This window comes from Pelodictyon luteolum, from assembly GCF_001622165.1.
GTDB classification, from domain to species: Bacteria; Bacteroidota; Chlorobiia; order Chlorobiales; family Chlorobiaceae; genus Chlorobium; species Chlorobium luteolum_B.
Genome location: NZ_LVWG01000009.1, coordinates 1 through 56,207, shown reverse-complemented (window position 1 = coordinate 56,207; position 56,207 = coordinate 1). Strand labels below are relative to the sequence as shown.

Sequence of the window (56,207 nt, the reverse complement as noted above, 5' to 3'; positions counted from 1 at the left end):
GAGGTGTTCGTCAACGCTGTGCAGCACGGGAACTGCGGGCATGAGGAACTCTCGATTACCGTGCAACTCGATGCCACCCTCGAAGCCAACGGCCCCGTGCTCCGGGTAGAGGTGACGGACTGCGGCTGCGGATTCGCACTTCGCGACCTTGCAGATCCAACCAAACCGCAGTTCCTTATGCGTTCTTCCGGCAGAGGGATGTATATTATATCCAGCATTGCTGAAATCGTCGACGTCGAGTGTAATAGGGAGGGCTGCACGCTGCGCCTCCGTTATGCACCGTACTGACGGCATTGTAGTAACCCCCCAAACACAGGACAAAGGAACATCATGATGGATCTTTCAAGAAGTGCTGCGTGGAGCGCCCTCGTATCACACCGCCAGGAGGTCGAGCAACTCCATATGCGGGACATGTTCATGAGCGACCATGACCGCTTCAAGCACTTCTCAATCCGCTGGAACGGCCTGCTTCTTGATTACTCGAAAAACCGTATCAACTCCCGGACCATGGGCCTGCTCGTAGAGCTTGCCCGGCAGGCGAACCTCATCGAGGCCCGGGACGGGATGTTCGCGGGAGAAAAGATCAATTTCACCGAAAACCGTGCGGTTCTGCATACCGCATTGCGTCGCCCGCCAGGATATAGCCTGAACATTGACGGGCTCGATGTGCCAGCCGAGGTGGACTCGGTGCTCCGGCAGATGAAGGCGTTCACCGACAAGGTGGTTAGCGGAGAGTGGAAGGGGTATACGGGAAAGCGCATTACTGATGTCGTAAACATCGGCATCGGCGGCTCCGACCTTGGTCCCTGCATGGTGACCGAGTCGCTCCGGCCGTTCGCAGATGGCGCCATTGCCGTACACTTTGTGTCCAACATCGATGGCACCCATGTCAGCGAAGTGCTCAAGAGGGTTGATGCTGAAACCACCCTTTTTGTCATTGCATCAAAAACCTTCACGACCCAGGAGACCCTGACCAACGCCATGACCGCCAGGGAGTGGTTCCTTTCGAGGGCTATTGACCCGGCCCACATCGCCCTGCATTTTGCCGCCGTGTCGACCAACCGCACGAAGGTCGTGGAGTTCGGCATTGATCCGGAGAACATGTTCAGGTTCTGGGACTGGGTCGGGGGCCGTTATTCCCTCTGGTCTGCCATCGGTCTTTCCATTGCGCTCTATCTGGGGTTTGAGGCTTTCCAGGAGCTGCTCCGGGGAGCCCGGGCCATGGACGAGCACTTCCAGGAGGCTCCGCTTGAAGAGAATATTCCCGTCATCCTCGCCCTGCTCGGCGTCTGGTACAACAATTTCTTCGATGTACCCTCCCACGCCGTCATTCCCTATGACCAGTATCTCCATCGCCTTCCGGCCTATCTCCAGCAGCTGGACATGGAAAGCAACGGCAAGCGGGTAGACCGGCTCGGCAATACGGTCGAGTATCCCACCGGACCGATCATCTGGGGCGAGCCCGGAACCAATTCACAGCATGCGTTCTTCCAGCTCCTGCATCAGGGAACCGGTTTCATTCCTGCAGACTTCATTCTGCCGCTGAAAACCCAGAACCCCATAGGTGAGCATCATGACATTCTCGTCGCCAACTGCTTTGCCCAGACCGAGGCGCTCATGCGCGGCAAGAGTGCTTCGGAGGCATCTGAAGAGCTTGCGGCTGCGGGGGTCGATGAAGAAACGATGCAGATGCTCGTGGCGCACAAGGTCTTCCCCGGAAACCGACCGACCAATACGCTCCTGCTGGATGAAATAAATCCCTTTACGCTCGGAAGCCTCATCGCCATGTATGAGCACAAGGTGTTTGTGCAGGGAGTGATATGGCAGGTCAACTCGTTCGACCAGTGGGGAGTAGAGCTCGGAAAGCAGCTGGCCAAAGCGATTCTGCCTGAGCTCCAGTCCCAGAAAGAGAGCGATGCCCACGATGCTTCGACCAACGCCCTCATCAACAGCTACCGCAGCTACCGCGAGGGGCAGAAGGTCGGGTAGTCATTTCTGATTTCGCCACGTTCGGCATGCATTGAACCCCCGGGAAAATACTGATTTCTCCCCGGGGGTTCGTATTGCCGGGTCCACACCTCTCTCCACGTTATTCCACTAGAGTCCGCCATCTGTCGTGCCCGAAGTCAATAAGGACTCCCGGTGGTGCGCCTGGGGTCTGTTCAGGCGGTTTACTCGTTCGCATGCTCTTTATTCACGTGAGCCCTGATTATTCAATGCCGGAAGCGGGTGATGTTCAACATGTTCCAATACACAACCCCGGTTTCCCCTAGGGGCATTTTTATATCGATTCTTCCGCCCTTCTTTCCCTTGGTGCCTCAGTCCCTCGGGGCCATTGTCAGCAGTTTGTCTCTATTCATCGGTTGCCTTTCGGATGGCTTTTATCTTGAGCTTCCCGGAAGCCAGAGCCCCCTGGTAGAGCCTCATTCTTCAATGAAGGCTGAAAGGTTCGGGCTGCGGTGGATGCGGCCTGTGCTGTCGATGAGGATGTAAGCGAGGGTTGTGTCACGCATGGTACGGGCGCGTGATAGCTCGGGCCCGAGGATGAAGAAGGCGGTCGCATAGGCGTCTGCCTTTGCGGGGTCATGGGCGAAGACCGTCGCACTTTTCATACCCGAAGCCGGCTGGCCGGTCGAAAGATCGATGATGTGGTGGTAGCGGCGGCCGTTCCATATAAAAAAGTTCTCATACCCTCCACTTGTTGCGATGCCGCACTCACGCCTTATGTTGAAGCGGATGAGCGGAGGGGCGTCCTTTCTGTCGGGATCCTGTATGCCAGAGCTCCATTCCCCGCCGTTCTTTCTGCCGTGCACAAACAGATCTCCTCCGGCGTTGATGATGTAGTCGTCTATGCCCGCCCGCTCCAGTATCCTGCCGGCTTCGCGTGCAGCGTACCCTTTGGCGATCCCCCCGAACCCGATTTTCATCCCTTTCTTTTCGAGATACAGCGTCATCTTCTTCCGCTCAAGCCGGACAGCCCGGTAGTCGACAAGTTTCAGGGCAGCCGCAATGCTGTCGGGGGGAGGCGGAGACTTCCGGTGCTTGATGTCCCACAACCTCCCGAGCGGCAGAAAGGTCGGGTCGAATACGCCCCCGGTGCTGTCTGATATGGCCAGGCCGAGCTCTGTGACGTTCGCGAGGTCCAGGGTAACGGGAACGGGGGCGAGGCCTGCCTGACGTGCCGCCAGAGAGACGGGGCTTTCGGCGATCCACTCGCTCAATTGGGACTCCAGAGAGGCAATTCTCTGGAATGCGTTGGTGAAAGCCGCTTCAACTTTTTCTTCAGGGATATCCCTGCTTGCAGCCTTGATTTTGAAGACGGTCCCCATCAGGACCTTTTCCTGTTCGTACACCGGTGCTTCGTCCAGCCGGGCGGAGCAGGAGAAGAGGATGGTGAGAAAGAAGATGAGAAGAGAGAGGCGGAAGGGAGTTCGCATGGCGGTTTCTGGCTTGCAGCCCCCGCCCGGGCAGGCGGGGGAGGCTGCGTTCTCGCGGGGGTATCTTACTTCACAAGTCCGGAAAATCCCATGAATGCAAGCGAGAGGATTGCTGCGGAGACCAGGCCGATCGGGACGTTCCTGAACGGGGCCGGAATATCTGCGTCTTCAAGCTTTTCGCGCACACCGGCAAAGATGACGATGGCCAGGATGAAGCCGATGGCGGAGAAGAAGGCGAAGAGTACGGACATCACAAGCGAATACTTCTCCTGGATGGCAAGCAGGGCCACACCAAGGATGGCGCAGTTCGTGGTGATGAGCGGCAGGTAGATGCCGAGCGCGCTGTACAGGGGCTTGGAGACCTTCTTGAGGACGATTTCGACCAGCTGTACCAGCGAGGCGATGACGAGGATGTACATGACCGTCTGCATGAACTCGATGTGGAATGCCACGAGCACGCCGTGGTAGAGCACATAGGTGATGGCGGTGGAGAGCGTCATGACGAAGGTGACGGCAAGTCCCATTCCGAGGGCCGTGTCGAGTTTCTTTGAGACCCCGAGGTAGGGGCAGATGCCGAGGAAGCGGGCGAAGACAACGTTGTTGACAAAAACAGCGCTGACGATTACGAGCAGATATTCAGCCATCAGTTGACTCCTCTTTTCTTTTCAAGTGCGTTCATGAGTGCAATCATTGCTCCGAGGCCTGCAAATGCGCCGGGAGGGAGGGCGAAGACGAGCAGCGGGGTGCCGTTCTCGCCGATGAGAGGCATATTGAATATTGTTCCGCTGCCGAGAACCTCGCGGATGGAGGCGAGAACAAGGAGCGCCAGGGTAAAGCCGATACCCATACCGATGGCGTCAAGCACCGAGTACCATACTCCGGAGCGGCTGGCGAAGGCTTCAGCACGACCGAGGATGATGCAGTTGACGACGATCAGCGGAATGAAGATGCCGAGCGCCTGGTTCAGCTCAGGCGAGAACGCCTTGATGAGCATATCGACGATCGTCACGAAGGTGGCGATGATGAGCACGAACGACGGGATGCGTACCGTGTCGGGGATCATTTTCGATGTGAGCGATATCACGACATTCGAGCCGAGCAGTACGAAGGTGGTCGCAAGTCCCATGCCGAGTCCGTTTACCGCAGAAGTGGTGACCGCGAGCACCGGGCAGAGCCCGAGGAGCATCTTGGTCACGGGGTTTTCCTTGACGAACCCCCTGGTCAGTGTATTGAGTGCTTCGTTCATTTTGCAGCGGTGTTAGGGTATTGCTGGTTGATCAGTTCCAGTCCGGTGTGGACGGCATCGGTGATGGCTCGCGAGGAGATTGTGGCCGCAGTCAGTTCGTCGACGAACCCGCCATCCTTGTGGACTTTCCATACCGGCCCGTCCAGGCTGACTCCGTGGAACTGCCGGCGGAACCTCTCCTTGTCGATCTTGTCTCCGAGGCCGGGGGTTTCCATGGTCGTGATGACCTTGTAGTCGATGATGCTGTGGTCGGGGGCGACGCCGAGCAGGATTTCAATCCTGCCGCCGTAGCCTTTTTCCGTGAATGATTTCACGGCGATGCCCTTCAAGGTGCCTTCGGTGTCGTAGGCTTCGAAGAATGAAGTGCCGGCAGCTTCGAGGGTTCGGAGGCTGTCAAGCTGGAATGGGAAGATCTTCTCGATCGCTCGACGCTCCATCTGAGCTTTGGCAATCGCGATTGGCTCTTTGGTGAAGTCGGCGACCGTTGCCAGAAGGGCGGCACTGATAAGGCCGATGATGGTAAGTATGATGACTGGTCTCATGCTGTTTCGAGGGACTGTTGTTTCTTGGCCTTGATGTCGTTGAGGTCCCACCGGTCGAGCAGCGGTACCAGGGAGTTCATGATGAGGATTGCGAACGAGACCCCTTCAGGGTATCCGCCCCAGAGCCTGATTACTGCGGTGAGTATGCCGCAGCCGCCGGCGAAGACCAGCTGGCCGCGCATCGACATCGGACTTGTCACCATATCGGTAGCCATGAAGAAAGCACCGAGGATGAGGCCGCCGGTCAGGATGTGGAAGAGCGGGGTGGCGTAGGTCGAAGGATCGATGAGATAGAATATGCCGGTGAAGACTGCGGTGACGGCGATGAAGGTCAGCGGGATGGTGAGGGTGATGTAGCGCTTGTAGAAGAGCCATGCCGCACCGATGAGGAGCGCAAGCGCGGAGGTTTCACCGAGGCTTCCGCCGGTTTTGCCGAGCAGCGCGTCCATGTAGCTGAACCCCTGGAGGGCGGAGAGTCCGTCGGTTTTCAGGATGCCGAGCGGGGAGGCTGCCGTCTGCATGTCCACCGCGAAGGGGACAGGCCAGCTGGTCATGGCGACCGGAAAGGAGATGAGGAGAAACACCCTTGCCACAAGCGCCGGGTTGAAGATGTTGAAGCCGAGCCCTCCGAACAGGTGCTTGGTGACGACGATGGCCACAAAGGCTCCGAGGACGACCATCCAGAGCGGAAGGCCGGAGGGGACGTTGAGTGCAAGGAGCAGGCCGGTGACAACGGCGCTGCCGTCGAAGCAGGAATCGGGCTTCCTTCGGATGCGGTCGGTCATCCATTCAAAGGCGATGGATGCGGCGATGGCCGTAAGGGTCACGAGCAGGGCGGGGATGCCGAAATAGTAGACCGAAAGTGCGGTTGCCGGCAGCAGCGCGAGGGCAACGTTGTACATCACCGATTCTATCGAGTCCTTCGAGCGGACGAAGGGCGCGTAGGATACTTTCAACTTCAGTGGTTCCATGTGGCTAATGCTGTTGCTGTTAAGCGGTTTTGCGTTGACGGCGGTTGTTTCTGAGGGCCTTGGCGTACTTGATCCAGTGGACGAGTTCGCGTCCTGACGGGCACTGGTAGCTGCAGCTGCCGCATTCCGTGCAGTTCATGAGCCCGTAAGTCTCGGCATCATCCAGCCGGCGGAACTCGGCTTCGGTGGCAAGCAGCCATGGCTCCAGGCTCTGTGGGCAGCCGCTCGTGCATTTGCCGCATCGGATGCAGGTTCTTTCACGAGAACCTGTGAGCATGGTGTTGTTGATGAAGAGGATGCCCGATGTGGTTTTGGTGACCGGCACGTCGAGGGTGAACTGCGAGCGCCCCATCATAGGTCCGCCGGTGATGACCTGGTTCGTTTTCTCCGACATGCTGCCTGCAAAAGCGGCGATGTCGCTGAAGCGGGTTCCGATGACCGCCTTGATGTTCTTTGCCGACTTGATCTCCATGCCCGATACGGTCACGATGCGCTCAACCAGCGGACGGTTCAGGCATACGGCTTCGTAGACGGCAAGCGCCGTGCCGATGTTCTGGACGAGGCAGCCTTTGTCGAAGGGGAGCTGGCCCTCTTCGATGGTGCGGCCGGTGATGGCGTTGATGAGCTGTTTTTCCGCACCCTGAGGGTATTTGGTCTCGAGGGTGACGATCTCTATGCCTTTTCCGGCAGCTGCTTTCTGGAGAGCAAGAACGGCGTCGGGTTTGTTCGATTCAACGCCGATGAAGGGTTTTGCCTTTCCCTCAAAGAGCGAGGTGATGATCAGAAGGCCCTTCACGATACCTTCCGGAGACTCGAGCATGAGGCGGTGGTCGGCGGTGAGGAACGGTTCGCACTCGGCGCCGTTGAGTATGATGGTGTCGACCGGCTTGTCCTTGGGAGGGGAGAGCTTCACTGAGGTCGGGAACCCTGCTCCGCCCATTCCGACAACTCCCGCATCCTTGATTTTCCGCAGAATCTCCTCTTTCGAAAGACTCGTCGGGTCAATGGCCGGGGTGTTGCAGCCTTCCAGCCACTCGTCTTTGCCGTCGGTGGTGATGATGACGGTCATTGAGTAGTTGCCGCCGGGGTGCGGGGCCGATTTGACAGCCTTGACCTTGCCGCTCGTGCCGGCATGGACATTGGCGGAGATAAATCCGTCGGCTTCACCGATGAGCTGGCCTTTCTTGACCTCGTCGCCCACTTTCACAACCGGTTTGGCGGGCTTTCCGAGGTGCTGGTTCATAGAAACGGCAATCTCGGCGGGAATCGGCATGGCCTCAATCGCTTTCGATGCAGTCAGTTTATGTTCGGGAGGGTGGATGCCTCCAACCGTGAATGTCTTCATCTATGAGGCTTGTTTTGATTTGACGGTATCGTTCAGCCGGACGATGCAGTTGACTTTCGTCGGGCAGACCTCGATGCACTTGCCGCACGAGGTGCATTTTTCCTGGATGATGCGGGCTACGAAGTCTTCGATGACGATGGCCTGTTCAGGGCACTCTTTCACACATTTCTGGCAGGCGATGCAGCCGGCGTCGCAGGCACGTTTGGTGTCGGCACCGCGGTCGTGCGAGTTGCAGGCGATGAAGATTCTGTCGGCTTTCTTGTCCTGCATGACGAGCACTCCGGTGGGGCAGGCGGGAATGCAGGCTCCGCAGCCGGTGCAGAGGTCGGAATCAATGACGATGAGGCCGTTTTCGATACGCATGGCATTGAAGTCGCACCATGCGATGCAGGAGCCGAGGCCGATGCAGCTGTGGCGGCAGAGTTTGGGGCCGGCGAATGCCTGGGTGGCGGCCCAGCAGTCCTGGATGCCGACGTACTCGGCAGAAGGCTTTGCGACGTTGTCGGAACCCTGGCAGAGGACGGCGCAGACAACCGGCTTTGGCTCAGCCATTTCAATGCCGAGCGAGTCACCGAGCTTTGCGGCAAGATCACTTCCTCCGACCGGGCAGGTCATCGAGGTGTCTCTGGTTCGTACCAGCTCTTCGGCAAACTGGTTGCAGCTTGGATAGCCGCAGGCGCCGCAGTTGACACCGGGCAGGACCCCGTTGATGATGGTCACCATCGGGTCTTCTGCGACATGGAACTTTCTGGAGACAAAGTATATGATGACGCCGAGGGCGAGGGCAAGGGTTCCCAGGCTGAGGACGGCGGGTATGAAGGCTTCATTTACCATTGGCTTGTAATAGAGGCGGCATACGGGTATGCCGGTTGATGCATCATCCGGTTCAGGCGGTCTGTAACGGGGCAGTGTTCCCGTTCGAAGCCGCAGCGAATGTGCGGGCATTGAAAATTCTGACTTTCAAGGTACGGCTTTTCTGTCTGAAATAAAAGTACTGCAGGGCAATTGCCGTTCTTCACCCGTGTTTCAGGGGTTTTGGTACGACGCGGACCACCCTGTGGTAGGTCTTGTTTCTCAGAACAGCCTTGAGGACGACGAGGGTTAGAAGGAGGACCGCTCCTCCCGTACCTGCCGCCTGCAGGAGCGGCAGCTGGACGGCTGCCGCCGCGATGAGGGCGAGAATGAATGTCGAGAGGGGTATGACAAAGAGGATGAGTGCGGCCTTCAGCTCGGCATGCTCGCCGATGGAGAGTTCAACGATCGTGCCGGCGGTTGCACCGGCGTCGTTCCGTGCCAGAATGGTCTCGTTCTTCGCTTTGCCTGCACCTCCGCCGCTGGCACTGCAGAATCCGCAGTGCGGGCCTTTCAGGGCTTCGTCCTCACAGACGACCATGATCTCTGCAAGGCCTTTTCTTACGGCGTGTACCCGTCCGTACATTCGTGCAGCTCCTTCAGTCAAGTCCGTTGCGTTTGAAGATGACGTCAACGCTGTTCTTCAGCTTGCCAAGAATGGTGTCGAAGCTGAACAGGCCGGCGATTTCCTCTGCACTGATGTGCTGGAGAAGCTCTTCATCCTTCAGTACGAGCTCCCGCAGGTGGGTTTTCGTGGCCCAGCTCTCCATGGCGTTGCGCTGCACGAGCCGGTAGGCATCTTCGCGGGTCAGGCCTTTTGCCGTGAGGGCCAGAAGCAGGGTCTGCGATGTGGTGAGGCCGTAGGAGGAGTTGAAGTTCTCTTCCATCCGTTCGGGGTAGACGAGGAGGGTTTCGAGCGATTCCGAGAAGGTGCGGAGCATGTAACAGAGCGCGGTCGTGCTGTCGGGCATGATGATGCGCTCGACCGAGGAGTGCGAGATGTCGCGTTCGTGCCACAGTGCCACGTTTTCCATGGCGGCGAGGGAGTTTGAGCGTACGACGCGGGCCAGGCCCGTCAGGCGCTCGAAGGTGATGGGGTTGCGTTTGTGCGGCATGGCCGAGCTGCCTTTCTGGCCTTTGCTGAAGTACTCCTCAGCCTCACGGACCTCGGTGCGCTGCAGGTGGCGGAGCTCGACGGAGAACTTCTCGATGCTTGAGGCGACGATGGCCATGGTGGTTGCGAACTCTGCATGGCGGTCGCGCTGCAGGATCTGGGTCGATATGCTGGAGGGCTCCAGGCCGAGTTTGCGGCATACGGCTGCTTCAATGTCGGGGGAGAGGTGCTGGTAGGTGCCGACGGCTCCCGAGATCTTTCCGACCGAGATGGTCTCGACCGCGCGCTTCATCCGCAGGAGGTTGCGCTTCATCTCCTCGTGCCAGAGCAGGAGCTTGAGCCCGAACGTGGTCGGTTCGGCGTGTATGCCGTGGGTGCGGCCCATTTCGACCGTGTACTTGAACTCGACGGCACGCCGGGCAAGCACGGCGACGAGCTGTTCGATATCTTTTACCAGAATGGCGCCGGCGTCACGCATCTGCATGGCCAGGCACGTGTCGACCACGTCGGACGAGGTCAGCCCTTCATGGATCCAGCGGGAGTCGGGGCCGACGTAGCTTGCGACATTGGTGAGGAAGGCGATGACGTCATGCTTGGTCTCTTTCTCGATCTCAAGGATTTCTTCCACATTGAATGCGGCTTTCTTCCTGATGGTGTCGAGTGCAGGGGGGGGGACGATTCCGGCTTCCATGCGGGCTTCGACTGCGGCGATTTCAAGCTGGAGCCAGCGCTGGAACTTGGCTTCATCGGTCCAGATCGCCGTCATGTCTTTGGGTGAGTAACGAGGTATCAAGGGTGGTGCTGTTTTGGAGTTCGAAAAGGTTCTTCAAAAAAGGCTCAATATAACGAAAAGTCGGTGCTTATTTTCCCGCTGCAGGGGGGCCATCTCCCGATAACCTCCTGTATGCCTCCCGAACATACTCGAGCGCTGCTTCACGCTCATAGGGGAGAGTGCCGTCGATGATGGCGTTTTCCATCTCTTTTTTGATCATGCCGACCATCCTGCCTTCCGGGAGCTGGAGCTCCTGCATGATTTCCAGTCCGTCGACGGGCGGGCGCCATTTGGCCAGAAGATCCTTTTCTCCGACTTCCGCGATCTTCTTCTCCACATTTCCGAAGTTCTGCATGATGCGGGCAACCTTCCGGGGGTTCTTGCTCGTGACGTCTGCACGGCAGAGCGTCATCAGGTCTTCCAGATCTTCTCCGGCGTCGAACATGAGCCGGCGGATGGCCGAGTCCGTGATCTCTTCCTTCGAGAGGGGAATGGGCCGGTGGTGCATGCGGATCATTTTCTGCACATAGACGAGCCGGTCCTGCGGCCATCGCATTTCGCGGAAGATCCTTGCCGCCGCCCTCACTCCCACCGCATCATGGCCATGGAAGGTCCAGCCCGCATGTTTGCTGAACCGCTTTGTCTGTGGTTTTGCGACGTCGTGCAGGAGCGCGGCAATCCGGAGCCAGAGGTCCTGGGACGCCCGGGCGACGTTGTCGACCACCTGGAATGTGTGGTAGAGGGTGTCTTTGTGGCCAAGGCCGTCGATCTGTTCGATGCCCGCCATGGCTGCCGTTTCAGGGAGGATTTCTGCGAGCACTCCGGTTTCATGCAGGAGTTTGAGCCCGACTGAAGGCTCGGGGGACTGCATGATTTTCAGGAACTCGCTGCTCGAGCGTTCTGGGGAGACGATCCGGATCCGTTCGTGCATGGTGGCCATGGCCGCCACTGCTTCAGGAGCCGGGGTGAAGCCGAGCTGTGCTGCGAAACGCGCTGTGCGCATCATGCGGAGAGGGTCGTCCGAGTATGTCTGCAGGGGGGCGAGCGGTGTGCGGAGTATTTTCTTTTCAAGGTCCTCCCGGCCGCAGTGCTGGTCCACGATGGTGCCGCGCCCTTCATGGTTGAGGACGAGGGCAAGGGCGTTGATGGTGAAGTCGCGCCGTGAGAGATCGTCTTCGAGGGTGCCCTTGAGGGTGATGGGTTTGCGGGAGTCGTGGTTGTAGGACTCCTTGCGGGCGCCGACAAGCTCAAGGGTAAAGGTCGCACCCTCCGGGTCCGGAAGCTCGAGGCGTGCGGTGCGGAACCGTTCGAACAAGACGAAATTCCTGCCGCCGAGCTCTTTCTGGATCGTTTTGGCGAAGGGGACGGGGTCGCCCAACACCATGATGTCGATGTCGGTGCAGGGGCGCTGCATCAGCATGTCGCGGACATAGCCGCCGACAAGGTAGCAGCCCATCTGGCTCCTGTCGGCGATTTCTCCAATGCGGAACAGGATATCGGGAACAGTAGTTACCATGCGCTTCAGTCCTCCATCGCTCCTTCAGCCGCTTTCAGGGCCTCTGCGTTTGCGGCGATTTCCTCGGCGATGCGTCCGGCCACCATGATTGCCCGTCGGCCGTCGTGGGAGCTGACTGCCACTGGAGCCTCACCCGCCACTGCGGCGATGAAGTGCTGCAGCTCGTCCTTCAGGGCATTGACTTTCGGCGGGTCGGGGTGGATGTAGTCGAGCACGAGGCCCTGCATTGACTCCTGAATCTCGCCGAACTGTTCGAGGATCTTTTTTGCTGCAAAGGTCTTGATGGGGTTTTTCGATGAGGCTTCTTCGGGCTTCACGAGCCGGAACACTTCGGATTTGCCTGTCGTGAGGTCGAGCGATGCGTAACTTTTCGGCGCAGTCCCGAAAAAGCGGAGCTTGCGGCTGCGGCTCCGGCTGAGCCGGCTCGCCGTGACGTTTGCTGTCGCACCGTTCTGGAAGTCGATTCGGGCTGTGGCCATGTCGAGCTCGTTGGAAAACACCCTGACGCCGGAAGCAGAGATATGGCGGATCTCGGAGTTGATGAGCGAAAGGACAAGGTCGATGTCGTGGATCATGAGATCAAGCACGACAGAGACATCGGTCACCCGGCGTGAAAAGCCGCTGAGCCGTTCTGCCTGGATGTACATCGGCCGCCCGATATGGGCTTCGACCGCTCTCAGGGCCGGGTTGAACCGCTCGATATGGCCGACCTGGATGGTGACGCCCATCTCTTTTTCGAGACGGATGAGCAGGTCTGCCTCTTCGACCGTAGTTGTGATGGGTTTTTCGATGAAAAGGTGCAGGCCTTTCTGAAGCAGGCCGCGGGCGATCTGGAAGTGGGAACTCGTCGTTGTGGCGATGACGGCCGCATCGCAGGCTTCAGCCAGACTGTCGATGGTGGGGAACACCGAGACCTCGTATTTCGAGGCGATTTCCCGGGCCCTTGCGGGATCGAGGTCGAATACGCCGGCACAGGTGACACCGGGGGTTTCCTGCGCTATTTCCGCCAGCAGCTTGGTGTGGAACTCACCGAGCTTGCCGACGCCTATCACTCCGATGTTCATGATGGTATTCTCCAGTTAGGGCATGGTTGCCGAAGGGGGTTCTGAGTCAGGCGTTTGGGGATTCTACAGCTGCGGCACCCTCGGTATCGAAGGCCTCGATCCGGTACTTGAACATATCAAGCGCGATCAGTACCCCGAGAACCGTCAGCGCTCCGGCGACGATGTAGGGGGCGTGGAAGTTCATGCCGTAGAGGATGCTTCCGCTGAAGGGTCCCATGATGCGGGCCAGCGAGTTGACCGACTGCGAGATGCCGAGTATCTGTCCCTGCTGCTGCTTGTAGCTGTAGAGGGAGATCATTGAGAGGTTGATCGGGGCCACGAGGCTGGTGCCGATTGCAAAGAAAAAGAGGATCAGGAGCCCGATGGTGAAAAGGGAGTCCTTAGGGGCGAAGGGGACGAAAAAGACCCCGATGAAGGTGAAGATATGGCCCCAGAGAAAGAGCTTGTGTTCTCCGAGCTTTTTGATGAGGTTGCGGATCATGCCGCCTTGAACAACGACGGAAAAGAAACCGACATAGGCGAAAATGTAGCCGATGCCCTGGTCGGTCGCCATGAAATACTCTTTCCAGAGGAGGATGGAGGCCACCTGCATGTTGACGATGGCGAAGGTGAAGAGGAAATTGGCGATCATCAGCATGGCCAGCGGGCGGGAACTGAAGGCCAGTTTCAGGCCGTCGACATATTCTCCGGTCTTTTCCCCGAGGATTTCCAGAACGGGGCGGGAGGGACCTTTGGCCGACCTGCCGAAGCTGAAGGAGAGCTTTCCTGCGTTTTTGTTCGATTCAGGCAGGAAGAAGACGGCAAGCAGGAAGTCGAAAGCGATGAGCCCGGCAGAGACATAGCCGACCATCGGGATGCCCCAGTTGTGTTTGAGCAGGCCGCCGATGAGGGGGCCGATGATGAAGCCGATGCCGAATGCCGCCCCGATCATGCCCATCGCGCCGGAGCGGCTCTTGCTGTCGGTGACGTCGGTGATGTAGGCCTGTGCGGCGGCGATGTTGGCCGAGCCGATGCCGGAAAGGCCGCGGGAGAGAATGAGCAGCGGTATGGTGCTGGCCTGGGAGAAGAGCAGATAGGAGAGCGCAGTGATGAAGATGCTGATGAGCATGACCGGCCGCCGGCCGATCTTGTCACTCAGCTTTCCCCATAGCGGGGAGAAGATGAACTGCATGATGGAGAAGATCGCCGCGATGAAGCCGATCATGAACGGGTTCGCTCCGAGGTCCTTTGCGTAGGTCGGAAGAAGCGGCAGCACGATCCCGAACCCGATAAGGTCGAGCATGACGGTCAGGAGCAGGATGAACAGTGGCGACTTCTTCATGCACAGGGAGCGTTTTGTTCAGCGGTTTGCCCCCCCGGCCGGGGGGGTCAAAGCCCCAAAGATAAGAAAATTGAAGCCGAATCGGTACTGCCGGCCTGAAATTCAGCCCTTCTCTTTGTCCCCGGGGTAAAAGAGTCTGTGCAGCCTTTCCACTCCTTCAAGGACCCTCGGCCCCGGACGCAGGAACAGGCTGTTGTCGAACCCGTCGTACACATGTCCCCCCTTCACCGCACGGAGGTGCCCCCAGCCGGGGCGCTTCATCACATCTCCGGCAGCGGAGGTCTCCCTGGCCATGTACATACAGGCGATGATGTCCGGGTTCCGGGCAATCACCCACTCCTGGGATATTTCAAAATATTCCTTCTCCACCACGTCCCCGATGTTGCGTCCTCCGGCGCATTCGATCAGTGCCGAGGTGTAGCTGCCGCTGCCGCCGGTCCAGAACGGGTCGTCCCAGATTTCCAGATAGACGCTCGGGCGCGTTTTCTTTTCTCTGGCCTTCATGCGTTCTTCGGCCTTCATGCGGTATCGGCCGAGCCCTTCCGTGATGACGGCTGCAAGGCTGTCGGCCTGCTTTTCGTGGCCGGTCAGCCGGCCGAGTCTTCTCAGCGCGTCCGGGATCTCTTCAGGGGTTTTGCAGCTTATGGTCTCAAGCCGTATGCCGAGCCCTTTGATTTTTTCTCCCATCTTCTCATCGGCAAGGTCGACATCGATGGCAAGATCGGGGTGGATGGATGCGAGTACTTCAAGTGAGGGGCGGCCGAAGGCGCCGGTTACCGGGATCGCTTTAGCTTCAACCGGCCAGTCACAGGCGCTGGTGCGCCCGACGACCTGGTCCCCGGCCCCTATGGCGAAGAGCATTTCGGTGAGGCTCGGTGCGAGGCTGACGATTTTCGGGCGTCTGGCGTCCTGTGCCGGGGTTTCTGCATGCTTTTCCGTGCATGCGGCCGTGAAGATGAACATGCATAAGAGGGGCAGAAAGGCCATCTGCCGGAAAAGGTTGCCCTGTCGACGCATACGGGTGGTTGTTGCGGTTACTGAAGGTATCGGGTGGAAAATGCAGTAGCAAGGTACATAGCGCGTGTTGTAAATGCCAACAGGGCGGGGATACTTTTTTGCCCCGGGAGCGTTATAGGAACTATGGAAACACATACACTGCAGTTCGTACAGCACTTCCCGGTCGGGATTGAATGCGTCTGGGACTTTTTTTCGCGTCCCCTGAACCTTGCCCGCCTGACTCCGCCTGAGATGCGCTTCAGGGTAACGGGAGGGTCGGGCGCGGGGCACATTCATGAGGGTATGCGCATCACCTATACCCTCTATCCCTTCATGCTTGTCCCTGTTTTCTGGGAAACCGAAATCAGCCGGGTAGAAAAGCCATTTGTTTTTGAGGACGTGCAGCTCTCCGGTCCCTATCTGCACTGGATGCATCGCCATGAGTTCAAGGCGGTCAAGGGGGGCACGGAAATGACCGATACCATCTTCTACCGTATGCCCGGTGGCGTTCTTGGTGAACTGGTCGATTCATTCATCCTCAGCCATACGCTCCGGGAGGTTTTTGAATACAGGCGTCAGAGGGGCTTTGCTCTGCTCGGCAGAGAAAAAATATGTAATTTGCCTGCAGGCGGCCCGTCTCCATCTCCATCATGAACCGGGTGCCGACAACGAGCCAAAACGAGCTGTACACGAATCATGAATGCACTATTAACTCGCTAATGAACATGCCATGAACATGCCATGAACCAGGTGATCTCCTTCACATCCATCGCCGTGTATTTTTCCGGCGGTCTGGCTCTGTTCCTGTTCGGGATCAGGATGATGAGCAGCGGCCTGAAAAAGGCCTCCGGTGAGCGGATGAGGGTGTTTGTTTCACGCATTGCCGGCAGGCCTGTATTCGGGCTGTTTGCCGGAGCGATGGCAACTATGGTGGTGCAGAGCAGCAGTACCATCATCGCCACCCTCGTCGGGCTCGTACAGTCCCGCCTCATGACCTTCAGCCAGTCGCTGGCCGTGATTTTAGGCGCGGAAATCGGCACGACGGCCATGGCACAGCTGATTGCATTCCGGCTCCACGATTACGCCCTCGTCATCTTCACGTTGGGTTTTCTTCTCTACACTCTCGCCAAGACTGAGAACCTCCGTTTTCTTGGCGAGGCGGTATCGGGGTTCGGCCTGCTGTTTTTCGGTCTGCAGCTGATGTCCGGGGCGGTAGCGCCGCTGCAGGCCTATCCGCCCTTTCTCCAGATGCTCTCCTTTCTTGACAACCCGCTCGCGGGACTTTTTTCGGGCCTCTTTCTCACCGCCCTCATGCAGAGCAGCGGCGCGTTTATCGGTATCGTCATAACGCTTGCTTCTCAGGGCAGCATCGGTCTTGAGGCGGCGATTCCTCTGCTTCTCGGCGCCAACATCGGCACCTGCATCACGGCAGTGATTGCCGGCTCAGGGATGCTTCGGCCAGCCAAAAGGGTGGCGCTTGCACAAGTCATGTTCAACGTGGCGGGCATTCTCCTCTTCATCTTCTTCATCCCCCAGTTTGCTTCGCTCGTCCGGACCCTCAGCGTGTCGGAGGACCTGCCGCGGCAGGTGGCCAACGCCCATTCCATATACAACGTTTTCATGGCTCTTGTCTTTCTTCCGCTTCTGCCGCTGTTCGACCGCCTGCTGTATTTCCTTTACCCGGATGACCCGATGGAGATCCGCCAGCAGCCAGCCGTCTGGTACCTGAAGGAGTCCGCGCTTGCCACACCGGAACTTGCCCTCAGTTACGCGCGCAGGGAGATCGTACGCATGGCGCGCATAGCGGCCCGGATGGTCTGCGCTGCGCTGCACCCCTTTGTTCGTGAGGACAGGGGCCGGGATGAGGTGTTCCCCAGCCTTTCCATTATCGGAGGAATGGACATGCGGGAGGAAAAGATGGATTACCTCGAACGGAGGGTGTCGGACTACCTGATAAAGATCAGCCGGAGCGGTCTTACCGAGGCGCAGTCAAGGGAGGTATTCGCTCTCATGGAAACGGTCAAGTATCTGGAATCCATGGGAGACGTCATCGAGGCGCTCTCCCGTCGTCTTGTCAGGATGAAAGAGAGCCTCAGGACTCCGCTGAGCATGGATGGGAAAGAGGAGCTGCTCCGCCTGCATGCGTTTGTCTGCAGCGAATCGGGCAGGCTTGCCGACTTGCTTCAGAGCATGGACGCCGCAGAAGCGGCGGCGATCCTCGCCAAAGACCGGGAGTTCCGCACTCTTTCCTCAGAGACCGGGGCCTCGCATCTGGAGCGTGTACGGCGCAATCCTGAATCGGAACTGACGCACGACCTGCATATGGAGCTGGTCAATGTCCTCGAACAGGTTCACCATTACTCGAAGGCGATTACGACAGTCATTGCCGGAGCAGGAGAGAAGAGCTGATGGAGGACCACTATGGCATCTCTTGCTTTCTTCTGTTTGGCGGGAGGAAACTTTTTCTTATCCTGCAAATCTAGACTTGTGGTGCCTGAATATGGAAACATCGAAGGCGTAATAGGGAACCCGGTGTAAATCCGGGACAGTACCCGCTGCTGTAATCCTGCATCCCCCAAGGGAGATGGAAAGGTTTCTGCAACAATGCCACTGTTCCAAACACAAATGGAACGGGAAGGCTGCAGGAATTCGGGAAAGTCAGAAGACCTGCCGCAACTATTTCGTGAACGCTTCGGGATAAAAGCTGAGATACCAAGATGAAGAACAACTCCGCACAAGCACGGGGAGCGGGTAAACTCCGCCTCTCTGTCGGTCGCATCGGCACACGCATTTTTCTTTCGATCCTCCGCCGCCTCTTTCCGGCGCTGCGGGCTCCGGATTTCATCTCACCGCCTCCGCTTGAGGTGTTTTCCACAAGCCCGAGGATGCTGTTCACCAGTCCGCGGATGGCCAGAGCCATCCTGCAGCACCGGAGGCCGGAGGCGTGTTTTCCCGTCGGCATGCAGGAAAAGCCTGCTGACCCGCTCTGGGATCCGTTCGGATACGGGTATCCGTATTCCCTGAACTCGCTGCTTATCGTGTCGGTGACGCTGTTTGCCCTTTAGCCTCTCTCCCCGCTCCTTACCTCATGGTATGGAACTGCGGCACATGGCGCGGTGACTGAGGCAGTATTTCAAGCCCGTTCAGATTGATACACTGGTTCAGCAGCCCGGCGGAAGCTCCATGTTGTTCCTGTGGCTTTGCATGATTTGTATTTCATCGCGGATGCATTACCTTTGCAATGAGTGGTTGCATAGCATCCAGGAACACGGTGTGAATCCGTGGCGGTCCCGCCGCTGTAACCGGGAACTGAACCTGCACAAGATCCCCGGAAGGGGATGGTCACTGTTCCGGCATACCGGAATGGGAAGGTCTGCGGGGGAGGAATGATCCGGGAGCCAGAAGACCTGCTGTGACGAACCCTTACCAATAATCGGCATTTACCCCCGTGGGGAGTGCCTTGAGAGAATCCCAATGGCAAAGGGCTTCGCTCCATCTTCAATGAAGATGGGACGAAGCCCTTTTTTATTTATGCGAAAACATGAAAGCACTCCTTCTCTGCGGCCCCAAATCACTCTCGATTCTCGATCGGCCGATTCCGATACCGGGCGAAGGCGAGGTTCTTCTGCGGGTCCGGGCGGCCGCGATCTGCCGCACCGATGCCAAGATGTGGAGTTCGGGACATCGTGACCTCCGGCTGCCACGGGTTCTCGGCCATGAAGTCAGCGGCACTATCGAGGGCAATCCGGACCAGCTTTACGTCCTGTGGCCCGGCAAAGCCTGTGGCAGCTGTATGGCGTGCCGGAGCGGGCGCCAGAACCTTTGCCCGGACATGCGCATCACCGGCTTTCATCGTGATGGCGGTTTTGCTGAATTCCTCACGGCTCCGCGCTCCAGCCTTCTCGAAGTGCCTGAGGGAGTCGGCCCGGTGATGGCAACGCTTGCCGAACCTCTCGCCTGTGCCGTACACGGCGTGCGGCAGGGAGGTGTGAGTTCCCGGGAGCGGGTCCTCATTTACGGGGCAGGTACGCTGGGGCTTCTCGTTGCCCTTGTGGCGAGGGAATGTGGCGCTTCTGTCGTTATGTCCGATCCTGATATAGAGAAGCTTTCAAAGAGCGAGGTGTTCAGAAATCGTTTCGGAATCGGCACCGACGTACATCCGGGCGCGCCCTGTGGTCTGTTTGATGTTGTCTTCAACGCCACGCCGGCTCCGGAAGCCATTGAGGCCGGAGTCGACCGGCTGGCGGCCGGCGGCAGGTTCTGCCTGTTCAGCGGGATAGGGAAGGAGCCGGCAATCCCTGCCCGCGTAGTTGATGAGCTGCATTACCGTGAGCTTGCATTCATAGGCGCTTATGGCTGCCGGCTTCATGATATGGGTGAAGCAGTCCGCCTGCTTTCATGGTACAGCGCTGAGCTCGGGTTCCTTATTGAGCGCAGGATCCGGCTGGACGGGGTGCAACCCGCAATGGAAGCAGTCCTCAGCGGGAAAGGTTTCCGCCATGTCATTGTCTGAGGTGCCCTGATGAGCGTGTTATTACAACAACAGTGCCTCCGCCGGGATCGGACGGGGGCCGATTATGAAGGAAAAAATCAATGGAGAATGAACAACGGCTTCGGGAATTCGGAAAGTTGATTACCGCTGTTGCCGGTGGCCACATCATGGATCGTGAAGAGTCCCGGGAGGCCTATCGGCAGGTCATCCTCAACCTTCAGCCGGAGCTTCAGCAGGGGGCATTTCTTGCAGCACATCTGATGCGGGGACCGACCACCGGGGAGCTGTCCGGTGCGTGGGATGCCCTTGACTGCCACGATACCCTGAAAATCGATGTGGATCTCGTGGGGCCTGTATGTGATATCGTCGGCACGGGATCCGACCGGCTGAAAACCTTGAACTGCTCGAGCCCCGCCGCACTCATTGCCGCAGCATGCGGTCTGCCCATAGCAAAAAAAGGTGCGCGGCTCGTTACCGGCGTTTCTGGAGCGTCCGATATCTTCGAGGCTTTGGGGGTTGATCTGGACCACCCGCTTGAGCGGGCCGCACAGAGTCTCCGGCATGCAGGGATATGCTATCTGCCGGGAGAGGCGTTCCTGCAGTCAGGTTGGGCACGGCTCATCAGAAGCATGCGTTTCACTTCGGCATTCAACATCCTCGGTCCGCTCACCCGTCCCTGCCGGCAGAACAACTGTGCAGTTATCGGAGCCTATGCCCCTGCCGTGTCGGTACAGATGGTGGAAATCCTGAGAGACATAGGGATGGCAGCGGCACTCTCTCCCTACGGTACGGCAGCGGGGTTCGACCCGGCGTTCGGTATTGATGAATTCTCCCTCTCCGGGCCGACCCGCGTGGTTGAACTCCGGGACGGAAGCATTACGCACTACGAAGTCACTCCGGAGGATTTCGGGATGAAAACGGTGCCGTTCGAGTGCATTGCAAGCAGGAGCACTGCAAGGGAGAACGCAGCAACAGTTCTCGCTGTTCTTGAGGGCCGCGAGGGCGGGGCGGCAGCCGATTTCTTCTGCATGAACGCAGCGGCAGCACTCTATGTGTCCGGCATTGCATCGTCGTATCGCGAGGGTGGTGACAAGGCGCGCCATGCACTTGAGAGCGGTGCCGCCTATGAGAAATTCGAAGCCCTGCGTCAGTATCAGGGGCGTGATGTGTTTATGAGTAATGAAAGCAGATAAGGCTGTGGCTGTGAGGGCTCGGAGGTTGATTGCCGTGTCTCTGCGGCCACTCGCCTGAAAGGCTTGCTGTGCCTGCATGGGGAGCGGGCCCGGCTGATTGCGCTTGTCAGTTTCAGGAGAATTCGCTATATAACGCTTCATAATTGTTCTTTCAGCGTAGCTGGTGCCGGTTTAAAAACCGGAGAATAGGGAACTGCGTGAAAATCGCAGACTGTACCCGCAACTGTATAACGGTAAGCCACGAAATCCCTGCATGGCCACATGCATCGGTTTCAGGGTTCGTTCCAGGTCACTGCATCGTTTTCCACCTCGGAAAACAGCGGGAAGGCCGGAATGGAAGTAAGCCGTCAAAGTCAGGAGACCTGCCATCTACCATTTGCATAAACGATCGACTACGGGTTAATAGTCTGGGCAAAGCTGTATTACTTCTGCATCGCTTTTCCATCTGATCCTTTTTGCAAAGCACAGGCCCAAGGTCCGTCTCTCCAGTCTCCGGCTGCAGCTGTATGGTCTCACAGTCAATGATGCTTTGTTCTGGAATCCAAAAAGGAAATGCCGCTTCAGTGTCATACGCACCCTTCAGCTAACCCCTGTCTGTTCAATAATCCATAACTGAACACAGGAACAATCATGAACAAAAAAGTATTTCTCGCCGTCATGCTCGGACTGCTCTCGAGCCGGGGAGCGTTTGCAGAAGAGGCTTCTCCAACCTACATGATGGATGAGGTGGTGGTATCTGCAACGAAAACCCTCAACTCAATCAGCGATGCTGGAGGAAGCTCTGTTACCGTCATTACGGCAGAGGAAATTGAGAATTCCGGGCAGGAGACCGTAGAGGAGTTGATCAAGGGGACACCGGGAATTGATGTGGCCGCAAACGGTGGAATGGGGACTAAAACAAGCGTTTTCATGAGGGGTGCCGATTCCCAGCATACTCTTGTGCTTATCGACGGGATTCCGTCCAATGATCCGAGTGACCCGAACAGAGCTCCAAATATTTCGAATCTGACGGTCGATAATATTGAGCGAATTGAAATTGTTCGCGGTCCGGTAAGCGTGCTTTATGGCGGTAGTGCGCTTGCTGGCGTCATTAATATCATCACCAAGAAAGGCGGAAAAGTCCCTGCAACCTATGTCGGTGCTGAAGGCGGATCGTACGGGACGATGAAGTTTTATGGTGGAACCAGCGGCAGTCAGGGGAAAGTTGACTACGCTTTTGCGCTTTCCCGTTTGAAAACTGATGGCTTTTCAGTCTATGATGAAAACAATGCATGCATCAATCCAACGAATTTGTCATTTGAAAAAGATGGGTATGCAAATACAACACTGTCAGCGAATATTGGCGCCAGAATCAATGAAACAACCTCGCTTGAGGGTACGTTCAGGTATACGGATGCGCGGGTGGATGTTGACTCGTTCGGGGCTGACGTTCCCGAAAAGACGACTGATTCAGAGCAGTTCAGTGGACGGGTTGCCCTGAAAATGAAGTACCAGTCCCTGTTCAGTACAGCATATCTCAATATAAGCGATCAGAATCGCGACAACAGGACCGGTGATGTTTCTGAGGATACTTTTCATGGACACACCTATGAGATTGGATGGCAGGGTGACCTGTCACTCATCGATGCGCATGTGACAAGTCTGGGGGTGAGTTATCAGAACGAAAATATGCGGAATGAGGATTTCAGTCCTGCCTCCATGCTGAGCAAGGAGGCGTATACCGGGAGCATCTTTCTTCAGGATCAATGGAGTATCGGAGATATGAAGCTGGTCGGGGGTGTCCGTTACGATAACCATGAAATATTCGGGGATACATACACATACAGGCTTGCTCCGTCCTACACCTACGGCAATACAGTCTATAAGTTCAGTTATGGCACAGGATTCAAGGCACCATCTCTCTATGAATTATTCGGCCCTTATGGAAACTCGGAACTGAAGGCGGAATCCAGTACTGCCTGGGATGCTGGATTCGAGCATAGATTCAGTCCTGTCCTGAAAGTGGGGTCGACCTATTTCCATACCGAGGTTGATGACCGGATCGATTTTGACCGTGCCACATCGCTGTATACCCAGATAGCCGGGTCAACGACCATTACCGGTGTGGAAAGTTTTGCAGAGTGGCAGCTGACATCCGATCTGTTCTTTGGATTGAACCATACCTACACTTATACGCAGGATGCGGATAATGAGGAACTGGTCCGCCGCCCCAAAAATAAGGTTGCTTTCAGTGGTTCCTGGAATGCGACCAAAAAAGCCAAACTCCATGGATCAATGCAGTGGGTAGGCTCTCGCAGGGATAGCGGCGCGAAGGATGCCGACTGCAATACTACCGGAAAGCTTGAGAGCTACTTTTTGGCTAATGTTTCTGCCTCATATGACCTGAACGGCCAGGTCAGGCTGTACGGGCGCATTGATAACCTGTTTGATGCATATTATGAGGAGGCCTGGACGTATGCCAGTGTCGGGCGTTCGGCGTATGCCGGGGTTAAAGTCTCATTTTAAAGAACATTTTCAGCCGGTGGGCCGGCATTCATTGCTAATGCCGGCCTGTTCCGCTCATCAGTTAATCGCGTATTAATCATGAAGAGAATTGTATTGGTGCTTCTGCTTTTCTTTACATCAGCAGAGGTTTCTGCAACGGATCGCATTATAAGCCAGTCCCCGTTCATCACCTATATGCTGCAGTATCTCGGAGTGGCAGATCGAATAGTTGGTGTCAGCCGCTATGATTTCATGGACCTTCCTAAAACAGGCGGCATTATTGATCCTGACGGGGAGGCCATTGCCCGTCTCCATCCCGATTATATCTTTACGTCCGACTGGACTGATCCGAAGGTGCTTCGTGGGGTGACGCCTAAGAACGCTCGAGGAGTCGTACTTCATGGTTTCAAAGGGATGGGTGAAGTAGAGGAGAGCATCCGCGTGATTTCCGATGTATTGGATCTTCCTGACGGAGATCGCCGTGTTGCAGAGTTTTCCGCCAAATGGCGCAAGGCAGCGGCAGAAGTCCATGGGGACGGTAAACGAACCCTCATTCTCTCAAGCTGTGCCGGCTCCCCGTTTTCATTCGGTAGGGAGACCTATCTTTATGAAATATTTACTGCTGCAGGCTTCAATGTTGTCGAAAATCATCCGACCATACGGCATCTGAACAAGTCAGAGGAGATCAGGACCGTTGCCGAACTGGTTCGGCTGACCAGCCCCGATGTCATTTTCGTGCTGCATGACAGCGCCCATGGATGCGTAGTGCCGCTGGAGGGTGCGAAATGCCATGTGGTAGAGCTCAACGGCGAGCATTTCGTATACCCTGCACCGCAGATCCTCAAGGGATTGAAAGACCTTAAAGCATGGAAAAAACTCTGATGACAGCACATTCCATAGCCGTTCTCGGCACTGCCTCCGACGTTGGCAAGAGCATCGTAGTTACGGCGCTCTGCAGGATATTCCGCGATGCGGGCATTGATGTCGCACCATACAAGGCGCAGAACATGTCGAACAACTCCGGAGTGACGCCGGATGGTATGGAGATCGGCCGCGCTCAGGTCGTTCAGGCCGAGGCGGCCCGGGTTGCGCCGACTGCCGACATGAACCCCGTCCTCCTGAAACCCAACACCGATACCTGTGCGCAGGTCGTGCTGCAGGGAAAGGTATCCTCGACCGAGAGTGCGAAGGGGTATTTCAAAGATACCTCGAAGTGGGCGGCTGCGGCATTCGAGAGCCTGCACCGGCTGATGGCAAAGCATGAACTGCTGGTTATTGAAGGCGCGGGGTCCTGCGCAGAGATGAACCTCTATAAGCGCGACTTCGTGAACTTCCGTACGGCCCGTGAAGCGGGAGCTTCGGTGATTCTTGTTGCCGACATCGACCGCGGGGGCGTATTTGCCCAGGTTGTGGGCACCCTTTCCATCATCCCTCCCGAAGACCGTGCGCTCGTCAAAGGGGTCATCATCAACCGTTTCCGGGGTGATATTGACCTGTTCCGGGAGGGCGTGGAGATGCTCGAAGCGATGAGCGGTGTGCCGGTGCTCGGCGTCATTCCGTATTTCAGGGGGTTTACCATTGATGCAGAAGATGCTGTTCCGCTTCAGGCGAAGGTAGATCCCGGTGGAGGACCTGCTGAAGGCAAGGTAGGCGTGGCGGCAATCTATTTTCCCCATATCTCAAACTTTACAGACCTGTCTCCGCTCGAAGAGGATCCGTCGGTCGATCTTCACTATCTGCACCGCCCCCGTTCGCTTGAGGGGTACAGGATGCTGGTTCTCCCGGGATCAAAAAACGTACGAGGGGATCTTGAGTGGCTCCGGAGCATGGGATGGGAGGAAGAGATCAGTGCATTCCGCCGTTCGGGAGGCATGATTTTCGGTATCTGCGGCGGGTTCCAGATGCTCGGTCGGAGCATTGCCGATCCGCACGGGCTTGAAGGAGAGCCCGGCACGAGCGAGGCGCTTGGCGTTCTGGAAGTCAGCACCGTGCTGGATAAGGAGAAATATCTTTCAAATTCCCTTGGCAGACTGCATGGTGCCGATGTGGCGGCTTCAGGGTATGAAATCCATATGGGCCGTACGGCTGTCGAGGGTTCATGCCGCCCGTTTCTGCAGGTTACCGAGCGAAACGGTTTGCCGAGCGAGGATACCGACGGGGTGGTGAGCGAAGACGGACGGGTTATGGGCACCTATTTCCACGGTATTTTCGATGAACCCTCCCTTCGCCACCATTTCCTGGAGGAGGCTGATTCCAGCTACACGCCTCCCGGGGAGGAGATCAGCCGCCGGCTTGAGTCGGACCGCAGCTATGACATGCTTGCCCGGCACTTTTCAGACAATCTTGATCTTGACAGGCTTTTTGCCCTTGCCGGCAGGCTGTCGCCAAAGGAGCGCGTGTGAGCAGTCTCTATGACCATACGCACGGGGGTTCTCCGGCTTCATCGGGCGCCATGCTGGACTTCAGCATCAACATCAGTCCGGTTCTTCCGCCGATCGGCCCGGTCGTCGTCGAGCCTTCTGAGTTGATGAGATACCCCTCCATCGACGGGGCAGGGATCCGTTCGTTCTATGTGGACCGGTTCAAACTTGATCCCAATTCGGTGCTTCCTCTGAACGGGGCCGCTGAGGGCATCTACCTCCTGCCGCGGGCCCTCGGTCTCCGGCGGGTGCTTATCCCTGCACCCTCATTCTACGAGTATGAGCGGGCATGCCGCATTGCGGGTGCGGAAGTCGTATGGATGGAACTCAGCGAGGCGGACGGTTTTGCGATGCCATCGTTCGAGCGGCTGGTTTCTGCAATGGACGGTGTTGACGCCCTGTTCCTCGCCAACCCCAACAACCCGACAGGAACTGAACTTCCGCCCGGGATGCTGCCGGGACTCGCAAGCCGGTTCCCTGAAAAGTGGTTTATTGTCGATGAGGCGTTCATCCAGTATACCGCGGCATTTCCCCGGAATTCGCTGATGCGGGAGGTCATGGCCATGAAGAACGTGGTCGTGGTGCACTCCCTGACGAAGTTCTATGCCCTTCCGGGGCTTCGCCTCGGTGCGGTTGTCGCCCATCCCGATGTCATTGAACGATTGCTCTTCCACAAGGAGCCGTGGACGGTGAACGCTGTGGCCGAGCAGGTGGCCGGGAGGCTGGCCGGATGCGGCACGTGGGAGGAGTCGCTCCGCAAGATGCTCGCTGCAGAACGTGAAAGGATACAGCGGGAGTGCTCCTCAATCGAGGGTCTCACGCTCTATGGCGGCAGTGCGAATTTCTTCCTCGCCCGCTCGACCCGCTCTCTTGATGTTCTGCTCCCTCAGTTTACCAGGAAGGGGATCCATCTGCGCGATGCAAGAAACTTCCGCGGACTGGAAGGGGAGTGGTTCCGGTTTGCCGTAAGGACACCCGATGAAAACACCCGCCTCATCGCTCTCTTTCGTGAGGTGATGCCATGATGGAGTCGGTGTGGCTTGTTCTGGCGGCGTTCCTGCTTGACCTTGCATTCGGCGACCCCAGGTGGCTGCCGCATCCGGTCCGTGCGATGGGGAGCCTTGCTGCCGCTCTTGAAGCACGGCTCCGCCGCACCGCGCTTCCGCTTCGCTTTCAGGGCATCCTTGCCGCGGCATCAGTCATTGCAATCTCCTCCGGTGCGGCCTGGGCCGTCATCAGGGGCGCGGCGGCACTGCACCCGCTTTTTGCCGATGTCGTCTCGGTGCTTATTATGTACAGCTGTTTCGCCACGCGTGACCTTGCCGACCACGCCCTTGCCGTGCTCAGTCCGCTTGCGGCAGGAAGACTCAAAGAAGCCCGGCAGCGGGTCTCATGGATGGTCGGTCGCGATACGGAGGTGATGGATGAAGACGCCATTGCCCTTGCCGCCACCGAAAGCGTGGCAGAGAATACTGTTGACGGAGTGACTGCCCCGATCTTTTACGCGCTCCTTCTTGGGCCTCTCGGCGTAGTTGCATACAAGGCGGCAAGTACGCTTGATTCAACCTTCGGGTACCGCAATGAGCGCTATATGGAGTTCGGATGGGCATCGGCCCGGTTCGATGATCTCGTCAACTTTATCCCTGCACGGCTGACCGTCTTTGCCATAGCGCTTGCGGCTGCAGTCGCGAAACTGCGGGTTTTTGATATATTCAGGGCTGTCCGGGAGGGTGCAGCTCTTCATGAGAGCCCCAACGCAGGATATCCGGAATCCGCCTTTGCCGGTGCGCTGGGGGTGATGTTCGGTGGAGAACGCAGCTATGGCGGGGTGCCGGATATGGCGCCGGTCCTTGGCGTACGCGCTGAGCGCTGCAATGCCCGGACGCTTCGGGGTGCCATAGGGCTCATGCGGCTGACGGCATTCTTTTTTCTCGGGGGCGGGGTTCTGCTGTCGGCAGCCATCGGCCACTTTCTTTTACAATGACCAACATTAACTCATAACAACGGAACACTGCGATGGGTGAGGCTGAGAGAAATGCAAGGCGTATCCTTCTCTTTACCGGCAACGGCAAAGGCAAAAGCACTGCGGCATTCGGCATGCTGGCCCGTGCGCTCGGCCACGGCATGCGTGCACGGGTGATTCAGTTCGTGAAATCCGACGGCGAGGTCGGCGAACAGAAGTTTTTCAGCGCTTTACCGCTGGTGGAGTGGTCGCAGCATGGCAGGGGATTCCTTCCGCGTGACCCTGACAGCCCCCAGATGGCAGACCACAGGGAGGCCGCGGCCGAAGGGCTGTCGGCCGCACTTGCCGCCCTTCTCGACCCCGACTGCGATTTCGTCCTGCTCGACGAGGTCTGTTTCGCGCTCTCCAGAGGGCTTATCGAGTCTGCACCCCTCATATCCGGCATCAAAGGTGCCGCTGACGGGAAGATCGTCGTCCTGACCGGCCGCAATGCGCCTCAGGAGCTGCTGGACCTGGCCGATACCGCTACCGAAATGACCATGTTGAAGCACGGCTACGAAGCGGGCATCCCTGCCCAGAAAGGAGTGGAAGATTAAGTATCCTTCCATCTATAGAAACCCTGAAAAGGCGGTCTGTGCCGATAACCGGTTCACGGCCCGGAAGCCCCGGCGGTTGCGGGTGGTGGCCTTTCTTGCTGCCGTTCCTCTCCTTCTCGTGCTCTCGCTCCTCCTGGGGCCTTCCGGCATCGGCATTCCCGACCTCCAGACCCCTTCAGGCAATGCCATCCTGTCGCTTCGCTTCAGCCGACTCCTGATGGGGCTCATGACCGGTGCCGCTCTCTCGGCTTCCGGCGTGGTCTTTCAGGCACTGCTCCGCAACCCTCTGGCAGAGCCTTACGTACTCGGCGTGAGCGGCGGGGCGGGGCTCGGCGCCACAATCAGCATTCTGGCCGGGGCCTCTCTTGCTCTTCCCTTCAGCCTTCCGGTCATCGCTTTTGTGTCCGCCGTCTTGACCCTCATCCTCGTCTACGCAATCGCCAGCCAGGGCACAGGCGGCCAGCCATCGGTCTACAGCCTGATTCTTGCGGGAGTAATCGTCAGCGCCATATGCTCGAGCATCATCATGTTTCTGGTTTCGAGTGCAAGCGTGGAAGGACTGCACAATGTCATCTGGTGGATGCTCGGAAGTCTTCAACCCGCTTCATCTTCACAGCAGCTCGCTGCGTCCCTTCTGGTCTCGATCGGCCTCATCGGCTCCTGGGTGCTGTCGCGGCCGCTGAATGCCCTCGTGCTCGGTCGCGACATGGCGCACTACCAGGGTATCAATGCACGGCTCATCATCGTTCTCGGCCTGCTGCTTGCAACCCTGCTTGCAGCCACCGCAGTTTCTCTGTCAGGCATGATAGGGTTTGTCGGGCTCATCGTGCCGCATGTGGTCCGGGCCTCGTTCGGACCCGACCACCGGAAGCTGATTCCGCTCTCAGCATTGGGTGGCGGGGTATTTCTCGTCATGTGCGATGCTCTCGCCCGTACCCTCATCGCTCCTGTCGAAATACCTGTCGGGGTCGTCACTGCGCTTGCCGGAGGCCCATTTTTCCTCATTATCCTCCAGAAGCGGATGAAACAGGCCTGGATCAGCTGAGATGGCAGGCGAAGCACTGACATTCAGGGACGTAACTGCCGGCTACAGCCACCGCCGTGTGCTCGACGGGGTGAGTTTTGCTGTCAGGGAAGGGGAGTTCGTCTCCCTCATCGGCCCCAACGGTAGCGGCAAAAGCACCCTTCTGAAGACTGCTGCGGCCCTTGTAAAGCCTGTTGCCGGGTCGGTCGAGTTATTCGGACAGGATGTCTGTACTCTCCGGCCCTCTTTGCGCGCATCGCTGCTCGGGGTGGTGCCGCAGAAGCTTGATGCTCCGATGGCGTTCAGCGTCGCTGAAATCGTGATGAACGGCCGTGTCGGGTCTATGGGGCTGCTCGGCCGCCTCTCCCCCCATGACCACGACCTTGTCGAGCGCGCCATGATCTACACGGACGTTCTCGATCTCCGCAACCGGTATTTCGGGGAACTCAGCGGCGGCGAGCAGCAGCGCGTTGCGCTTGCCATGGTGCTGGCGCAGGAGCCGCGCATCATCATGCTCGACGAGTCGATCTCCCATCTCGACATCAATCACCGCAACGAGGTGCTGCAGATCCTGCTCAACCTGAACCGCGAACAGCAGCTGACGATCGTGCTCGTCAGCCATGACCTCACGCTTTCAGCCTCCGTCTCCGACCGCCTGCTCCTCATGTATGAGGGCCGGCTTGCCGCCGACGGGGCGCCGCACGAAGTCCTTCGCCCAGACCTGCTCGGCCGGGTGTATGACTGCGAACTCCAGGTCCGTTTGGACCCCTTTACGGGTTCACTCCAGGTGACGGGGAACCTTGAAGGGCGAAAGATGAGCGGCAGCCCTGCAATCCGTACCCATGTGGTCGCCGGCGGGGGCAGCGGCATCGAGCTCTACCGTCGCCTGGTTCTCGAGGGGTTCGGCGTTACGACGGGTGTGCTCAACCAGCTTGATTCCGATGCCGAAGCGGCCCGGGCGCTTTCCATCCCCGCAGTGCTTGAACAGCCTTTTTCAGCGGTCGGGCAGGAGGCGGCAGATAAAGCCCGCGGGATGGTGGCCGAAGCCGATGCCCTGATCATCACCCATGTGCCTTTCGGTTCAGGCAACCTGGTCAACCTTCAGATCGCAGACGAAGCACTGCGCCAGGGCCTGCGGGTGTTCATCGCCCGGGGCCTTGAAGATCGGGACTATACGGAGTATAAAGCCGCCAGCCGCCTCGCTGCCGATATGACGGCAAGAGGCGCCCTGTCGTGGCAGACGATGCACGAGCTCATCATGAAACTGCAGCAACAGCAACCAACCTGATATCGATGGCATCACAGCATGCATTCCCCTGCCGCTTCGGGACCACTTCCTACATCATTCCGGATGCGATCATCCCTAATGTGGAGTATCTCAGAAAGCGGGTGGACGACATAGAGCTCGTCCTCTTCGAGTCCGACGAGTTCTCGAACCTGCCAACGGCCGACGATATGCGGCGTCTTATTGAGTTTGCCGCAGAAGATGACCTCACTTACTCGGTCCATCTGCCGCTCGACGCCTATCTCGGCCACAGGGACAGGGATGAGAGGGAGCGCTCGGTAGCGAAGTGCATGCGCATCGTCGAACTCACGGCCGATCTGCCGCGTTCGGCCTATGTGGTGCATGCTGAAGCGGGAAAGGGTGTTGACGTCAACACCTTTGACCAGTCAGCCCTCATGCGCTTCGCCGATGCGTTCCGCGCTTCTGCCTCACGCCTGCTCTCCTCCACGGATGCTTCTGCCAGCGAGTTTTCGGTCGAAACCCTCAACTATCCCTACGAACACATCTGGCCGGTGGTCGATGACCTCGGTCTCTCGGTGACGCTTGACGTCGGCCATATGATGCTCTGCGGGTTCCCGGCCGCTGAGTATTTCGACCGTTACCTGCACCGGGCGAGGGTGCTGCATGTGCATGGGGTGCTGGAAGGGCGCGACCATGTCTCGCTCCGCCACCTTGATGCCACGATTCTCGACATGGTGATGGAGAGACTCAAAACACATCCCGACCTTGAGCGGGTCTTTACCATGGAAATCTTTTCTGAGGCTGACTTCCTTGATTCATGCAGCCTGTTTGACACAAGGAGGAGGCGGGCATGACGGATAAACCGACAAAGATTGTCTTTGTGACGGGCGGAGCCCGGAGCGGCAAGAGCACCTTTGCCTTGAGGCTTGCCATGCAGCATCGGCGGAGGGTGTTTCTTGCTACGGCCGAACCGTTCGATATTGAGATGCAGAGGCGCATCGGCCGCCACCGGGAGGAACGCGGTTCGGCGTTCAAGACCATTGAGGAGCCGGTTCAGATAGCCCGGGCACTGAAAAATGTCCCAGAGGAGACCGATGTGGTGCTGCTTGACTGCCTCACGGTATGGACCGGGAATCTCATGCACCGTTTCGGTGACGATGAACCGGCCATCTCGGCGGAAATTGATGCCCTCCTTGAAGTCCTCCTGCAGCCGCCCTGTTCCCTGGTCATCGTCACCAATGAAACGGGCATGGGCATTGTGCCCGAAAACGCCATGGCCCGCAGGTTCCGCGACATGGCAGGCATCATCAATCAGCGTGTTGCCTCCCGGAGCGATGAAGCATGGCTCCTGGCCAGCGGGCTGCCGCTTAAACTGAAATGACCAAACCCTCATCATTGCGCAACCTTTTTTCTGACACACCCTCCATGCAGAAACAGTTCCAGACCCTCATCGATGCGGTCCAGCCGGTTGACGGCACTCTTACGGAGGCCGCACAGGCGCATCTCGACGACCTTACCAAACCCCGTGGGAGCCTCGGCCGTCTGGAGGAGATTGCCCTGCAGTTCGTCCGGGCTACCGGATGCCTGAAGCCGGTGCTCACAAAGAAAAAGATCTGCTGTTTCGCCGGCGACCACGGCGTCGCTATAGAGGGTGTCTCGGCGTTTCCGGCCGAGGTGACACCCCAGATGGTCTACAACATGCTCTCCGGCGGAGCGGCCATCAATGTCCTCGCCAGCCATTCTGGAGCAGATCTCGACGTGGTCGACATGGGCGTGAACCATGATTTCCCTGAGACTGAGGGCCTCGTTCAGCGGAAGGTCGGGCGCGGCACCCGGAACATTACCGAAGGGCCTGCAATGACGGAAGCCGAGACCCTTATTGCCCTTATGGCGGGAGCCGGCATAGCCCTCTCCGCCCATGAGGCCGGTTACCACCTGCTTGGAACAGGGGAGATGGGCATTGCCAATACGACGCCGGCAACCGCGCTCTATGCTGTGCTTCTCGGTATAGCGCCGGAGACGATCGCCGGAAGGGGAACCGGAATAGACGACCAGCGCCTGGAGCATAAAAAAACGGTGATCAGGCGCGCCATTGAGATCAATCAGCTACATTGTGGAACACCGCTAGGGACGCTAGCTGCGCTCGGCGGGTTTGAAATCGCCGGCATCGCAGGCTTCATCCTCGGTGCCGCTTCAGTCCGGCTTCCGGTCGTGGTCGACGGCTTCATCTCAACGGCAGGAGCCGTTGCTGCAATGAAGCTCTGTCCGGCCTCGTCCGGGTACCTGTTCTTCAGCCATCTCTCCAACGAGCAGGGCCATAGAACGGTGATGGAGTCGCAGGGAGTTCGACCGATTCTCGATCTCGACCTTCGACTCGGCGAGGGAACGGGCGGTGCGCTTGCCATGCATGTGATCGAGGGGGCAATACGGATATACAACGAAATGGCAACGTTCAGCTCTGCCTGCGTAGCCGGAAAAGAGGGGGAGTAAGAGGATGCTTAATGGTCTTGTGACGGGTCTTGTTACTGCACTAAGGACGCTCTCCGTGTTTCCGGTTCCGGGCAGAGAGGCCCGGTCGTTCAGCTCTGCCCTCTACTGGTTTCCTGCTGTCGGCCTGCTGCTCGGCCTCTTCGTGGCCGGGTCCGGCTGGATCGGATACCTGGCGGGATGGGACCGATTCGGTGCTGCGCTGATGGTTGTCTCCGGCCTTGTGGTTACCCGTGGCATGCATGCCGACGGCCTTGCAGACATGTTCGACGGATTCTGGGGCGGGCGCGACCGCGATTCGGCCCTCAGGATCATGAAAGATCCCAATGTCGGCTCGTTCGGTGCTCTGGGTCTTGGCTCTCTCCTGCTCTTCAAGTGGGTTGCCCTTGAACAGCTTCTTTCGTTCGGTGCCTTCGACTGGGTTATTGCTGGCGTGGTGCTTGCGCGCACGGCTCAGGTGGCGCTTGCCGTTGCGCTTCCTTACGCCCGCAGCGGCGGGGGCACGGCGGAGGGGTTTGTTGTGGGGGCGGGCCGCAAGCATGCCGTTGTTTCCTCCCTCTCAGCCCTTTTGATCATCGTCTTCGTCCTGAAAAGCACCCCGGGTGCTGTTGTCATTGCTACAGGAGCGTCTCTTGCCTCAACCCTCTTCATCGGCTGGCTCTCCAGTAAGAAAATAGGTGGAGTCACCGGAGACGTTCTCGGGGCGGTCAGCGAGGTGACGGAAATAGCCGTATGGACGGCTGGCGGACTTTATTTCATGCTGCGTTGAGGTTTCCGGCCGGGCGGATTTCTGCATTTGGTTCTACATGAGCATATGCTTATAATAGGCATCCCCCCTTTTGGCCGGGATCTGTTTCAGAGCATCTCCTTACACCCTTATTTCTATCTTACATCATGGGCAACGATATGATCATTTCGTTCGGCGGCGGCAAGAAAGTCAATGCCGAGTTCAAAGGATTCACCATTCATACCGACCAGTCTCCAAACGGAGGCGGCGAGGGCTCTGCTCCCGAGCCGTTCGCGCTCTTCCTTGCTTCCATCGGCACCTGTGCCGGCATCTACGTCTACTCCTTCTGTCAGCAGCGCCAGATCCCGACCGACAACATCCGTATCGTGCAGTCCCATTTCCCCAAAGAGAGTGGCCGCGGGATCGGTAAAATCGTCATTGACATCCAGCTTCCGGCCGATTTTCCGGAAAAGTACCGCGATGCGGTCATCAATGCGGCGAACCTCTGTGCAGTGAAGAAGCATATCCAGGATCCTCCGGTTTTCGAGCTTTCGACATCGATCGCCGCCTCCTGAGGGCCGCTCCGATTTTTTTAACCTGAACGCAGGACACCCGCTGCCATGGAAAAGATCCAGCGCCTCCGGCATTTTCCTGTCACCTTCTTTTCGCTTGTCCTCGGCATGGCCGGCTTTACGCTGGCCGTGCAGCGGAGCATGCCGCTTGCCGGTATGGGATCTCTTACCTCTGACTGGCTGCTCTACCTCACGCTCTCTATCGGCGGTGTCTCCGTACTTGCCTACCTCTTGAAATCCCTCCTGTATCCGGGGGAGGTCGCTCTTGAGTGGGCCCATCCTGTCCTGATCAATTTCTTTCCTCTGCCGGCCATCGTCCTCCTCATCTTTTCGGCGGTGTTTCTTGTCCGCGACATCGAGACAGCCCGCTATTTCTTCATGGTCGGTGTATTTCTGCAGTTCACCTCGTCTGTCGCCATCATTTCCAGCTGGATGTCGGAACCCCATTACAGGATCAGCCACATGACTCCGGCCTGGTTTATTCCGATTATTGGCTCGATCATTGTCCCTCTTTCGGGCGTAAGGCTCGGGAACCTCGAGCTCTCATGGTTTTTCTTTTCTCTCGGCCTGGTGTTCTGGATCGCCCTCTTTGTCATCGTCATGAACCGGATGATCTTCCATGCCTCCATTCCCGAGCGGTTCATGCCGACCCTCTTCATCCTCTTTGCCCCTCCGGCACTCGGCTTTCTCGCCTATCTCAGCCTGAACGGCGGCCAGCTTGATGCATTTGCCCGCATTCTCTATTACTTTTCCCTCTACCTCTTCGTCCTTCTGCTCTTCCGTCTCCCTTCGCTTTCACGGCTGGAGTTCCACCTCTCCTGGTGGGCGTACTCTTTTCCGATCGCAGCGAGGGTGCTGGCTTCCGTGAAAATGTTCTCCCTCACTGAAAACCCTTTTTTCCGGAGCATTGCGTTTTTTGAGCTCGCCTTTCTGGCCATTGTCGTGCTTTTTCTCATCATCCGTACGGCAACCGCAATGGTTTCCGGCAGTATATGCACCGAGGAGTGATGGGAGAAGGGAGCGAAAGCCGCAGCCGGAGAAAACCCGTCCGCCCCGGCAGGCCGGTCCTGTGCCGCTGTGTCGTCGGCAAGCCGAGGGCAACCTGCTTCAAGCCGGAGGGCGTGTCTCCCTCACGGCTGAAAGACGTGGTGATCACGCTTGACGAACTCGAGGCCATCCGTCTTGCTGACAAACTCGGCCTCTACCATGCCGAAGCTGCCGGCCTCATGAAGGTATCCCGCCAGACCTTCGGCCGTATCCTGGACTCTGCACATCGTAAGGTTGCTCTGGCGCTCGTCGAGGGTCATTCAATCTGCATCGAGGGCGGCCACATCCAGCCGCAGGATCCAAACGGCGAGCCTGACGAGCCGGGAATCTGTGTCTGCCTCCACTGCGGGACCGAAATACCGCACCATAACGGCACACCCTGCCGGACCCTTGACTGCCCCGACTGCGGCCGCCCCATGGTACGCCGTGGGCGCTGCTCCTCCATAGACTGACATGAAGCGTTAGAAAACAGTTTCCGAATTATTGTTTCATAATTATTGGCATATGCTTATAATGTCGTCACTCCGTGCCCCTCAGGCATGCATATTATCACGACAAACAGCATAATGCAGTGAAGAACATAAAGAGTGTGCTCATACTCGGCGGAGGCATTGCCGGCGCTGAAGCGGCAATTGCGTTCCGCAAGAAGGGATTCTCCGTTGAACTGGTATCAGACCGAGACCACCTGTTCATTTTTCCCATATCGATATGGATACCGGTCGGAACCTTGAAATACAGCGACGCGTCCATCCCGCTCAAAAAACTGGCCCGGCGTCACGGCTTCACCCTGACCATCGACCGAGTCACGGCCATTGACGCGGAGAGCCGCAGGGTGTGGCTTGAAAAAGGCGGGGAGCGGAGTGGAACGGACGCTGTGGTCGTGGCGCTCGGCGCCGCAAAGATCCAGTACCCCGGCATGGAGCATGCCCGCTCCATCTGCGCAAGCCCGCAGAACTCACTCTACCTGAAAGAGCGGGTCGATGCCATTATCGCAAAGGGGAGCGGAAAGATCGCTTTCGGGTTCGGGGGCAATCCAAAGGATAAGAGCGCGGTGCGCGGCGGACCGGCCTTCGAGCTTTTCTTCAACCTGCACCACAAGCTGAAGAAGCTCGGCATCCGTGACCGCTATGAGATGACCTTTTTCGCCCCGATGCCGCAGCCGGGAGCCAGAATGGGCAGGAAGGCGCTTGAGGCGATGGACGGCATGTTCAGGGATAACGGGTTCAAGACACGGTACGGGAAGAAAATCACTGGCTTTGACGAGGGCGGGGTCATGTTCGAGGACGGCAGCCGTCTGGAGAGCGATTTCACCATGTTCATCTCCGCGCTTGACGGCCACCGGGTCATCAAGGAGTCGAATCTTCCGCTGAACCCGTCAGGCTTCATTATGATTGACGATTACTGCCGCATCGATGGGATCGAAGGGTGGTACGCAATCGGTGACTCGGCAGCGCTCGAGGGTCCCGAATGGAAAGCCAAGCAGGGCCATCTGGCTGAAACCATGGCCGTCAACGCCGCACACAACGCTTCGATTGCCGTGCAGGGCCGCGAGGGAACCCTGAAAGGCTACCGCGAGCACCTGAACATCCTCTGTGTCATGGATATCGGAAACGGTGCCGGCTTCGTTTACGCTGACGGCATCAAGGAGGTCTTTTTTCCCATGCCGCTTTTCGGCCACTGGCTGAAGCACGGCTGGGCGCATTACTACCGGTTCAGCAAGCTCGGCAGGCTTCTTCGGACTTCGGGCGTATAGACCCACCAGAGACCGGGCAAGGCGGGCAGGGGAGCTTACACTGCCTCCTGCCTGGTGCTCCACCACTCTTTGCCGTAATTGTAGAAGAGTTCTTCTCCCTTGCTGATTGCCCGGAGCGCATAGAGCACCAGTTCAGGGCCGGTGGCCGTATCGTCGAGCCAGTAGGCGACATTGGGCTCGAAAGAGTGGTTGAAAAGCATCCCGTAGCCCATCACGACGAGCCGCGAGCGCTCGGTGTTTCCGTAAAAGACATAGTTTACGAGTTCTCCTCCGACATCAGTGTCCCTCACCTCAAGAGCCGGGCACCGTTCGAGTACCTCCCCTTCATTGATTTTTTCCAGGGCGAATGCCCCGCGCCCGGCCACGCTGGATGGCCCTATGCCGATTTTTCCTTTTGAGGGTACCCTGTATTTTCTCCCGGTGAAGAAGATCGCGAGTGCTCCGGTAAGGAGGCCGAGAGAGAATATGATGATAGAGAGCAGGTATACATTGACATGCATGGCGGAGGGGTCTCTTCTTGAACTGTCGTATTGGTTTAACTGGCTGCTCTCATAAAATAACGTTTGTTTCCCTCATCCCGCTCCCCCCTGGTAATGAAATGCTTGCGGCACCGGTTCATGAACGACGGCCGGATCAATCTAATGCGCATCGCATCCGCATTGACCTGCATGCAGAAGTGAGCCTTCCGGACTGGGATGGCCTGCAGTGTCTTGTTCCGAGAAGGGGCTGGGCGAGGAAGGGTGTATCAAAACGGGATCCTCTTGACCCGGGAGCCTGCTTCGGCTCTCTTTTCGGTATCCTGCTTTTCCATTCTCCTCGCCCGTTCTCTGAACCCGGATCTCTAGCGGATGCCGATGGTGTTTATCTGCGGGAACGTTCTTTTTGCCTATCTTATGCTCATATCGGTTTTCATGCTCTCCCTGTTTGTTATATGGCGCAGGCTGCAGCAGCATGATTCAGTGGCGGTACCCAAAACAAGAGAATGATCCTCAACAGCATGCATGCTTCAGGGTGGAAATATTTTCAGCTTCCTTCAAAGAAAAGGCTCTTGAGGATTCTGGTGTTCATTGGCGTGGCGTTTCTGCTCTACGCTCACTTGCGGCCAGCTCCGGATGCTGTCGATACGGCGCCGGTTGCCTCCGGTGCGGACCTGTTCGAGGGTATTGATGGTGGTGCGACGATCATTCTGCACCCGTTTCCGGATCTTCGTGATGGTGAGGGCATCAAGGATCGGGCATGAAGCACTGCAGGGTAGCCATCATCGGCGGCGGAGCCTCAGGCATGGCTGCAGCTCTTGCAGCTTTGAGGGTACCGGTTCAGGGGGGCGGGTCGAAGGCTGAGGGTTCCGTCGTGGTGTTTGAGCGCAACCGTCGTACCGGTGAGAAAATCAGGATATCCGGCGGCGGGAAATGCAATCTTACCCATGCCGGACCGGTTGATGCCATTCTTGAAGAGGGGTTTCTCAGGAAAGGGGAGCGCCGCTTTCTCCGCCATGCCCTCCACAGCTTCACTAATGAGGACATCACTGCCATGATGGATGCCGAAGGGGTCGGGCTTGAGGTGCGCCCCGACGGGAAGGTGTTTACAGCGGGCGGTGATGCCAATGCGGTTGCCGAGGCCCTCAGCCGGAGGATGCAGCGTGCCGGCAGCATGCTGATGTATGCTTCAAGAGTGATGCGGGTCAAGAGGAGGGAGGGGATGTTTGAGCTGGATACGGAGGGGGGCATGTTCAGGGCGGAACGACTGATCATAGCAACCGGCGGCGCTTCATGGCCGCAGCTTGGTACGACGGGGGACGGCGTCCGGTTTGGCGTCTCGCTCGGCCATAAAAAGACGCCCCTCTCCCCGGCACTCGCACCCGTCTACCTCATCGACCCTCCCTGCAATGGACTTTCGGGTATCGCCCTCCGCTCCGTAACCCTTCATGCCTCTTCGGGAAAAGAGAAGAGTTCCCGGAACGGGGACGTGCTCTTCACCCACCGCGGCCTCAGCGGCCCTGCGGTGCTCTCTTTATCACGCGATGTTGCCCTCATCATGCAGTCCACCGGGTCCTGCAGCATGATGGCAGATCTGTTTCCCTTCCATGAGGAGGCTGCTCTGGAGGATGAACTGCTCCTTCATGCAGCGCGTAACGGAGGGCAGATGGTGCGCAAGTTCCTGCAGTCATGTCCGATTGCCCCCACCGGCAGGATTACTGGCGGGAACCATCCTAACGGCACCATCCCGACCGCTTTTGTGGCCTGTATCCTCCGGCACGCCGGTATTGGAGACGACACGGTCTGGGGTGGACTGCAGAAGAAAGCCCGGCACTCCCTGCTCTCGGTGCTGAAGCGGTTTCCGCTGGGTTCGGTCTCGAAGGTCCCGATGGAGCAGGGTGAGGTTTCGGCTGGCGGGGTCGTGCTTGGGGAGGTGAACCCTAAAACGATGGAGTCGCGACTGGTCCCAGGGCTGTATTTCGCCGGTGAAGTGCTCGACTACACCGGCGAAATCGGCGGCTATAACCTGCAGGCGGCTTTTTCCACAGGATGGCTCGCCGGAACCTCAGCCGCTCAGCCTCCGCAGGAGTAGGATGGCTCGTCGGCGCCGATAAGGGTTTCCAGTCCTGTCGCCCGGCACTTTTCGACACTGAACCCTTCCCCATCCTCGCTGTTGATGAAAACGCGCTCGCCCCTGAACCGTATATGCATGGGGACCTTCACCTTCCGCTCGTCACCGCAGACATTGTTTTTCAGTCCGGGGCGGAACACTTCCTTCACACCCTCAATGCTCACTTCAACCGCTTCGTCCACCGTGCTGAGGCCCTTGATGCTGCCGTCCTGCGTAAATTGAAGGGAGTTGGTGTCACCATGGATGCCGTTGGGTTCACTGTCATAGGCCCTCATGGCGCCGATTGGCGTTTCGATCATAGTCTTTTTCAGGGGTTCGAGGGAGCCGACAGCCCCGTTTTCGTAAAACGAGACCCCTTTTCTTGCTGTGATCATCCCCAGAGGTGTCATGATGGCCAGGGACTCTCCGGGCCACAGGGTGAGGCTTTTCAGGGCACCGCTTTCATAGAACCGGAATGCAATAACCTTCGCATGCAAGGCACCCTGCGGTGAGTCGAAGCTGAGCTTCTCGGCGAGCTTCAGCTCATTCTGCCAGGACCAGAACCCGCTGAGCTTGCCGTCGAGCGGAAAGACCCGTTTCAGCGCACCGGAGGGGTAAAATGTCACGAGTTCGGCCGAGAGCGGCCCGATGGGGGTCATGAGCATCGTCCGGGTCTGCAGGGGGATGGATTTTGGTGTTCCGTCCTTGTAGAAGCAGAGCGGTTTAAGGGTACGGCGCCCCATGTCTTCCGTTTCAAACTGGGGGACCACGTCGCCGAATGGTGTTTTGAGGATCTGGGGGCCGGCAATGAATCCGCCGTCCATTCTGCTGTTCGAGGCCAGATCACGGAACTCGATCCCCTCAAGTCCTCCGTACGGGGTGATGCATGGGTGTATGGTTCGGGTTGTCATGATGCTGTGGGTGTTCCTGATTGGTGAACGGAAAGGTGCAGAAGTTGCGATACGGTTCTCACTATTCTTTTGCAATAACCGTGCCGGGATCAGGCTATCTGTTAAGTTGCTATTCTATAATGGCTTATATCTTGACCCAATCTCATCCCGGAGTCGTAAAAGATACGGAGATGTAGGAAAATGGAAGCTTGGGTACAGGGGGGTAGGAAAACAGGAGATCCTGCGGCTCAGTTCTCCCTTCGGAGCGCTTTTTCTGAAATCGAGCGCTCGATGTCGGAGGATATGCTCAGGCTTTTCATGAGGTCGAGGAGGTTCTGGCGGATGGTGAGGTTGATTTCTACCGGGCGCCCGCCCTGGTATTCGGGGTTATGGCCTTTCAGCTGGACGGTTAAAAGGGACTCGCCATCAGGAGCCATGTCGATTGAAGAGGTGAGCTGCATGTAGAGGAAGTTGGTGAGTGCCTCATAGGTGGTTCTGAGCCCGGGGTTGGCGGCGGCGCGCTCCTCGGGGGTGGTGGCATAGATGATCTGCCCGGATTCCTCGGCTCGCATGCCGCCGTTCTTGATTGCGATGCTCTCTTTTTCCATTCTGACGGGTATGTTGCCAAGAAGGGTGCCGGTTGCATAGAGTTTTTTCGTGCCTTGCAGGTCCAGCAGTTTCTGCAGCGGGAGGCTGCTGAAATGCAGCACGCTGTTTCCGCTGCCCTTCAGCATGTCATAGCGTGCTTCGGTTATGCTGAGGGTGGAGTTGAAAAATCCTGCACTGAAGTTTGTAAGGCGTACCATGTCAGGGGACGCCGGATCGCTCCACAGCATGGCTCTGCCTGCAGGGTGGGTGAGGAGCAGTTCTCCGCCCTCTGCCTTGCGTTTGAGCTCTTTCATGCTGAAATCGAGGGTAAGGGCACCGGTCGGGTAACGGGTGAAGTTCGCCATCGGCTCCGTGAATCTGTAGGAGGTCTCTATTCGGGTTTTCGGGTCTCGGATTGAGATGGTGCCTCCACCCTCTGAGCGGAGGGTGCCGTTATGGATCGCAAACCCCTTTTTCTCAAGAGTGAGGGGTAATGTCCCGTAGATCCGGCCTTTGAGTGCCCCTTTATAGGCTCCGTGGAACTTGACCGTCTGCAGGGCATCGACGCCTTCAATCCTTACGATGATAGGCTTCCTGCCGGATGGCGCTTGAGTTCGGGCGGTTTTGGCTTTGAGGGTTCCCTGAAGCATTCCTGCCGAGAGGGATGTAAGCCCTATTCCCTCCGGGCCTCCGACCGATATCTGGGCCTTGAGGTTCCCGATGATGGGCCCCTTGCCCGGCTCGATCGACAGCCACTCGTGCATGGTGCGGTCGTACCAATGGAATGCAAGGGGCTTTGATGCCGAGATGCGGGCACCCTCTATACTCAAGACGGAGTCGCTGTAGACGATAGGAATGCTTCCCTGCAGGACCCCTGTGGCAAAGGGCTTTGTTCGCCCGCCTGCTTTGGCTCCCTGCAGGCGTAGAAGATCGGCGTTTTCGATATCGAGCTGGAATGCGGCCCGATTCCGGAGCATATTGTAGGCAAGCGTGTCGGTCGAGGCCCTCATTCCGAAGAGTTCCAGGGAGGAATTGTTGAGGGTGAGGGTGCAATGGTTGCTTGTGTCGGGCAGAGCGATGAGGGTGGCCCGGATGGCGGTTACGGGCAATGGACCGGACTCGTTTTCAAGGCTCCGTACCCTGATGTCGGCTTTTTCTGGTGCCCATCCCCGGTTGGCCGCTGCCAGAAACGGGAAACTGATGCCCCGGGCCTTGAACCCGCCGGCATCCATGGCTGCATCATCAACCACATACGAGGCGGCAAGCGGGGTGAATGTCGGCGCATTGAGGCCGTTCAGCGAGATGCTCATCTCCACTCCGGCAAGAGGGTCGGTATCGGAAAAACTGAATGCTTTGGAGTCGGGTCCGAACTGCAGGCTGTCGGCAGTGATGCGAAGGGTGATGGTGGCTTTTCCTGTGGCGGCGAGCTTCGAAAGATCGGTATTCCAGTGCAGCTGCGGCCTCTTGAGTGCTGCCTTGTAGAGGGTCGCTGTGGTGTCCGGGGAGCAGGGGCCCGGCGGCACCTCAACAGCGGCTGTGAGGGCAAGGCAGCCTATCGAGTTGAAGCCGGGCCGAAAGAGGCCTGTGATCTCGATCTGGCGTCCGGGAGCTTCAAGAACGGGACGGAGAAGGGCGGGGGCAATCTGCGGAAAGAAAACCCATGCTGCCGCAATAAGGAGCAGCGGCAGCAGAAGGAGCAGGGGGATTAATCGCAGCAGCCATTTCACGGGAAGCGGTCAGGGTGTTTTTTTCTTCCATTCGCCCTTTATCTGGATCCATGTGCCTTCCGGAAGCCGGCTGTAGATCTTCTGGAACATCATTGAGCCGACGACATCGAGCGCAAGGTTGTTCTGGGCCGCAACCCGTGCGTATTCGGCCCTGCGCTGGTTGTTGATGTTTATGATGAGGGCGGCTGCATCCCCTGGTGCGCCTGGGGGCACGGCCAGCAGGCCGTTGTCGACTTCTCCGGCAAGCCCGCTGGAGCGTGCCGTATCAAGGTCAAGTGCCGAAGCTGGTGCGGCCAGTGCCATCAGCATCATCATACAAGAGAGGATGGCGAGAGAGAAAATCGATTTCTTTTTCATCGTGCTGGTTCTCCGGTTTAGAATAGTCCCTGTTTGTTGTCAAGCAGCGAGTCGAGCTCCCTGTCGACCTTGACGCGGATTTCATGATCGATTTTGATGTTCATGTTGATTACGATCGGCTTGTCGGGGGCTTCGACCCTGACGGTGGGATTGCATCCGAGGAGGAAGGATCCCGATACGAGAAGCATGAAGAGGGACGTGTTGTTCCGTTTCATCTGTGGTCCTTTTGCTGTATGCTGCCGTTATGTGCGTTGCTGCTGTTCTTTGAACCTGTCATTTTCTCAAGATAGTTCATAGCGACCCTCACTTCAACTTCTTTTCCTGTAATCTCGAAGCGGGCCTCCTTGAAACTCGGGGGACCGTATCCGATGGGAGGATTGTTAGAGACCCCGAACCCTTCCTTGGGGATGCCGATGAAGGTCTTGTCCATTTTCCCGTTGCCGTTTTCATCGTGCAGGATGCTTACGGCGTAGGTGCCGTAAGGGATGTTCCTGAATTCAAAGACAGGGGACGCACCCTGCAGCTTCATTGCTTTGGAGAGATAGGCCCGCTCGGGTTTGTCGGGGAAGCCCTGTTTTGACGTGTAAAGGGCTGCTCCGATAATGCCCTCTGTGCTGGAGAGGTCCATGACCTTTACCCGAAGGGATCCTCTTTCGATGTTGTTACCGGCGTCCGGCACCGATGCCGAGAGCAGGGGGACTGCAAGCAATGGGAGGAGGAGTGCTTTCAAGCTGTGCATGTGTTCCTGTAGCTGGTTGTATGGTGTATGGTGCGGGTCGTTCTTTTATTCTGAATATACACAATCAACGGCACCTGCCCGAGATTCCGGAACGGGAGGGGCGTTTCATGCGTTCATGTTTTTTCATTAGTTAAGTTTTTTTCACCAGAAGCCACCGGGAGAGCAATGAGCATGAATCGGGATTTCCTTGAGGCCGTCCGCCACCGCCGATCGGTCTATGACATCGGTGCTGACGTGGCGGTTGAACACGACCGGGTCGTAGCGATTGTCCAGCACGCCATACTCCATACCCCCTCAACCTTCAACTCGCAGAGTTCTCGCGCCGTGGTTCTGAAGCCTGATGCACACCGGAGGCTCTGGGACATTGTTCTCGAAATCCTGCGCGGGGTTGTTCCCGATGAGTCTTTTTCGGCGACTGAGGAAAAAATCGCAGGGTTCCGTGCCGGTGCGGGAACCGTGATGTTTTTTGAGGACCAGACCGTGATCGATGGCCTCCGCACCAGCTATCCTCTTTATGCTCAACAGTTCCCCCTCTTTTCGCTGCAGACTTCGGGCATGGCGCAGTACATCGTATGGACCGCGCTTGAGGATGAAGGATGCGGCGCATCGCTCCAGCATTACAATCCGCTTATAGATGAAGCGGTGCAGCGTGAATGGTGCCTCCCGCCTTCATGGCGTCTCCTCTCACAGCTGGTTTACGGCAGTGTCAGGCATTGGCCCGGCGAAAAGTCGTTCCTGCCGATTGAAGAGCGTGTGCTGGTGAAGGGTGAAAAAGAGGGAGCCGGGCCATGAATGGCATCCGGCTCATGATATGTTGTACTGTTGAAGTGTATTTTCCCCCTATGTATTCCCCCCTATCTATTGTCGCTGTAGCTTGTCTAACGTGCAGAGCATGAGGGAGGAATGGAATGGAGAGGAGAAATGTGACGACGGGGGTGTTCCTTGAGCATCTCGCGGCTGAAAAGGCCATTGAAGAGCTGCGATCATCCGGATTCAATCTTGCAAGGCTTTCACTTATCGGCATGGATTCCCCTCTTGGGGGGCATGTTTCGGGTTTTTACCGTACCGGTGAGAAGCTGAGGGCGTGCGGGAAGCTCGAAGCCTTCTGGCAGGGTCTTTCCCGACAGTTTTCCTCTTCAGCCTCTTTTTTTGTGCCCGGCATCGGCCATGTGATGCTGTTCGGTCCCATAGTGGAACTGATTCTTGCTGCCCTTGAGCGGGAGCTTGTGGTCGGCGGGCTCAGCGCAATCGGTGCGGCGCTCTTCAGTATCGGCATTCCGAAGGAGTGCACGAACCGGTATGAAGCCGCACTCCGGGATGGTCATTTCCTTCTGGTGGCGGAAGGAACGGCCGATGAAGCTGAAGAGGCACGGCGGATATTGAATGCCACAAGCGAAAACGATGCTGTCGTCTACCACTCGACCGTGCCGGGGCCATAGGCGGAAGTGCCGGGCTGGGGCTTTTCTGAAATGAGCAGGCGGGAGCCTTGAGAAACCCGCTCCCGCTTTGTATGTTACTGTTCATGTACCGCCTGTGCCTGAATGCGCCCCGATCATGTCAACCTATCCTCCAGCGATGAGCCACTCCACTCCTCCATGCCGGTATGAAGCCGATGTTCCGCTGCACTCCAGAGCGTACTACGGGATCGGGGGCAGGGCCCGGTTCATTGCGTTTCCCTCCTCGCCGGCCGAATGTGCCGACCTCGTCCGCTGGAACCGGACAGAGGGCCTACCGCTTGCCGTCCTCGGCAGCGGCAGCAACACGCTGTTCTCTGATGATGATTTTCAGGGGACCGTTCTTTCCCTTGAGGCAATGCAGCGCATCTCGCGCACCGCTCCTCTCGAGCTCTTTGTGGAGGCGGGTGCCGAGAACACCGCTGTGGCTCTGGAACTGCTCCGCCAGGGCATCAGCGGGGGAGAGTGGCTCTACCGTCTTCCCGGCCGTATCGGCGGAACGGTGAGGATGAACGCCCGCTGTTTCGGTGGCGAAATATCGGCGGTGACGGCCGGTGTTTTCGTCCTCTCACTTGACGGGACCCTCTTTATGCTTCAGCCCGAAGAGGTTTTTCATGGCTATAAAGATACCTCTCTCATGCACAGGCCGGGCATCGTGCTCGGAGTCCTGCTCCGGTTCGGGGGATTCGGCACGCAGGAGGAGATCGAGGCCCGGATGAACGGCCATCTCGATGAGCGGCTTCAGAAACATCACTTTGACCACCCCAGCTGCGGCTCGGTGTTCAGGAACAATTACGATGCCGGCCGCCCCTGCGGCAGGATATTTGAAGAGCTCGGTTTCAAGGGCGCCAGGGAGGGAGGGGCGGTTGTCAGCCTGCACCATGCCAACTTCATTTTCAATGAAATCGAAGCCAGTGCCGCTGATGTCCTTCGCCTTGCAGGACGGATGAGGGCCGCTGCGTTTGAGCATGAGGGGATACAGCTTCAGCTTGAGCTTGAATGCATCGGCCGGTTCCCCTTAAAGCTGCTTGATCGGTGCGGGGTGTCTTCTGTCGTCGACCGGGATGATCCGGACTATGGCTGGGCTGGTATTCTTGATGGTCCCGGTACGCCTGAAGCAGGAGGAATCCCCTCAAACTTCTTTCCAAGGGTGCTTCTCCGGGGACCCATGACGGGTTACTCCGGCCGGGAGATGGAGTTTCCTTCCGGGGTGGAGGTGCGTCTGGAGCAGCTGATGCCGCTCAGCCTTGCCGCAATTGAATGCGACCGGCCGTTCATCCGCTGGAGCACGTCCTCTCCGCTGCCTGCAGGGTTCATGGTACCGCCGGAGCATGGGCCGGATGCGGATGGCTTCATGGACAGGCTCTGGGAGTATGGAGCCTCAGAGCTGTTCATTGGCGGCGGCAATGGCCCCTATCTGGAATTCGAGGCGGGACCTTCCGGCCTCTGGCTTGCAATCCGCTTTGAGGGTCTGCGCCGTCGGGCTGCGGGCCATCTGCGGCCGTCAGGAAAGCTATGGAGAAATGGAGTTGTGGTGGAGTTCGAGGAAGGGCGCTTCGGGATGACCTTCACGTACGGGGTGCTCGGCCCGTTCATCGAGCCTGAGAAGGGTGGCGGAGGTGTGCTGCCGCTCCAGTGCTGTGCTTGCGGTGCAGAGGGTTCGCTCGGGCTTCTTCCCTGGTGGAACGAAGCACCCGAACCTCCGGACTTCCATCGTCCGGAGAGGTTCTTCCGGGTCATTCTCGACTGAATCGGAAAGAGACGGCTGCCTACAGGTCGGCCTGAGGCATGGCGGACACTTCGGCAGCGGTAAAGACAGGGCCCTCCTTGCAGACATAGACCGAACCCACATTGCAGCGACCGCACTTGCCGATGCCGCATTTCATACGGTTTTCCAGCGTCGTATAGACGTTCTCCTCCTCAAAACCGAGTTTCTTCAGGGACGCCAGCGTGAACTTGATCATGATGGGCGGTCCGCAGAGCACGGCAACGCAGTTGCCGGCCGCGGGTGCCGCCTCTTCGAGGATCGTCGGCACGAACCCTACACGGTGTTTCCAGTCGGGTGTCTCCCCGCCCGGATCGACCGTAAGGACCAGTTCAACGTCATCCCGCTTTTCCCACTCTTCGAGTTCCTGCTTGTAGACAAGGTCGGCAACAGTTCTTGCACCGTAGACGATGGTGATTTTTCCGAACTTGTCACGTTGGTCGAGGCACGACCATATGACACTGCGGGTAGGGGGGAGAGCTATGCCTCCGGCAATGAAGAGAAGGTTTTTACCGTGGAACTCTTCAATCGGAAAGCGGTTGCCATACGGCCCGCGGAATGTCATGAGGTCTCCGATCTCAGCGGATGCGAGTGCTGCGGTGACCCGGCCTGATTTGCGGAACGTGCATTCAATATAGTCGTTCCGGGTCTCGGGGCTTGCGACGCAGAAGGTGCTTTCCCCCTCGCCGTAGATGCCGTAAAGGCCGAACATGCCGGTGCGGTATGCCTGCTTGAACTTTTCGAGTTCAAGCGGGTCTTGGAACTCAAGCCGCATGGTCCTTACGCCGGGTGCCTCGTCGCGGGTGGCGACGATGTTCATGACGGCCGGACGGTAGATGTTTTCCCCTGATGTCGTGTTGTGTGCAGTCACCGCTGTAGTGTTGATATCGCTTGTAAAGTTTCCGTTACGCCCATGTCGACCGGGCACTCACGGGTGCATCGTCCGCAGCCGGTACAGCTGTTGACGTTGAATTTAAGGGAGAAGTAATTGAACTTGTGCATGATGCGCTGCCTCCACCGGGCAGACTGTGTCGCCCGCGGGTTGTGGCCGGAGGTATGCATGGTGAAAAGAGAAAACGAGCAGCTGTCCCAGTTCTTGCGCCTCACGCCCTGGTAGGTGTCTCCCTCGTCCTGGATGTCGAAGCAGTGGCAGGTGGGGCAGAGGTAGGTGCAGGATCCACAGCCGATGCATCGTTCCGAGATCTCTTTCCAGAACCGGCTTTCGAAGTTTTCCGGGTCGGCAAGCCACCGCCTGCATGCCTCAAGGTCGAACTTCACCGGGACATCGGTGAGGGGGGCCGGTGCGTCGCCGCCTTCTTTCAAGAGTGAGGAAATGGAGGAAAGGGCGTTCTCTCCGCGTTCGGTGAGTGCCTCGACCTTCCAGCCGTTACCGGCGGCAAGAGGGCGGAGCAGCACGTCGGATCCTTTCGTGCTGTCGGGCGCAAGTCCGAGCGAGGTGCACATGCAGAAAGCGTCTGAGTGTGTGCATGCAATGCTGAAGATGACGGAGCTGTCACGGCGTCGGAACCAGTACGCATCGTGGTAGTCCCAGTCGAAGAGGGCGTCGTCGACCTGCATTCCTGCAGCATCGCATGGACGGACCCCGAAAATGATCCTTCGGCCCTCCGGCGGGATGAACTCCTCTGTTTCGATCTGCTGTTTTCCTATCCGGTATCCAAGCATCGGTTCAGTGCGCGGGAAGAAGAGCTCTTTCAGGGTGCTTCGGGTAAGGACCAGGTCGAGGTCGAGCGACCCGGCGTCTTCGACTTCCCGAAACCCCGAGACCCCCCCGGCAGTTGAAGGCCCGAAGACCATAAGGCCGTCCTCCCGCCACCTGGCGATGCAGTCGTTGAGGCTCGCGGAATAAAGTAGTGTGGCCATCTCTTGTGTTCAGTTAAAGAATGAAAGTCTCGGGATCGTCTTTTCTGAAGCTGGCGAGCACCGGCTCCTGCGCTTCGTCCATGCCGGGATAGTGGTCGAACGATCCCTGGACCTCATCGCTCATCCTGCGGTTGAGGAGGTGCAGCGGGATGTCGGCCGGGCATGCCCGGCTGCAGTTGCCGCATTCGACGCACCGCCCTGCAAGATGGAATGCCCGGAGGAGGTTCCATTCAAGGTTGCCGAGGGTGTGGGATGAGGTGTTGACCCACTGCGGCTGGTTGTTGTCGACCACACAGCGGCGGCACCAGCACATCGGGCAGGCCTGGCGGCATGCGTAGCATTTGATGCAGCGGGAAAATTCCGCTTCCCAGAAACTGAACCGCTCTTTAGGCGTCATCGCTTCGAGCTTCTCCTGCAGTTCATGCGGCGGCTGACTCTTGCGCTGTTCCTTCGCTGCGGCAATGAGTGATTTAAAATCAGCGGCTCTCTCGCCCTGAAGTGCTGTTACTTCCTCACCCTCAATCCTGAACCCCAGCACCAGTACCTGAGCGGTTTCGAGCTGCGACTCCGCGGCAAGGATGTTGAGCGACCGCACGCCGTCCAGATTGAAAAAGACGGCCACCTGTTTCTGGTCGCTGAGGAGTCCCTCGCGAAGCAGATAGCCCGAAAGGTTTGTGCGGCAGGCCTTGTCGAGCACAAGCCGGTCCGTTTCATCCGGGCTGGTGATGAAAACGGGGCGTCGGCGGTCCGGGGTTGATCCCGTACCGTAACCGATGACCATTTTGACGGTTCCCGAACTCAGCAGTTCTTTTGCACGGGACCGGTAGTGTTCCTGTATGCTCATGAAGAGGGTGGATTATAATGGAGCTGCGCTGCCGGTTTCGGCAATAAGTTTATGGTACTCTTCAAAGGGTCCGATTTTTCTGATGTCCTCGGTAATCTCCCTGATCAGTTCGGCGAACTTGATACCCTCGGCGGCACTGATCCAGGAGAATTTCACACGTTCTTCGGGCACGCCGGCAAACTGCAGGAGTGAGTTGAAGACGGTCCAGCGACGGCGGGCGTGGTAGTTGCCGTGGTCGAAATGGCAGTCTCCGGGGTGGCAGCCGCTCACCAGCACCCCGTCGGCACCCTTCTGCAGGGCCTTCAGAATGAACATCGGACTGATCCGTCCGGTGCACGGCAGACGGACGATGCGGACGTTGGACGGGTATTTCAGCCTGCTTGTGCCGGCCAGGTCTGCCCCTGCATAGGTGCAGTAGGTGCAGACGAATGCAACGATTTTCGGCTCGAACACTTCACTCATCGGTGGTATCTCCTGCTCTGGTTTCAGGGCGGGGGCATTAGAGCCCCATCACCGCTGCAAATATCTGTTTTTCTGTAAACCCTGCCAGATCAATGCTGTTCGATCGGCAGAAGGTGACGCAGGTGCCGCATCCCTGGCAGAGACCGGGGTTGACGGAGGCTACGCGCCGGATGAGGTTGCCTGCACGGTCGGTGATGTCCTTTTTTTCGATGGCGTTGTAGGGGCAGGCGAGTACGCAGCCCCAGCAGCCCGAACAGGTTGCCTCGTTGTTCATGGCGATGATGGGCTCCCGTTCCAGCTTTTCACGGCTGAAGAGCGCCAGTACCTTGCTTGCCGCTGCCGAGGCCTGGGCGACGGAGTCCGGGATGTCCTTTGGCGACTGGCAGGCTCCGGCAAGGAATATACCTGCAGTCGCGGTCTCGACAGGGCGGAGCTTCATGTGGGCCTCGTTGAAGAACCCGTATTCGTCACAGCCGATACCGAGCGTTTTGGCAAACTCTTTGGCATCGGGCTGCGGAACCATGGCGGTGGCCAGCACCACCATGTCAGCCGGTACCTCAACGGGTTTGCCGAGCAGGGTGTCGACGCCTCGGACCATCAGCTTTCCGTTTTCCTGCCACAGCTTGCTGACCCTTCCGCGGATATAGCCTGCACCGTCTTCCTCGATGGCGCGCCGGGTGAACTCGTCATATCCCTTGCCTGCGGCCCGGATGTCCATATAGAAGACCCGGCTCGTGCCGTGGTGGTTTTTATGCGCATACAGCATGGCATGTTTGGCCGTGTACATGCAGCAGATCTTCGAGCAGTAGCTTACGCCCTTCGACGGATCCCGCGACCCGGCGCACTGGATGAATACGACGGTTTCAGGCTCTTTTCCATCAGAGGGTCGGGCTATCCTGCCGCCGGTGGGGCCGCTTGCCGAAGCGAGCCGCTCGAACTGCAGACCTGTCACCACATCGGGATAGCGTCCGTAACCGTATTCTCCGTAAAGCGAGGTGTCCTGGATCTGGAACCCGGTCGCAACCACGATTGCGCCTATTTCCAGATCCAGATACTCGTCCTGCATGTCGAAATTGATGGCATTGGTCTGGCATACTTTCACGCAGACCTTGCACTTGCCGTTTTTGAAGTAGGTGCAGTGCCGGCTGTCGATGACAGGCTTGTTCGGTACGGCCTGTGCGAACGGCGTGTAGATGGCGGGCCGGTTCGCCAGCCCGCAGTCGAACTCCCCGGAAATCTTCTTCTGGGGGCATTTCTGGATGCAGTCCCCGCACCCGGTACAGGCTTGCATGTCGACGTAGCGGGCCTTCATTTTGACCCTGACATGGAAGTTCCCTATGAAGCCCTCGACCTTTTCGATTTCTGCATAGGTGAGAAGGCGGATGTTCGGGTGCTGCGCCGCCTCGACCATGCGTGGCGTCATGATGCACTGCGAGCAGTCAAGGGTGGGGAAGGTTTCAGAGAGCTGGGCCATGTGACCGCCAAGCGAGGCTTCCCGCTCCACCAGCACGACCTCTCCGCCGGCATTGGCGATGTCAAGGGCCGCCTGGATGCCTGCAATGCCGCCTCCGATGACGAGTGCGCGTTTTGTGACCGGCACCAGAATGGGCTGCAGCTCATTGTTCCGCTTTACCTTTTCGACAAGCGAACGGGTGATCTCGATTGCCTTCTCTGTTGCTTCATCTCCATCGCTGTGGACCCATGAGCACTGTTCCCTGATGTTTGCGATTTCGCAGAGGTAGGGGTTGAGTCCTGCTGCCGCACAGGCCTTACGGAATGTTGCTTCATGCATGCGGGGCGAACAGGCGGCGACGATGACGCCCGTGAGCCCTTGCTCGACGATCGCTTTCTTGATGCTCTCCTGGCCGGGGTCGGAGCAGAAATACTTGTACTCGGTCGCAATGGAAACGCCGGGATGGCTTTCCATTGCTGCCTTGAGCTTGGTGCAGTCTACCTTGGCGGCGATGTTTTCGCCGCAGTGGCAGACGAAGACTCCTATTTTAGCCATTGATCGTCTCGGTTTTGGTCCGGAGTTGCTGCTGCTCCCTTGCAGCGGGCTCCCTTGAAATTCTGTTGCGCGCGCCCCTCTTTACACCTGCGAGGTGCAGCTCTGCATTGAGAGGCGGTTTTTAATGCGCTTTTCTCTTTGGGGTGTTATCTGTGTGAGACCATGTCCAGTGCGGGGACAAAATGCTTGCCGACGGCTACCTCTAGGGGATCTGCACCGCAGGCGATGGCTACCAGTTCGGAAATATAGTACACCGGCATCTGTTTGATGTCCCCGTAGCGCTTTCTCATTCCTTCCTGGCGCATGTCGAGGTTGGCGTGGCAGAGCGGGCAGGCGACCGCATAGGCTTCGGCCCCGTTCGCCTGTGCATTCCTTGCGATGTTGTGCGTGAGGTCCTCCACCATGCCCTGCTGGGCCAGTGTGAGGCCAGCACCGCAGCACTCGATCTTGAAGGCCCAGTCGACGGTGGAGGCTCCGAGAGTCTGGAGGACAGCCTCCATTTTCATCGGGTTTTCGGGGTCGTCGAACTGCATGGCATCAAAAGGTCTGACGAGCAGGCAGCCGTAGTAACAGGCCAGGGTAAGGGATGTCAGCGGTTTTGTCACATGTTTGGCGATCTCTTCCGAACCGAGGGCTTCAAGGAGCTGTGTCACACCGATGAACTGCGCCTTTCCTGTCGCCTCCATGCCGGTCGTCTCCTTCAGTTCACGGCGGAGCTCCGGATCTTCCATGAGGGCACGGCGTGCCATGACCTGGCGGTTCTGGCATGCCGCACAGGGAGCAAGTACCAACTCCATCCCCTCCCGGTCTGCCAACGCCTGGTTGCGTGCAGGAAGCAGGAGGGAGAGCTTGTGGTTGGTGGCATGTGCAGAGGTGGCGCCGCAGCAGTTCCAGTCGGGGATTTCCTTCAGCTTCAGGCCGAGAAGCGAGCACATCTTCCTGACGGAGATGTCATACTCCTTCGCGGTTCCGCTGAGTGAGCATCCGGGATAGTAGCCGATGGTCGAGCCGGGGGCTATTGCAATCGGGGTCCCTGCAGTGAACGTGTTTTTTTTAGGTTTCCGCGTCGCTGCATGGTGGAGATCCTGTTTTTCGGAAGCGGCGAATATTGCCGCAATCTCCTGTTTTCCTTTGACGTCCTCTTTGCCTGTAAGGGCATGGAGCGGATTGATCTTGCCTTCCTTGATCATGGTGATGCCGGCTCCGGCGTCCTGAAGGAAGCTGCGGGTGCGGAGTTTGTAGCTCTGGACGAGGGAGAGTTCCTGAAGCCGTCCGTGCTTTTTGACGTTGTTCAGGAACGAGACATGGAATGCTGTCACCAGCTTTTTTGCTTTGTCGTCTGAAACCATTCCGGTTCTGAGGGCGATGGAGCGCAGGGCGTCCATGGTGCCTGCAATGTCCATGTTCTGCGGGCAGCGGGAGGTGCATGTCATGCACCCGACGCAGTACCAGAGTGCGTCGCTTCTGAGCGCCTCCTCGACCATGCCGGCCTGCACAAGGCGCATGATCCGGGTGGGAGGGTTGTCCATAAGGTTTCCGGCAGGGCAGCCTGCCGTGCATTTCCCGCACTGATAACAGCTGTTGAACGCATTGCCGGTCACCTCGGTGATCTCCTGCTTCAGGCGTTCGCCTTCAAGTCTCTTTTGTTCTTGCACGAAGTGGATATGGCGTTGGGTTCAAGATGCGGGCTCGGAAAGGGCGAAAACATAGCATAGTAATCAAATATTCAGAAAATACCATGTTGTAGGATGATTTCAGTTTCCGGAGCTGTACCTTTTATGGTGATGTTAATCTCTGGTGCCGGGTGCGCCGTGCCGGCTCAGCATGACCATATGAACCAGATATGAGAGGGGGCAGTACTATGCTGAAAGAGTTCAAAGAGTTTGCACTGAAGGGCAACGTGGTCGACATGGCGGTGGGTATCATCGTCGGCGGAGCGTTCGGCTCGATTGTCAATACATTGGTATCCGAAGTCATGATGCCGCCGCTCGGTCTCCTTACGGGGGGAGTTGATTTCAGCAACCTGTATGTCGTCATGAAGGAGGGTATTGAGCCGGGTCCCTATGCGGCGCTTGCCAATGCCAGGGCTGCCGGGGCCGTCACCCTCAATTACGGTCTCTTCCTCAACGCCGTTGTCAGCTTCACGATCATGGCCTTTTCTGTTTTCCTTCTCGTGAAGGCAATCAACCGGCTTCGGCAGAAAGAGGCAGCCGCACCTGCTCCGCCATCCAGGAAGACATGTCCATTCTGCCTGACGCAGGTGCATGAAAAGGCGTCACGCTGTCCGGCATGCACTTCCGAGCTTCCGGCAGTTGTAAGCCCCGGAGCAGTTGAAGCAGCTAAATAAATACGGGCGACGTATTGATTTCAGCCGCTTTTTGCTTATGATTGCTGAACATCCACTTCCAAGTGACCCATTCACTCTTCCGGACACCGCCCATGTTTGATGAAATCGAGTTTGACAGGATCAAGCGCCTTCCAAAATATGTCTTTGCCGCCGTCAATGAACTGAAAATGGCTGAACGGAGGGCAGGGGAGGATGTGATCGATTTTTCGATGGGCAACCCGGACGGCCCGACCCCGCAGCATATTGTCGACAAGCTGATTGAAAGCATCAACCGCCCGAGAACCCACGGCTACTCGGTGTCGAAAGGGATCTACAAGCTGCGCGGCGCAGTGGCAAACTGGTACCAGAGGAAATACAACGTTGATCTCGACCTTGACCGTGAGGTTGTCGTGACCATGGGCTCGAAAGAGGGGTATGTCCATCTTGTGCAGGCCATCACCAACCCCGGCGACCTTGCCATGGTGCCCGATCCCTGCTACCCGATCCATTCCCAGGCGTTCATTCTGGCCGGTGGCAACGTACATCGCATGAAGCTGGAGCTGAACGAGGATTTCACCCTTGACGAGGATGCTTTCTTCCGCAACGTGGAAACCGCCCTCAGGGAGTCGACCCCGAAGCCGAAGTACCTGGTTGTCAACTTTCCCAACAACCCGACGACAGCGACCGTCAATCTCTCCTTCTATGAAAAGCTGGTTGATATCGCACGCCAGGAGCGCTTCTATATTATCAGCGACATCGCCTACGCCGAAATAACCTTTGACGGCTATGTCACCCCGTCAATCCTGCAGGTGCCGGGAGCCAAGGATGTTGCGGTTGAAAGCTACACCCTCTCGAAGACCTACAACATGGCCGGCTGGCGCATGGGGTTCATGGTCGGCAACGCCAAGCTTGTCGGCGCGCTCGAGAAAATAAAGAGCTGGCTCGATTACGGCACCTTCACCCCGATCCAGGTCGCCTCCACCGTTGCCCTGAACGGAGACCAGAGCTGCGTGCAGGAGATTACGGAGGTCTACCGGAAACGCCGCGATGTCATGATCAAGAGTTTCGAGAACGCAGGCTGGCCGCTTACCACTCCGAGGGCAAGCATGTTCGTATGGGCCCATATCCCCGAACCCTTCCGTGAGATGGGGAGTCTTGAGTTCTCGAAGCGGCTGCTGAGGGAAGGCAAGGTCGCCGTGAGTCCCGGTATCGGCTTTGGTGCCTATGGGGACGAGTATGTGAGGATAGCCATGATCGAGAATGAGGAGCGCATCCGCCAGGCGGCCCGCAACATCAGGAAGTTCCTCCGCAGCCACGGTGTCGATACTCCCCAGGGACCGGGGGAATAATTCCCCCGCTCAGGGCTTCTCTGCCGTCATGTCGATATCAAACACCACTAG

At 57.8% G+C, this 56,207-nt stretch carries 55 protein-coding genes and 3 riboswitches (1 of these 58 running past the window's edge); of the genes, 30 read left to right on the top strand and 25 right to left on the bottom strand.

The features are described 5' to 3' along the window. A protein-coding gene (locus A3K90_RS00940; RefSeq protein ID WP_049752370.1) for an ATP-binding protein crosses the window boundary here: on the top strand, positions 1–288 show its 3' portion. It extends 132 nt beyond the left edge of the window; 288 of the gene's 420 nt are visible here — the last part of the coding sequence; its start codon lies beyond the left edge, outside the window; the stop codon is at positions 286–288. Positions 289–333: 45 nt separating this feature from the next. Continuing rightward, positions 334–1,989 carry a glucose-6-phosphate isomerase gene (gene pgi / locus A3K90_RS00935; protein ID WP_303680736.1) on the top strand — a complete coding sequence of 552 codons (1,656 nt, stop codon included), beginning with the start codon at positions 334–336 and terminating at the stop codon, positions 1,987–1,989. Between the two features lie 434 nt (positions 1,990–2,423). Here pgi and A3K90_RS00930 read toward each other — a convergent pair whose 3' ends face one another. From A3K90_RS00930 to A3K90_RS00870, 13 genes are all read right to left on the bottom strand, one after another. Further along, positions 2,424–3,437, bottom strand: coding sequence for an FAD:protein FMN transferase (locus tag A3K90_RS00930; protein WP_303680725.1), 1,014 nt, complete (start codon positions 3,435–3,437; stop codon positions 2,424–2,426). Positions 3,438–3,502: 65 nt separating this feature from the next. Next, positions 3,503–4,081 carry an electron transport complex subunit RsxA gene (gene rsxA / locus A3K90_RS00925; RefSeq protein WP_011357893.1) on the bottom strand — a complete coding sequence of 193 codons (579 nt, stop codon included), beginning with the start codon at positions 4,079–4,081 and terminating at the stop codon, positions 3,503–3,505. After that, on the bottom strand, positions 4,081–4,683 hold the full coding sequence (rsxE, locus tag A3K90_RS00920; RefSeq protein WP_011357892.1) for an electron transport complex subunit RsxE: 603 nt from the start codon (positions 4,681–4,683) through the stop codon (positions 4,081–4,083). Before rsxE ends, rsxA begins: the two co-directional genes overlap by 1 nt. Continuing rightward, positions 4,680–5,225: an RnfABCDGE type electron transport complex subunit G gene (locus A3K90_RS00915; RefSeq protein WP_303680724.1), complete on the bottom strand. Its 546-nt coding sequence runs from the start codon at positions 5,223–5,225 to the stop codon at positions 4,680–4,682. Before A3K90_RS00915 ends, rsxE begins: the two co-directional genes overlap by 4 nt. Further along, positions 5,222–6,196, bottom strand: coding sequence for an RnfABCDGE type electron transport complex subunit D (locus A3K90_RS00910; RefSeq protein WP_011357890.1), 975 nt, complete (start codon positions 6,194–6,196; stop codon positions 5,222–5,224). Before A3K90_RS00910 ends, A3K90_RS00915 begins: the two co-directional genes overlap by 4 nt. A 19-nt stretch (positions 6,197–6,215) precedes the next feature. Then, entirely contained in the window at positions 6,216–7,541 is a 1,326-nt protein-coding gene (gene rsxC / locus A3K90_RS00905) for an electron transport complex subunit RsxC (RefSeq protein ID WP_011357889.1), read from the bottom strand. Continuing rightward, positions 7,542–8,486, bottom strand: a complete 945-nt coding sequence (locus A3K90_RS00900) for a Fe-S cluster domain-containing protein (protein ID WP_303680723.1) — start codon at positions 8,484–8,486, stop codon at positions 7,542–7,544. A gap of 70 nt (positions 8,487–8,556) precedes the next feature. Continuing rightward, complete coding sequence (locus A3K90_RS00895) at positions 8,557–9,000, bottom strand: SoxR reducing system RseC family protein (protein WP_303680722.1); 444 nt, start codon at positions 8,998–9,000, stop codon at positions 8,557–8,559. Further along, complete coding sequence (gene purB / locus A3K90_RS00890; RefSeq protein ID WP_303680721.1) at positions 8,993–10,300, bottom strand: adenylosuccinate lyase; 1,308 nt, start codon at positions 10,298–10,300, stop codon at positions 8,993–8,995. Before purB ends, A3K90_RS00895 begins: the two co-directional genes overlap by 8 nt. 67 nt (positions 10,301–10,367) lie before the next feature. After that, entirely contained in the window at positions 10,368–11,795 is a 1,428-nt protein-coding gene (locus tag A3K90_RS00885) for a CCA tRNA nucleotidyltransferase (protein WP_303680720.1), read from the bottom strand. Positions 11,796–11,800: 5 nt separating this feature from the next. After that, entirely contained in the window at positions 11,801–12,859 is a 1,059-nt protein-coding gene (locus A3K90_RS00880; RefSeq protein ID WP_303680719.1) for a Gfo/Idh/MocA family protein, read from the bottom strand. Between the two features lie 46 nt (positions 12,860–12,905). After that, positions 12,906–14,180: a tetracycline resistance MFS efflux pump gene (locus A3K90_RS00875; protein WP_011357883.1), complete on the bottom strand. Its 1,275-nt coding sequence runs from the start codon at positions 14,178–14,180 to the stop codon at positions 12,906–12,908. Positions 14,181–14,282: 102 nt separating this feature from the next. Further along, the gene (locus tag A3K90_RS00870) at positions 14,283–15,197 is read right to left on the bottom strand and encodes a cobalamin-binding protein (protein WP_011357882.1); all 915 of its coding nucleotides are present in this window, start codon (positions 15,195–15,197) and stop codon (positions 14,283–14,285) included. A gap of 123 nt (positions 15,198–15,320) precedes the next feature. Here A3K90_RS00870 and A3K90_RS00865 point away from each other — a divergent pair, with 123 nt between their 5' ends. From A3K90_RS00865 to A3K90_RS00765, 21 genes are all read left to right on the top strand, one after another. Next, the gene (locus A3K90_RS00865; RefSeq protein ID WP_303680718.1) at positions 15,321–15,830 is read left to right on the top strand and encodes an SRPBCC family protein; all 510 of its coding nucleotides are present in this window, start codon (positions 15,321–15,323) and stop codon (positions 15,828–15,830) included. 87 nt (positions 15,831–15,917) lie between these two features. Then, positions 15,918–17,585: a Na/Pi cotransporter family protein gene (locus A3K90_RS00860; RefSeq protein ID WP_303680717.1), complete on the top strand. Its 1,668-nt coding sequence runs from the start codon at positions 15,918–15,920 to the stop codon at positions 17,583–17,585. A 62-nt stretch (positions 17,586–17,647) separates the two neighbouring features. After that, a riboswitch (cobalamin riboswitch) is annotated at positions 17,648–17,866 on the top strand. A gap of 27 nt (positions 17,867–17,893) precedes the next feature. Beyond that, entirely contained in the window at positions 17,894–18,241 is a 348-nt protein-coding gene (locus A3K90_RS00855; protein ID WP_011357879.1) for a hypothetical protein, read from the top strand. Positions 18,242–18,405: 164 nt separating this feature from the next. Beyond that, positions 18,406–18,606: riboswitch (cobalamin riboswitch) on the top strand. Between the two features lie 111 nt (positions 18,607–18,717). Next, entirely contained in the window at positions 18,718–19,689 is a 972-nt protein-coding gene (locus tag A3K90_RS00850; protein WP_303680716.1) for a zinc-binding dehydrogenase, read from the top strand. A gap of 80 nt (positions 19,690–19,769) precedes the next feature. Continuing rightward, positions 19,770–20,861, top strand: coding sequence for an anthranilate phosphoribosyltransferase (trpD, locus tag A3K90_RS00845; protein ID WP_303680715.1), 1,092 nt, complete (start codon positions 19,770–19,772; stop codon positions 20,859–20,861). 144 nt (positions 20,862–21,005) lie between these two features. After that, a riboswitch (cobalamin riboswitch) is annotated at positions 21,006–21,246 on the top strand. Positions 21,247–21,491: 245 nt separating this feature from the next. Then, positions 21,492–23,366, top strand: coding sequence for a TonB-dependent siderophore receptor (locus A3K90_RS00840; RefSeq protein WP_303680714.1), 1,875 nt, complete (start codon positions 21,492–21,494; stop codon positions 23,364–23,366). A 78-nt stretch (positions 23,367–23,444) separates the two neighbouring features. Next, positions 23,445–24,227 carry an ABC transporter substrate-binding protein gene (locus A3K90_RS00835; protein WP_303680713.1) on the top strand — a complete coding sequence of 261 codons (783 nt, stop codon included), beginning with the start codon at positions 23,445–23,447 and terminating at the stop codon, positions 24,225–24,227. Continuing rightward, entirely contained in the window at positions 24,212–25,747 is a 1,536-nt protein-coding gene (locus A3K90_RS00830; RefSeq protein WP_303680712.1) for a cobyric acid synthase, read from the top strand. The genes A3K90_RS00835 and A3K90_RS00830 overlap by 16 nt, the downstream gene beginning before the upstream one ends. Further along, a complete protein-coding gene (cobD, locus tag A3K90_RS00825) occupies positions 25,744–26,790 on the top strand; it encodes a threonine-phosphate decarboxylase CobD (RefSeq protein ID WP_303680711.1) in 1,047 nt (348 codons plus the stop codon). Before A3K90_RS00830 ends, cobD begins: the two co-directional genes overlap by 4 nt. Beyond that, on the top strand, positions 26,787–27,749 hold the full coding sequence (gene cbiB / locus A3K90_RS00820) for an adenosylcobinamide-phosphate synthase CbiB (protein WP_011357872.1): 963 nt from the start codon (positions 26,787–26,789) through the stop codon (positions 27,747–27,749). The genes cobD and cbiB overlap by 4 nt, the downstream gene beginning before the upstream one ends. Positions 27,750–27,781: 32 nt before the next feature. Continuing rightward, complete coding sequence (locus A3K90_RS00815; RefSeq protein WP_011357871.1) at positions 27,782–28,324, top strand: cob(I)yrinic acid a,c-diamide adenosyltransferase; 543 nt, start codon at positions 27,782–27,784, stop codon at positions 28,322–28,324. Between the two features lie 76 nt (positions 28,325–28,400). Beyond that, the gene (locus tag A3K90_RS00810) at positions 28,401–29,369 is read left to right on the top strand and encodes an iron ABC transporter permease (RefSeq protein WP_011357870.1); all 969 of its coding nucleotides are present in this window, start codon (positions 28,401–28,403) and stop codon (positions 29,367–29,369) included. Position 29,370: 1 nt separating this feature from the next. Then, positions 29,371–30,636, top strand: a complete 1,266-nt coding sequence (locus A3K90_RS00805) for an ABC transporter ATP-binding protein (RefSeq protein ID WP_303680710.1) — start codon at positions 29,371–29,373, stop codon at positions 30,634–30,636. A gap of 5 nt (positions 30,637–30,641) precedes the next feature. Continuing rightward, positions 30,642–31,448, top strand: coding sequence for a cobamide remodeling phosphodiesterase CbiR (cbiR, locus tag A3K90_RS00800; protein ID WP_011357868.1), 807 nt, complete (start codon positions 30,642–30,644; stop codon positions 31,446–31,448). Continuing rightward, positions 31,445–31,975 carry a bifunctional adenosylcobinamide kinase/adenosylcobinamide-phosphate guanylyltransferase gene (gene cobU / locus A3K90_RS00795; RefSeq protein WP_011357867.1) on the top strand — a complete coding sequence of 177 codons (531 nt, stop codon included), beginning with the start codon at positions 31,445–31,447 and terminating at the stop codon, positions 31,973–31,975. The genes cbiR and cobU overlap by 4 nt, the downstream gene beginning before the upstream one ends. 44 nt (positions 31,976–32,019) lie before the next feature. Beyond that, entirely contained in the window at positions 32,020–33,084 is a 1,065-nt protein-coding gene (gene cobT / locus A3K90_RS00790; RefSeq protein ID WP_303680734.1) for a nicotinate-nucleotide--dimethylbenzimidazole phosphoribosyltransferase, read from the top strand. A 4-nt stretch (positions 33,085–33,088) separates the two neighbouring features. Then, on the top strand, positions 33,089–33,850 hold the full coding sequence (locus tag A3K90_RS00785) for an adenosylcobinamide-GDP ribazoletransferase (RefSeq protein ID WP_303680709.1): 762 nt from the start codon (positions 33,089–33,091) through the stop codon (positions 33,848–33,850). Between the two features lie 125 nt (positions 33,851–33,975). Further along, positions 33,976–34,383: an OsmC family protein gene (locus tag A3K90_RS00780; RefSeq protein WP_303680708.1), complete on the top strand. Its 408-nt coding sequence runs from the start codon at positions 33,976–33,978 to the stop codon at positions 34,381–34,383. Between the two features lie 45 nt (positions 34,384–34,428). Beyond that, positions 34,429–35,388: an SLAC1 anion channel family protein gene (locus A3K90_RS00775; RefSeq protein ID WP_303680707.1), complete on the top strand. Its 960-nt coding sequence runs from the start codon at positions 34,429–34,431 to the stop codon at positions 35,386–35,388. Continuing rightward, the gene (locus A3K90_RS00770; protein ID WP_011357862.1) at positions 35,388–35,879 is read left to right on the top strand and encodes a DUF134 domain-containing protein; all 492 of its coding nucleotides are present in this window, start codon (positions 35,388–35,390) and stop codon (positions 35,877–35,879) included. Before A3K90_RS00775 ends, A3K90_RS00770 begins: the two co-directional genes overlap by 1 nt. A gap of 128 nt (positions 35,880–36,007) precedes the next feature. After that, positions 36,008–37,180: an NAD(P)/FAD-dependent oxidoreductase gene (locus tag A3K90_RS00765; RefSeq protein ID WP_369690398.1), complete on the top strand. Its 1,173-nt coding sequence runs from the start codon at positions 36,008–36,010 to the stop codon at positions 37,178–37,180. 35 nt (positions 37,181–37,215) lie between these two features. Here the strand turns inward: A3K90_RS00765 and A3K90_RS00760 are convergent, their stop codons facing one another. Further along, complete coding sequence (locus A3K90_RS00760; RefSeq protein ID WP_303680705.1) at positions 37,216–37,680, bottom strand: SET domain-containing protein; 465 nt, start codon at positions 37,678–37,680, stop codon at positions 37,216–37,218. 482 nt (positions 37,681–38,162) lie between these two features. Here A3K90_RS00760 and A3K90_RS00755 point away from each other — a divergent pair, with 482 nt between their 5' ends. Together A3K90_RS00755 and A3K90_RS00750 are read left to right on the top strand one after the other, a co-directional pair. Further along, on the top strand, positions 38,163–38,420 hold the full coding sequence (locus tag A3K90_RS00755) for a hypothetical protein (RefSeq protein ID WP_303680704.1): 258 nt from the start codon (positions 38,163–38,165) through the stop codon (positions 38,418–38,420). Beyond that, complete coding sequence (locus A3K90_RS00750; RefSeq protein WP_303680703.1) at positions 38,417–39,748, top strand: aminoacetone oxidase family FAD-binding enzyme; 1,332 nt, start codon at positions 38,417–38,419, stop codon at positions 39,746–39,748. Before A3K90_RS00755 ends, A3K90_RS00750 begins: the two co-directional genes overlap by 4 nt. Here the strand turns inward: A3K90_RS00750 and A3K90_RS00745 are convergent. The 5 genes from A3K90_RS00745 to A3K90_RS00725 all read right to left on the bottom strand — a co-directional run bounded on the left by A3K90_RS00745 (position 39,730) and on the right by A3K90_RS00725 (position 44,067). Beyond that, positions 39,730–40,677: a hypothetical protein gene (locus A3K90_RS00745; protein ID WP_303680702.1), complete on the bottom strand. Its 948-nt coding sequence runs from the start codon at positions 40,675–40,677 to the stop codon at positions 39,730–39,732. The two genes, A3K90_RS00750 and A3K90_RS00745, sit on opposite strands and share 19 nt — an antisense overlap. A gap of 227 nt (positions 40,678–40,904) precedes the next feature. Next, entirely contained in the window at positions 40,905–42,971 is a 2,067-nt protein-coding gene (locus tag A3K90_RS00740; RefSeq protein WP_303680701.1) for a YdbH domain-containing protein, read from the bottom strand. A 9-nt stretch (positions 42,972–42,980) separates the two neighbouring features. Next, entirely contained in the window at positions 42,981–43,328 is a 348-nt protein-coding gene (locus A3K90_RS00735; protein ID WP_303680700.1) for a YdbL family protein, read from the bottom strand. Between the two features lie 17 nt (positions 43,329–43,345). Beyond that, positions 43,346–43,543, bottom strand: a complete 198-nt coding sequence (locus A3K90_RS00730; protein WP_303680699.1) for a YnbE family lipoprotein — start codon at positions 43,541–43,543, stop codon at positions 43,346–43,348. Further along, complete coding sequence (locus A3K90_RS00725) at positions 43,540–44,067, bottom strand: DUF2141 domain-containing protein (RefSeq protein ID WP_303680698.1); 528 nt, start codon at positions 44,065–44,067, stop codon at positions 43,540–43,542. The genes A3K90_RS00730 and A3K90_RS00725 overlap by 4 nt, the downstream gene beginning before the upstream one ends. Before the next feature lie 165 nt (positions 44,068–44,232). On the opposite strand from A3K90_RS00725, the gene A3K90_RS00720 reads away from it, so the two are divergent. The 3 genes from A3K90_RS00720 to murB all read left to right on the top strand — a co-directional run bounded on the left by A3K90_RS00720 (position 44,233) and on the right by murB (position 47,271). Beyond that, on the top strand, positions 44,233–44,859 hold the full coding sequence (locus A3K90_RS00720; RefSeq protein ID WP_369690396.1) for a nitroreductase family protein: 627 nt from the start codon (positions 44,233–44,235) through the stop codon (positions 44,857–44,859). A gap of 116 nt (positions 44,860–44,975) precedes the next feature. Continuing rightward, positions 44,976–45,506, top strand: coding sequence for a hypothetical protein (locus A3K90_RS00715; RefSeq protein WP_303680696.1), 531 nt, complete (start codon positions 44,976–44,978; stop codon positions 45,504–45,506). A gap of 115 nt (positions 45,507–45,621) precedes the next feature. Next, positions 45,622–47,271, top strand: coding sequence for a UDP-N-acetylmuramate dehydrogenase (murB, locus tag A3K90_RS00710; RefSeq protein ID WP_303680695.1), 1,650 nt, complete (start codon positions 45,622–45,624; stop codon positions 47,269–47,271). Between the two features lie 19 nt (positions 47,272–47,290). On the opposite strand, the gene A3K90_RS00705 is transcribed toward murB, so the two are convergent. From A3K90_RS00705 to A3K90_RS00680, 6 genes are all read right to left on the bottom strand, one after another. Beyond that, complete coding sequence (locus A3K90_RS00705; RefSeq protein WP_303680733.1) at positions 47,291–48,106, bottom strand: FAD/NAD(P)-binding protein; 816 nt, start codon at positions 48,104–48,106, stop codon at positions 47,291–47,293. A gap of 47 nt (positions 48,107–48,153) precedes the next feature. After that, positions 48,154–49,167 carry a 4Fe-4S dicluster domain-containing protein gene (locus tag A3K90_RS00700; protein ID WP_303680694.1) on the bottom strand — a complete coding sequence of 338 codons (1,014 nt, stop codon included), beginning with the start codon at positions 49,165–49,167 and terminating at the stop codon, positions 48,154–48,156. Positions 49,168–49,180: 13 nt separating this feature from the next. Next, entirely contained in the window at positions 49,181–50,011 is an 831-nt protein-coding gene (locus A3K90_RS00695; RefSeq protein WP_303680693.1) for a 4Fe-4S dicluster domain-containing protein, read from the bottom strand. A gap of 12 nt (positions 50,012–50,023) precedes the next feature. After that, complete coding sequence (locus A3K90_RS00690; protein WP_303680692.1) at positions 50,024–50,473, bottom strand: hydrogenase iron-sulfur subunit; 450 nt, start codon at positions 50,471–50,473, stop codon at positions 50,024–50,026. Positions 50,474–50,510: 37 nt separating this feature from the next. Then, positions 50,511–52,481 carry a CoB--CoM heterodisulfide reductase iron-sulfur subunit A family protein gene (locus tag A3K90_RS00685; RefSeq protein WP_303680691.1) on the bottom strand — a complete coding sequence of 657 codons (1,971 nt, stop codon included), beginning with the start codon at positions 52,479–52,481 and terminating at the stop codon, positions 50,511–50,513. A 146-nt stretch (positions 52,482–52,627) separates the two neighbouring features. Further along, positions 52,628–54,136, bottom strand: a complete 1,509-nt coding sequence (locus tag A3K90_RS00680; RefSeq protein ID WP_303680690.1) for a heterodisulfide reductase-related iron-sulfur binding cluster — start codon at positions 54,134–54,136, stop codon at positions 52,628–52,630. A 206-nt stretch (positions 54,137–54,342) separates the two neighbouring features. Here A3K90_RS00680 and mscL point away from each other — a divergent pair, with 206 nt between their 5' ends. After that, a complete protein-coding gene (gene mscL, locus A3K90_RS00675) occupies positions 54,343–54,828 on the top strand; it encodes a large-conductance mechanosensitive channel protein MscL (RefSeq protein ID WP_303680689.1) in 486 nt (161 codons plus the stop codon). 92 nt (positions 54,829–54,920) lie between these two features. Continuing rightward, positions 54,921–56,156, top strand: coding sequence for an LL-diaminopimelate aminotransferase (locus A3K90_RS00670; protein WP_303680731.1), 1,236 nt, complete (start codon positions 54,921–54,923; stop codon positions 56,154–56,156). The last annotated feature ends 51 nt before the right edge of the window (positions 56,157–56,207 follow it).

Coding starts and splice junctions, on each gene's coding strand:
- A3K90_RS00725 (WP_303680698.1), bottom strand. CDS start 44,067: ATGCACAGCTTGAAAGCACTCCTCCTCCCATTGCTTGCAGTCCCCCTG.
- A3K90_RS00875 (WP_011357883.1), bottom strand. CDS start 14,180: ATGAAGAAGTCGCCACTGTTCATCCTGCTCCTGACCGTCATGCTCGAC.
- A3K90_RS00870 (WP_011357882.1), bottom strand. CDS start 15,197: ATGCGTCGACAGGGCAACCTTTTCCGGCAGATGGCCTTTCTGCCCCTC.
- A3K90_RS00775 (WP_303680707.1), top strand. CDS start 34,429: ATGGAAAAGATCCAGCGCCTCCGGCATTTTCCTGTCACCTTCTTTTCG.
- A3K90_RS00910 (WP_011357890.1), bottom strand. CDS start 6,196: ATGGAACCACTGAAGTTGAAAGTATCCTACGCGCCCTTCGTCCGCTCG.
- A3K90_RS00700 (WP_303680694.1), bottom strand. CDS start 49,167: ATGGCCACACTACTTTATTCCGCGAGCCTCAACGACTGCATCGCCAGG.
- mscL (WP_303680689.1), top strand. CDS start 54,343: ATGCTGAAAGAGTTCAAAGAGTTTGCACTGAAGGGCAACGTGGTCGAC.
- A3K90_RS00860 (WP_303680717.1), top strand. CDS start 15,918: ATGAACCAGGTGATCTCCTTCACATCCATCGCCGTGTATTTTTCCGGC.
- cbiR (WP_011357868.1), top strand. CDS start 30,642: ATGGCATCACAGCATGCATTCCCCTGCCGCTTCGGGACCACTTCCTAC.
- A3K90_RS00880 (WP_303680719.1), bottom strand. CDS start 12,859: ATGAACATCGGAGTGATAGGCGTCGGCAAGCTCGGTGAGTTCCACACC.
- cobU (WP_011357867.1), top strand. CDS start 31,445: ATGACGGATAAACCGACAAAGATTGTCTTTGTGACGGGCGGAGCCCGG.
- rsxC (WP_011357889.1), bottom strand. CDS start 7,541: ATGAAGACATTCACGGTTGGAGGCATCCACCCTCCCGAACATAAACTG.
- A3K90_RS00770 (WP_011357862.1), top strand. CDS start 35,388: ATGGGAGAAGGGAGCGAAAGCCGCAGCCGGAGAAAACCCGTCCGCCCC.
- A3K90_RS00805 (WP_303680710.1), top strand. CDS start 29,371: ATGGCAGGCGAAGCACTGACATTCAGGGACGTAACTGCCGGCTACAGC.
- A3K90_RS00855 (WP_011357879.1), top strand. CDS start 17,894: ATGAAGAACAACTCCGCACAAGCACGGGGAGCGGGTAAACTCCGCCTC.
- A3K90_RS00760 (WP_303680705.1), bottom strand. CDS start 37,680: ATGCATGTCAATGTATACCTGCTCTCTATCATCATATTCTCTCTCGGC.
- A3K90_RS00850 (WP_303680716.1), top strand. CDS start 18,718: ATGAAAGCACTCCTTCTCTGCGGCCCCAAATCACTCTCGATTCTCGAT.
- A3K90_RS00690 (WP_303680692.1), bottom strand. CDS start 50,473: ATGAGTGAAGTGTTCGAGCCGAAAATCGTTGCATTCGTCTGCACCTAC.
- A3K90_RS00830 (WP_303680712.1), top strand. CDS start 24,212: ATGGAAAAAACTCTGATGACAGCACATTCCATAGCCGTTCTCGGCACT.
- A3K90_RS00705 (WP_303680733.1), bottom strand. CDS start 48,106: ATGAACATCGTCGCCACCCGCGACGAGGCACCCGGCGTAAGGACCATG.
- A3K90_RS00685 (WP_303680691.1), bottom strand. CDS start 52,481: ATGGCTAAAATAGGAGTCTTCGTCTGCCACTGCGGCGAAAACATCGCC.
- A3K90_RS00865 (WP_303680718.1), top strand. CDS start 15,321: ATGGAAACACATACACTGCAGTTCGTACAGCACTTCCCGGTCGGGATT.
- cbiB (WP_011357872.1), top strand. CDS start 26,787: ATGATGGAGTCGGTGTGGCTTGTTCTGGCGGCGTTCCTGCTTGACCTT.
- rsxA (WP_011357893.1), bottom strand. CDS start 4,081: ATGGCTGAATATCTGCTCGTAATCGTCAGCGCTGTTTTTGTCAACAAC.
- A3K90_RS00780 (WP_303680708.1), top strand. CDS start 33,976: ATGGGCAACGATATGATCATTTCGTTCGGCGGCGGCAAGAAAGTCAAT.
- A3K90_RS00840 (WP_303680714.1), top strand. CDS start 21,492: ATGAACAAAAAAGTATTTCTCGCCGTCATGCTCGGACTGCTCTCGAGC.
- A3K90_RS00745 (WP_303680702.1), bottom strand. CDS start 40,677: ATGACAACCCGAACCATACACCCATGCATCACCCCGTACGGAGGACTT.
- cobT (WP_303680734.1), top strand. CDS start 32,020: ATGCAGAAACAGTTCCAGACCCTCATCGATGCGGTCCAGCCGGTTGAC.
- A3K90_RS00915 (WP_303680724.1), bottom strand. CDS start 5,225: ATGAGACCAGTCATCATACTTACCATCATCGGCCTTATCAGTGCCGCC.
- A3K90_RS00695 (WP_303680693.1), bottom strand. CDS start 50,011: ATGAGCATACAGGAACACTACCGGTCCCGTGCAAAAGAACTGCTGAGT.
- A3K90_RS00930 (WP_303680725.1), bottom strand. CDS start 3,437: ATGCGAACTCCCTTCCGCCTCTCTCTTCTCATCTTCTTTCTCACCATC.
- rsxE (WP_011357892.1), bottom strand. CDS start 4,683: ATGAACGAAGCACTCAATACACTGACCAGGGGGTTCGTCAAGGAAAAC.
- A3K90_RS00835 (WP_303680713.1), top strand. CDS start 23,445: ATGAAGAGAATTGTATTGGTGCTTCTGCTTTTCTTTACATCAGCAGAG.
- trpD (WP_303680715.1), top strand. CDS start 19,770: ATGGAGAATGAACAACGGCTTCGGGAATTCGGAAAGTTGATTACCGCT.
- A3K90_RS00720 (WP_369690396.1), top strand. CDS start 44,233: ATGAGCATGAATCGGGATTTCCTTGAGGCCGTCCGCCACCGCCGATCG.
- murB (WP_303680695.1), top strand. CDS start 45,622: ATGTCAACCTATCCTCCAGCGATGAGCCACTCCACTCCTCCATGCCGG.
- A3K90_RS00750 (WP_303680703.1), top strand. CDS start 38,417: ATGAAGCACTGCAGGGTAGCCATCATCGGCGGCGGAGCCTCAGGCATG.
- A3K90_RS00755 (WP_303680704.1), top strand. CDS start 38,163: ATGATCCTCAACAGCATGCATGCTTCAGGGTGGAAATATTTTCAGCTT.
- A3K90_RS00900 (WP_303680723.1), bottom strand. CDS start 8,486: ATGCCCGCACATTCGCTGCGGCTTCGAACGGGAACACTGCCCCGTTAC.
- A3K90_RS00730 (WP_303680699.1), bottom strand. CDS start 43,543: ATGAAACGGAACAACACGTCCCTCTTCATGCTTCTCGTATCGGGATCC.
- A3K90_RS00670 (WP_303680731.1), top strand. CDS start 54,921: ATGTTTGATGAAATCGAGTTTGACAGGATCAAGCGCCTTCCAAAATAT.
- A3K90_RS00885 (WP_303680720.1), bottom strand. CDS start 11,795: ATGGTAACTACTGTTCCCGATATCCTGTTCCGCATTGGAGAAATCGCC.
- A3K90_RS00785 (WP_303680709.1), top strand. CDS start 33,089: ATGCTTAATGGTCTTGTGACGGGTCTTGTTACTGCACTAAGGACGCTC.
- A3K90_RS00715 (WP_303680696.1), top strand. CDS start 44,976: ATGGAGAGGAGAAATGTGACGACGGGGGTGTTCCTTGAGCATCTCGCG.
- A3K90_RS00815 (WP_011357871.1), top strand. CDS start 27,782: ATGGGTGAGGCTGAGAGAAATGCAAGGCGTATCCTTCTCTTTACCGGC.
- pgi (WP_303680736.1), top strand. CDS start 334: ATGGATCTTTCAAGAAGTGCTGCGTGGAGCGCCCTCGTATCACACCGC.
- A3K90_RS00735 (WP_303680700.1), bottom strand. CDS start 43,328: ATGAAAAAGAAATCGATTTTCTCTCTCGCCATCCTCTCTTGTATGATG.